The 52,463-nt window shown below is 61.6% G+C and carries 64 protein-coding genes, 1 tRNA gene and 1 pseudogene (1 of these 66 running past the window's edge); 35 read left to right on the forward strand and 31 right to left on the reverse strand.

The features are described 5' to 3' along the window. The first annotated feature begins 208 nt into the window (after window positions 1-208). The gene (locus tag ACIPSK_RS17255) at window positions 209-484 is read left to right on the forward strand and encodes a hypothetical protein (protein WP_246709582.1); all 276 of its coding nucleotides are present in this window, start codon (window positions 209-211) and stop codon (window positions 482-484) included. A 269-nt stretch (window positions 485-753) separates the two neighbouring features. Next, window positions 754-897: a dihydrofolate reductase family protein gene (locus ACIPSK_RS17260; RefSeq protein WP_246709584.1), complete on the forward strand. Its 144-nt coding sequence runs from the start codon at window positions 754-756 to the stop codon at window positions 895-897. 87 nt (window positions 898-984) lie between these two features. Here ACIPSK_RS17260 and ACIPSK_RS17265 read toward each other — a convergent pair whose 3' ends face one another. The 4 genes from ACIPSK_RS17265 to ACIPSK_RS17280 all read right to left on the reverse strand — a co-directional run bounded on the left by ACIPSK_RS17265 (window position 985) and on the right by ACIPSK_RS17280 (window position 4,055). Further along, complete coding sequence (locus tag ACIPSK_RS17265) at window positions 985-1,116, reverse strand: hypothetical protein (protein ID WP_261321731.1); 132 nt, start codon at window positions 1,114-1,116, stop codon at window positions 985-987. An 80-nt stretch (window positions 1,117-1,196) separates the two neighbouring features. Continuing rightward, on the reverse strand, window positions 1,197-1,733 hold the full coding sequence (locus tag ACIPSK_RS17270) for a hypothetical protein (protein WP_162115486.1): 537 nt from the start codon (window positions 1,731-1,733) through the stop codon (window positions 1,197-1,199). A gap of 83 nt (window positions 1,734-1,816) precedes the next feature. Beyond that, window positions 1,817-2,722 carry an NAD-dependent epimerase/dehydratase family protein gene (locus ACIPSK_RS17275; RefSeq protein WP_157386358.1) on the reverse strand — a complete coding sequence of 302 codons (906 nt, stop codon included), beginning with the start codon at window positions 2,720-2,722 and terminating at the stop codon, window positions 1,817-1,819. 394 nt (window positions 2,723-3,116) lie between these two features. Further along, complete coding sequence (locus ACIPSK_RS17280) at window positions 3,117-4,055, reverse strand: LysR family transcriptional regulator (RefSeq protein WP_162115487.1); 939 nt, start codon at window positions 4,053-4,055, stop codon at window positions 3,117-3,119. A gap of 78 nt (window positions 4,056-4,133) precedes the next feature. Here ACIPSK_RS17280 and ACIPSK_RS17285 point away from each other — a divergent pair, with 78 nt between their 5' ends. From ACIPSK_RS17285 to ACIPSK_RS17295, 3 genes are all read left to right on the forward strand, one after another. Beyond that, window positions 4,134-4,658 (forward strand): hypothetical protein, encoded by a 525-nt coding sequence (locus ACIPSK_RS17285; protein ID WP_162115488.1) that lies wholly within the window; start codon window positions 4,134-4,136, stop codon window positions 4,656-4,658. A gap of 62 nt (window positions 4,659-4,720) precedes the next feature. Next, window positions 4,721-4,996: an AbrB/MazE/SpoVT family DNA-binding domain-containing protein gene (locus ACIPSK_RS17290; protein ID WP_162115489.1), complete on the forward strand. Its 276-nt coding sequence runs from the start codon at window positions 4,721-4,723 to the stop codon at window positions 4,994-4,996. After that, on the forward strand, window positions 4,983-5,372 hold the full coding sequence (locus tag ACIPSK_RS17295; protein WP_162115490.1) for a type II toxin-antitoxin system VapC family toxin: 390 nt from the start codon (window positions 4,983-4,985) through the stop codon (window positions 5,370-5,372). Before ACIPSK_RS17290 ends, ACIPSK_RS17295 begins: the two co-directional genes overlap by 14 nt. Window positions 5,373-5,411: 39 nt before the next feature. Here the strand turns inward: ACIPSK_RS17295 and ACIPSK_RS17300 are convergent, their stop codons facing one another. Continuing rightward, a complete protein-coding gene (locus ACIPSK_RS17300) occupies window positions 5,412-6,308 on the reverse strand; it encodes a LysR family transcriptional regulator (RefSeq protein ID WP_162115491.1) in 897 nt (298 codons plus the stop codon). Window positions 6,309-6,413: 105 nt separating this feature from the next. Here ACIPSK_RS17300 and ACIPSK_RS17305 point away from each other — a divergent pair, with 105 nt between their 5' ends. From ACIPSK_RS17305 to ACIPSK_RS17315, 3 genes are read left to right on the forward strand one after another with little or no spacing between them, the layout of a single operon-like run. Then, window positions 6,414-6,782: an Atu4866 domain-containing protein gene (locus ACIPSK_RS17305; RefSeq protein WP_162115492.1), complete on the forward strand. Its 369-nt coding sequence runs from the start codon at window positions 6,414-6,416 to the stop codon at window positions 6,780-6,782. A gap of 58 nt (window positions 6,783-6,840) precedes the next feature. Further along, window positions 6,841-7,692 carry an oxidoreductase gene (locus tag ACIPSK_RS17310; RefSeq protein WP_170257348.1) on the forward strand — a complete coding sequence of 284 codons (852 nt, stop codon included), beginning with the start codon at window positions 6,841-6,843 and terminating at the stop codon, window positions 7,690-7,692. Between the two features lie 48 nt (window positions 7,693-7,740). Further along, window positions 7,741-8,475 (forward strand): SDR family oxidoreductase, encoded by a 735-nt coding sequence (locus ACIPSK_RS17315; protein ID WP_162115494.1) that lies wholly within the window; start codon window positions 7,741-7,743, stop codon window positions 8,473-8,475. Window positions 8,476-8,581: 106 nt separating this feature from the next. On the opposite strand, the gene ACIPSK_RS17320 is transcribed toward ACIPSK_RS17315, so the two are convergent. Next, entirely contained in the window at window positions 8,582-9,145 is a 564-nt protein-coding gene (locus ACIPSK_RS17320; protein ID WP_162115495.1) for a methylated-DNA--[protein]-cysteine S-methyltransferase, read from the reverse strand. 284 nt (window positions 9,146-9,429) lie between these two features. Here ACIPSK_RS17320 and ACIPSK_RS17325 point away from each other — a divergent pair, with 284 nt between their 5' ends. The 4 genes from ACIPSK_RS17325 to ybaK all read left to right on the forward strand — a co-directional run bounded on the left by ACIPSK_RS17325 (window position 9,430) and on the right by ybaK (window position 12,170). Then, window positions 9,430-10,029, forward strand: a complete 600-nt coding sequence (locus ACIPSK_RS17325) for a 2'-5' RNA ligase family protein (RefSeq protein ID WP_162115496.1) — start codon at window positions 9,430-9,432, stop codon at window positions 10,027-10,029. Between the two features lie 102 nt (window positions 10,030-10,131). Further along, complete coding sequence (locus tag ACIPSK_RS17330) at window positions 10,132-11,193, forward strand: succinylglutamate desuccinylase/aspartoacylase domain-containing protein (RefSeq protein WP_162115497.1); 1,062 nt, start codon at window positions 10,132-10,134, stop codon at window positions 11,191-11,193. Window positions 11,194-11,313: 120 nt separating this feature from the next. After that, entirely contained in the window at window positions 11,314-11,664 is a 351-nt protein-coding gene (locus tag ACIPSK_RS17335; RefSeq protein ID WP_162115498.1) for an ArsC family reductase, read from the forward strand. Window positions 11,665-11,696: 32 nt separating this feature from the next. Next, a complete protein-coding gene (ybaK, locus tag ACIPSK_RS17340; protein WP_162115499.1) occupies window positions 11,697-12,170 on the forward strand; it encodes a Cys-tRNA(Pro) deacylase in 474 nt (157 codons plus the stop codon). Window positions 12,171-12,233: 63 nt separating this feature from the next. Here the strand turns inward: ybaK and ACIPSK_RS17345 are convergent, their stop codons facing one another. Then, window positions 12,234-12,677 carry a MarR family winged helix-turn-helix transcriptional regulator gene (locus tag ACIPSK_RS17345; protein WP_162115500.1) on the reverse strand — a complete coding sequence of 148 codons (444 nt, stop codon included), beginning with the start codon at window positions 12,675-12,677 and terminating at the stop codon, window positions 12,234-12,236. A gap of 82 nt (window positions 12,678-12,759) precedes the next feature. Between ACIPSK_RS17345 and ACIPSK_RS17350 the strand changes: the two genes are divergently transcribed. Beyond that, window positions 12,760-13,443, forward strand: a complete 684-nt coding sequence (locus ACIPSK_RS17350) for a glutathione S-transferase family protein (RefSeq protein WP_162115501.1) — start codon at window positions 12,760-12,762, stop codon at window positions 13,441-13,443. Between the two features lie 125 nt (window positions 13,444-13,568). Continuing rightward, window positions 13,569-14,822, forward strand: a complete 1,254-nt coding sequence (locus ACIPSK_RS17355; RefSeq protein WP_162115502.1) for an aminopeptidase — start codon at window positions 13,569-13,571, stop codon at window positions 14,820-14,822. Here ACIPSK_RS17355 and ACIPSK_RS17360 read toward each other — a convergent pair. Continuing rightward, window positions 14,770-15,681 (reverse strand): EamA family transporter, encoded by a 912-nt coding sequence (locus ACIPSK_RS17360; protein ID WP_162115503.1) that lies wholly within the window; start codon window positions 15,679-15,681, stop codon window positions 14,770-14,772. The genes ACIPSK_RS17355 and ACIPSK_RS17360 overlap by 53 nt on opposite strands. An 81-nt stretch (window positions 15,682-15,762) precedes the next feature. On the opposite strand from ACIPSK_RS17360, the gene ACIPSK_RS17365 reads away from it, so the two are divergent. Further along, window positions 15,763-16,263 carry a MarR family winged helix-turn-helix transcriptional regulator gene (locus ACIPSK_RS17365; protein ID WP_162115504.1) on the forward strand — a complete coding sequence of 167 codons (501 nt, stop codon included), beginning with the start codon at window positions 15,763-15,765 and terminating at the stop codon, window positions 16,261-16,263. A 3-nt stretch (window positions 16,264-16,266) separates the two neighbouring features. Here the strand turns inward: ACIPSK_RS17365 and ACIPSK_RS17370 are convergent, their stop codons facing one another. Together ACIPSK_RS17370 and xseA are read right to left on the reverse strand one after the other, a co-directional pair. Then, the gene (locus ACIPSK_RS17370) at window positions 16,267-16,860 is read right to left on the reverse strand and encodes an NAD(P)H-dependent oxidoreductase (protein WP_162115505.1); all 594 of its coding nucleotides are present in this window, start codon (window positions 16,858-16,860) and stop codon (window positions 16,267-16,269) included. A gap of 2 nt (window positions 16,861-16,862) precedes the next feature. Further along, a complete protein-coding gene (gene xseA / locus ACIPSK_RS17375) occupies window positions 16,863-18,443 on the reverse strand; it encodes an exodeoxyribonuclease VII large subunit (RefSeq protein ID WP_162115506.1) in 1,581 nt (526 codons plus the stop codon). A gap of 341 nt (window positions 18,444-18,784) precedes the next feature. On the opposite strand from xseA, the gene ACIPSK_RS17380 reads away from it, so the two are divergent. Further along, window positions 18,785-19,030, forward strand: coding sequence for a hypothetical protein (locus tag ACIPSK_RS17380; RefSeq protein ID WP_162115507.1), 246 nt, complete (start codon window positions 18,785-18,787; stop codon window positions 19,028-19,030). Window positions 19,031-19,115: 85 nt separating this feature from the next. Here ACIPSK_RS17380 and ACIPSK_RS17385 read toward each other — a convergent pair whose 3' ends face one another. Next, the gene (locus ACIPSK_RS17385; protein ID WP_162115508.1) at window positions 19,116-20,963 is read right to left on the reverse strand and encodes a hypothetical protein; all 1,848 of its coding nucleotides are present in this window, start codon (window positions 20,961-20,963) and stop codon (window positions 19,116-19,118) included. Window positions 20,964-21,123: 160 nt separating this feature from the next. Between ACIPSK_RS17385 and ACIPSK_RS17390 the strand changes: the two genes are divergently transcribed. Then, entirely contained in the window at window positions 21,124-22,131 is a 1,008-nt protein-coding gene (locus ACIPSK_RS17390; RefSeq protein ID WP_017966599.1) for a glycosyltransferase, read from the forward strand. Next, window positions 22,128-22,505 (forward strand): GtrA family protein, encoded by a 378-nt coding sequence (locus ACIPSK_RS17395; RefSeq protein WP_017966598.1) that lies wholly within the window; start codon window positions 22,128-22,130, stop codon window positions 22,503-22,505. The genes ACIPSK_RS17390 and ACIPSK_RS17395 overlap by 4 nt, the downstream gene beginning before the upstream one ends. Before the next feature lie 15 nt (window positions 22,506-22,520). On the opposite strand, the gene ACIPSK_RS17400 is transcribed toward ACIPSK_RS17395, so the two are convergent. Then, window positions 22,521-23,507 carry a Gfo/Idh/MocA family protein gene (locus ACIPSK_RS17400; RefSeq protein ID WP_017966597.1) on the reverse strand — a complete coding sequence of 329 codons (987 nt, stop codon included), beginning with the start codon at window positions 23,505-23,507 and terminating at the stop codon, window positions 22,521-22,523. A 178-nt stretch (window positions 23,508-23,685) separates the two neighbouring features. Between ACIPSK_RS17400 and ACIPSK_RS17405 the strand changes: the two genes are divergently transcribed. Beyond that, a complete protein-coding gene (locus ACIPSK_RS17405) occupies window positions 23,686-24,633 on the forward strand; it encodes an aldo/keto reductase (RefSeq protein ID WP_026154389.1) in 948 nt (315 codons plus the stop codon). A gap of 14 nt (window positions 24,634-24,647) precedes the next feature. Then, window positions 24,648-25,097: a GNAT family N-acetyltransferase gene (locus ACIPSK_RS17410; RefSeq protein WP_017966595.1), complete on the forward strand. Its 450-nt coding sequence runs from the start codon at window positions 24,648-24,650 to the stop codon at window positions 25,095-25,097. Between the two features lie 44 nt (window positions 25,098-25,141). Here ACIPSK_RS17410 and ACIPSK_RS17415 read toward each other — a convergent pair. Then, window positions 25,142-25,834 (reverse strand): annotated as a pseudogene (locus ACIPSK_RS17415) (hypothetical protein). Between the two features lie 112 nt (window positions 25,835-25,946). On the opposite strand from ACIPSK_RS17415, the gene ACIPSK_RS17420 reads away from it, so the two are divergent. Then, window positions 25,947-26,444 (forward strand): YciE/YciF ferroxidase family protein, encoded by a 498-nt coding sequence (locus ACIPSK_RS17420; protein WP_017966593.1) that lies wholly within the window; start codon window positions 25,947-25,949, stop codon window positions 26,442-26,444. 148 nt (window positions 26,445-26,592) lie between these two features. Here ACIPSK_RS17420 and ACIPSK_RS17425 read toward each other — a convergent pair whose 3' ends face one another. Further along, a complete protein-coding gene (locus ACIPSK_RS17425) occupies window positions 26,593-27,501 on the reverse strand; it encodes a LysR family transcriptional regulator (protein WP_017966592.1) in 909 nt (302 codons plus the stop codon). Between the two features lie 234 nt (window positions 27,502-27,735). On the opposite strand from ACIPSK_RS17425, the gene ACIPSK_RS17430 reads away from it, so the two are divergent. Both ACIPSK_RS17430 and ACIPSK_RS17435 read left to right on the forward strand, forming a co-directional pair. After that, window positions 27,736-28,731: an aldo/keto reductase gene (locus tag ACIPSK_RS17430; RefSeq protein ID WP_026154388.1), complete on the forward strand. Its 996-nt coding sequence runs from the start codon at window positions 27,736-27,738 to the stop codon at window positions 28,729-28,731. A gap of 91 nt (window positions 28,732-28,822) precedes the next feature. After that, complete coding sequence (locus ACIPSK_RS17435; protein ID WP_017966590.1) at window positions 28,823-29,182, forward strand: nuclear transport factor 2 family protein; 360 nt, start codon at window positions 28,823-28,825, stop codon at window positions 29,180-29,182. 54 nt (window positions 29,183-29,236) lie between these two features. Here the strand turns inward: ACIPSK_RS17435 and pheT are convergent, their stop codons facing one another. The 5 genes from pheT to infC all read right to left on the reverse strand — a co-directional run bounded on the left by pheT (window position 29,237) and on the right by infC (window position 34,404). Next, window positions 29,237-31,660, reverse strand: coding sequence for a phenylalanine--tRNA ligase subunit beta (gene pheT / locus ACIPSK_RS17440; protein WP_017966589.1), 2,424 nt, complete (start codon window positions 31,658-31,660; stop codon window positions 29,237-29,239). Window positions 31,661-31,676: 16 nt separating this feature from the next. Continuing rightward, complete coding sequence (gene pheS / locus ACIPSK_RS17445) at window positions 31,677-32,759, reverse strand: phenylalanine--tRNA ligase subunit alpha (RefSeq protein ID WP_017966588.1); 1,083 nt, start codon at window positions 32,757-32,759, stop codon at window positions 31,677-31,679. A gap of 150 nt (window positions 32,760-32,909) precedes the next feature. After that, a complete protein-coding gene (gene rplT / locus ACIPSK_RS17450) occupies window positions 32,910-33,314 on the reverse strand; it encodes a 50S ribosomal protein L20 (RefSeq protein ID WP_017966587.1) in 405 nt (134 codons plus the stop codon). Between the two features lie 38 nt (window positions 33,315-33,352). After that, the gene (gene rpmI / locus ACIPSK_RS17455) at window positions 33,353-33,556 is read right to left on the reverse strand and encodes a 50S ribosomal protein L35 (RefSeq protein ID WP_003570998.1); all 204 of its coding nucleotides are present in this window, start codon (window positions 33,554-33,556) and stop codon (window positions 33,353-33,355) included. Between the two features lie 311 nt (window positions 33,557-33,867). Continuing rightward, a complete protein-coding gene (gene infC, locus ACIPSK_RS17460; protein ID WP_075225634.1) occupies window positions 33,868-34,404 on the reverse strand; it encodes a translation initiation factor IF-3 in 537 nt (178 codons plus the stop codon). Window positions 34,405-34,582: 178 nt separating this feature from the next. Between infC and ACIPSK_RS17465 the strand changes: the two genes are divergently transcribed. Both ACIPSK_RS17465 and ACIPSK_RS17470 read left to right on the forward strand, forming a co-directional pair. Then, the gene (locus ACIPSK_RS17465) at window positions 34,583-35,497 is read left to right on the forward strand and encodes an alpha/beta hydrolase (protein WP_162115509.1); all 915 of its coding nucleotides are present in this window, start codon (window positions 34,583-34,585) and stop codon (window positions 35,495-35,497) included. A gap of 165 nt (window positions 35,498-35,662) precedes the next feature. After that, entirely contained in the window at window positions 35,663-36,262 is a 600-nt protein-coding gene (locus tag ACIPSK_RS17470) for a transglutaminase-like cysteine peptidase (RefSeq protein ID WP_017966585.1), read from the forward strand. 445 nt (window positions 36,263-36,707) lie between these two features. On the opposite strand, the gene mbfA is transcribed toward ACIPSK_RS17470, so the two are convergent. Further along, the gene (mbfA, locus tag ACIPSK_RS17475) at window positions 36,708-37,691 is read right to left on the reverse strand and encodes an iron exporter MbfA (protein WP_017966584.1); all 984 of its coding nucleotides are present in this window, start codon (window positions 37,689-37,691) and stop codon (window positions 36,708-36,710) included. 171 nt (window positions 37,692-37,862) lie between these two features. Here mbfA and ACIPSK_RS17480 point away from each other — a divergent pair, with 171 nt between their 5' ends. Further along, window positions 37,863-38,330, forward strand: a complete 468-nt coding sequence (locus ACIPSK_RS17480; protein ID WP_017966583.1) for a group III truncated hemoglobin — start codon at window positions 37,863-37,865, stop codon at window positions 38,328-38,330. A gap of 45 nt (window positions 38,331-38,375) precedes the next feature. Here the strand turns inward: ACIPSK_RS17480 and ACIPSK_RS17485 are convergent, their stop codons facing one another. The 3 genes from ACIPSK_RS17485 to ACIPSK_RS17495 all read right to left on the reverse strand — a co-directional run bounded on the left by ACIPSK_RS17485 (window position 38,376) and on the right by ACIPSK_RS17495 (window position 41,187). After that, window positions 38,376-39,287: an EamA family transporter gene (locus ACIPSK_RS17485; RefSeq protein ID WP_017966582.1), complete on the reverse strand. Its 912-nt coding sequence runs from the start codon at window positions 39,285-39,287 to the stop codon at window positions 38,376-38,378. A 316-nt stretch (window positions 39,288-39,603) separates the two neighbouring features. After that, a complete protein-coding gene (gene recX / locus ACIPSK_RS17490; RefSeq protein WP_017966581.1) occupies window positions 39,604-40,152 on the reverse strand; it encodes a recombination regulator RecX in 549 nt (182 codons plus the stop codon). A 9-nt stretch (window positions 40,153-40,161) separates the two neighbouring features. Further along, window positions 40,162-41,187 (reverse strand): histone deacetylase family protein, encoded by a 1,026-nt coding sequence (locus tag ACIPSK_RS17495; RefSeq protein ID WP_017966580.1) that lies wholly within the window; start codon window positions 41,185-41,187, stop codon window positions 40,162-40,164. 132 nt (window positions 41,188-41,319) lie between these two features. On the opposite strand from ACIPSK_RS17495, the gene ACIPSK_RS17500 reads away from it, so the two are divergent. Further along, window positions 41,320-41,931 (forward strand): HAD family hydrolase, encoded by a 612-nt coding sequence (locus ACIPSK_RS17500; RefSeq protein WP_017966579.1) that lies wholly within the window; start codon window positions 41,320-41,322, stop codon window positions 41,929-41,931. 15 nt (window positions 41,932-41,946) lie between these two features. Here the strand turns inward: ACIPSK_RS17500 and ACIPSK_RS17505 are convergent, their stop codons facing one another. Beyond that, complete coding sequence (locus tag ACIPSK_RS17505) at window positions 41,947-42,465, reverse strand: GNAT family N-acetyltransferase (protein WP_017966578.1); 519 nt, start codon at window positions 42,463-42,465, stop codon at window positions 41,947-41,949. A 25-nt stretch (window positions 42,466-42,490) separates the two neighbouring features. After that, entirely contained in the window at window positions 42,491-43,057 is a 567-nt protein-coding gene (locus tag ACIPSK_RS17510) for a helix-turn-helix domain-containing protein (protein ID WP_017966577.1), read from the reverse strand. A 138-nt stretch (window positions 43,058-43,195) separates the two neighbouring features. On the opposite strand from ACIPSK_RS17510, the gene tenA reads away from it, so the two are divergent. The 4 genes from tenA to ACIPSK_RS17530 all read left to right on the forward strand — a co-directional run bounded on the left by tenA (window position 43,196) and on the right by ACIPSK_RS17530 (window position 46,390). After that, on the forward strand, window positions 43,196-43,894 hold the full coding sequence (gene tenA / locus ACIPSK_RS17515; protein ID WP_017966576.1) for a thiaminase II: 699 nt from the start codon (window positions 43,196-43,198) through the stop codon (window positions 43,892-43,894). A gap of 76 nt (window positions 43,895-43,970) precedes the next feature. After that, on the forward strand, window positions 43,971-45,803 hold the full coding sequence (gene lepA / locus ACIPSK_RS17520) for a translation elongation factor 4 (protein WP_017966575.1): 1,833 nt from the start codon (window positions 43,971-43,973) through the stop codon (window positions 45,801-45,803). Window positions 45,804-45,860: 57 nt separating this feature from the next. Next, window positions 45,861-46,091 carry a type II toxin-antitoxin system CcdA family antitoxin gene (locus ACIPSK_RS17525; RefSeq protein ID WP_017966574.1) on the forward strand — a complete coding sequence of 77 codons (231 nt, stop codon included), beginning with the start codon at window positions 45,861-45,863 and terminating at the stop codon, window positions 46,089-46,091. Next, window positions 46,091-46,390 carry a CcdB family protein gene (locus ACIPSK_RS17530; RefSeq protein WP_017966573.1) on the forward strand — a complete coding sequence of 100 codons (300 nt, stop codon included), beginning with the start codon at window positions 46,091-46,093 and terminating at the stop codon, window positions 46,388-46,390. The genes ACIPSK_RS17525 and ACIPSK_RS17530 overlap by 1 nt, the downstream gene beginning before the upstream one ends. 3 nt (window positions 46,391-46,393) lie before the next feature. Here ACIPSK_RS17530 and ACIPSK_RS17535 read toward each other — a convergent pair whose 3' ends face one another. From ACIPSK_RS17535 to ACIPSK_RS17545, 3 genes are all read right to left on the reverse strand, one after another. Beyond that, window positions 46,394-46,846: a GFA family protein gene (locus ACIPSK_RS17535; RefSeq protein WP_026154387.1), complete on the reverse strand. Its 453-nt coding sequence runs from the start codon at window positions 46,844-46,846 to the stop codon at window positions 46,394-46,396. Between the two features lie 191 nt (window positions 46,847-47,037). Beyond that, window positions 47,038-47,586, reverse strand: coding sequence for a sugar O-acetyltransferase (locus ACIPSK_RS17540; protein ID WP_017966571.1), 549 nt, complete (start codon window positions 47,584-47,586; stop codon window positions 47,038-47,040). Between the two features lie 11 nt (window positions 47,587-47,597). Continuing rightward, on the reverse strand, window positions 47,598-48,374 hold the full coding sequence (locus ACIPSK_RS17545) for a type 1 glutamine amidotransferase (RefSeq protein ID WP_210254152.1): 777 nt from the start codon (window positions 48,372-48,374) through the stop codon (window positions 47,598-47,600). A gap of 89 nt (window positions 48,375-48,463) precedes the next feature. Here ACIPSK_RS17545 and ACIPSK_RS17550 point away from each other — a divergent pair, with 89 nt between their 5' ends. Further along, a complete protein-coding gene (locus tag ACIPSK_RS17550; protein ID WP_017966569.1) occupies window positions 48,464-48,757 on the forward strand; it encodes a SelT/SelW/SelH family protein in 294 nt (97 codons plus the stop codon). A gap of 9 nt (window positions 48,758-48,766) precedes the next feature. Here the strand turns inward: ACIPSK_RS17550 and ACIPSK_RS17555 are convergent, their stop codons facing one another. Beyond that, window positions 48,767-49,186, reverse strand: coding sequence for a BA14K family protein (locus ACIPSK_RS17555; RefSeq protein WP_017966568.1), 420 nt, complete (start codon window positions 49,184-49,186; stop codon window positions 48,767-48,769). Window positions 49,187-49,354: 168 nt separating this feature from the next. Between ACIPSK_RS17555 and ACIPSK_RS17560 the strand changes: the two genes are divergently transcribed. Beyond that, window positions 49,355-49,441: transfer RNA gene (locus tag ACIPSK_RS17560), tRNA-Leu, on the forward strand. 238 nt (window positions 49,442-49,679) lie between these two features. After that, window positions 49,680-49,964 carry a hypothetical protein gene (locus tag ACIPSK_RS17565; protein WP_017966567.1) on the forward strand — a complete coding sequence of 95 codons (285 nt, stop codon included), beginning with the start codon at window positions 49,680-49,682 and terminating at the stop codon, window positions 49,962-49,964. Window positions 49,965-50,087: 123 nt separating this feature from the next. Here ACIPSK_RS17565 and ACIPSK_RS17570 read toward each other — a convergent pair whose 3' ends face one another. Further along, on the reverse strand, window positions 50,088-50,420 hold the full coding sequence (locus ACIPSK_RS17570; protein WP_017966566.1) for a hypothetical protein: 333 nt from the start codon (window positions 50,418-50,420) through the stop codon (window positions 50,088-50,090). A 58-nt stretch (window positions 50,421-50,478) separates the two neighbouring features. Next, window positions 50,479-52,086 (reverse strand): GumC family protein, encoded by a 1,608-nt coding sequence (locus ACIPSK_RS17575; protein WP_162115511.1) that lies wholly within the window; start codon window positions 52,084-52,086, stop codon window positions 50,479-50,481. 135 nt (window positions 52,087-52,221) lie between these two features. Here ACIPSK_RS17575 and ACIPSK_RS17580 point away from each other — a divergent pair, with 135 nt between their 5' ends. Beyond that, window positions 52,222-52,463, forward strand: the start of a protein-coding gene (locus tag ACIPSK_RS17580) for a glycoside hydrolase family 5 protein (protein ID WP_162115512.1). It continues 808 nt past the right edge of the window; the window shows 242 of its 1,050 coding nt (coding positions 1-242); it begins with the start codon at window positions 52,222-52,224; the stop codon falls past the right edge of the window.

Consider the following 52,463-nt stretch of genomic DNA (forward strand, 5'->3'; position numbering starts at 1 on the left):
CATTGCGCGTCGGGCATATTGCCGACGGGTGAAATCAGTCCAGCCCATTGTGGTCTCCGTTCGTCCTAAGCAAACAAACAGAATCACAACTGGCTGATTTCACTCAACTCTTTTTCGGTCAGGCTCTAAGGCAGAAGACCTCCCCCGATGCCACGGGTAAACCGGGAAGAATGTCACGCGAAAAACTCTTCTGAATGGATGTGCTTCAATGAAATCCAAGCCCCGAAACTTGAAAGCCACGGCCAAGCCGAACCAGGAACCCAAGCTGTCGCGCACCCGCGCGCCCGCCGATCTATCGCCGGTGGACTGGCAGCGCGGCCTACGCCGCCAGTTCGGCCGGGGGCAGGCTTTCGGGCTCGAGAATCTGACCGACGAGCCGTTCTTCTCCGAATTCCCGTTTCGAATTCGAGCTACCGCGTCGCGATTCGCGGCCGAGGCCCCGGGGGCAATTTTTGTTCATGCCCGCCCTGGCTGCGGCCAATGATCCCGATGCAACGGCGCATTCCTGGGTAGAGCGTAATTCGGCCACAGGTGCGCGGAGCCTGAAGATACCGCTTCCGCCGCCGGAAACCGCGGCGCAACTCGCCAATGCTCTTTCCGCGCTCGCCGACTGCCTGCGGGGCAGGATTGCGTGATCGGCGGCAGGCAGACGATGGTGCATGAAGTCCGGTCAACGGGCGCGTTGGCCGCATCTCGGATCATGGGAACCATTTTGAATAGAAAGACCGGCACCTGGCGGAGGAAATCGCCAAGTTGAAAGACCCGGAGGGTAAGCCGATCATCGCCCATGGCGGAGTGAGCTTCGCCCACAGTCTCATCGCCCAGGGACTGGTCGATCAGTTCGCCCTGATCGTGGGGCCGGTGGCGCTGGGCGGAGGCCTGCCGCTGTTTTCCTAACTCGCCGCGCCAGTGCGTCTTAAGCTATGAGCCAAAGGCCTTTCTGAGGGGCGCGGTGGCGCAGATCTACGGGGTGGCGTGAACCCGTTAGGTCCGGTTGCCGGCGATGAGCCACGGACAGCTATTGACGTCATTTCTACCGCGCTCCAAAAATATTCTGAACGCCTGATCGAGGATCTCGGCGCGCCGGATTTCCGGGTGTCTGATCAGGCGCGGCATCAAATTTCCCTCTTCAACGCAGCTGTTCTGCGCCTTGCTTATCATAGGTTCTGCGATCGGGAACGTCCTCGCCCTCCGCATTATTCTGCTGTCGGAATGTATCTGCGAGACAGCCAAGTGAGGGGAACCGCAATGACGGTGCTCGCAACCACCACCGCACCAACTTCCAGCGGACCGAATTGGCACGCCATAAGGATAACCGAGAACAATGTGAGCCAAGCGCGAAGACTATTGGCGACCCCCAGTTGACGTCGCCGCTTTGCCAACTCGTCGGCATCCGTCTGCAACGGATCTCCGACCCACCTGTAGATCGGCATGTTGCTGATCTTGGTGACGGCTGATCCGACCATCCACACTATGAAACCGGCGATGAACCACCAATGGTCGAAACCGTAGGCGCTTAGATATAGGACGATGGCGATGAGAGGCAGTGTGGCGACGGTGACGGCAACATGGTTACTCATCGCTGTCCGATCCAAGGCGTTGAGGAATGTCTTGAACTCGAACGCATCCATACCGTTCATCAGCGGTTGAACGACGCCGGCGACGAAAAACAGGATTCCCGCGCCCATCGCGTTGATCGCGAGGATTATTGCCTCAGCGGCGGACTGGTTCATGGTCTTACCTCTCGTCTTGGTTGCTCCTGGCGTGGCCGATGCCGCCGCAATTGCCGACACGCATTTCGGCCCCCTGGATAGGATCAGCGGGCGGAAGCTGTAATGGCTGCAGGCAGCCCCTCTTTGATGCTTGGCGACCGCGGCTTCCAGACCGTGGCGGCCTTCAGCTTGTCATTGCGAAGCTTGATCGACCGGGAAAGCGTTCTGCCCGCCGAACCCATCACTGCCGCCGTCCAAGGGGGCAGAAAACGCGGATGGGATGCTTCGAGCGCATCGGCAAGAACACCGATAAATTCCTCGTGGGTCACTGGGCGATCGTCGGACACATTGTAGGCGCCGGAGGGCGCATCGAGCGCCGCCACGACAGCCGCGGCCGCATCGTCATGGGATATCGACGAGATGAAGCTCGATCGTCTGCCGGGCAACATCGCCAATCCCCTTCTGACGCCATCGATCATTGTTTTCGTCTGGCTCGCATCCGAACCATAGAACGCGGCGAAGCGGAGTATGATTGTCCTGGTAGAACCCCGTGCGAAGGCTCGTGCCGATGCCTCGGCGTTCAATATGCTTCTGCAGTATGCCGCCGGTCGGAGGACCACCGCTTCGTCGATCCATTCGGCACCCATATCAGGATAGGCATAGGCAAACGATTCCTGAACAAGGATCTCAGCCCCCACCTTGGCTGCCGCCTCCGCGACGTTACGAGCACCCTCGGTTCGGATCCGATCGTTCTCGCGCCAGGCCGACCGGAACATGATGCCGAGTGCCGATTTCGGAATGTGGGTGGCCAGATTGATGACAGCCTCATGACCGGCAATCGCCTTTGCCAGCGGCGCCTCTTCGAAGAGACTTGCCACCACCACATCGCAGCCGGATGGGACATTTGCTCCGCGCTCGGACTGCGGTCTCACAAGGGCCGTCACCCTATGACCCGCGCCCAGGAGAATCGGTACGACACGGCGTCCGATGACGCCTGTGGCTCCGGTCACCACGACCCTCATCCGATCGCTCCGCGTCGCATATGCAAGCGCGAAAAACCATTTTCTACGGTCAGCTTCGGGCGATCTTCCATTGCCGCACCCTCACCGGAACAGGATGATTTTAGACCAAGTCGGCCTAAATCTGAATCCTGTTCTACATTAAATAGTGAGAGCATGATGTCGTCCGAAAACCGCTCACACTTTTCGGCATCATGCTCCAGCAATCGAAGCTTGGAGAACTCCGCGCCGCGATAGGAGTTCGATTAAAGACCGACGGTCTTCTACACAAACCGCCGGTCTGTTGTCGATCGGGCATCGTGATCTGCGCATCGGAGTGATCTCAACTATTGGAGTCCGCGTTGTCGCAGGTCAGCGCATTTTCACGCCCCGGACGCGTCCGTCATCAATAGGACTGAGGGTCTTGCTGGCCGTATCCGAGGCGGCCTTTCGCGTGATCGATGAAGGCCCGCAGCTTCGGCATCATTTGATGACGGCTGGGATAGTAGAGGAACACACCCGGCGCCACCGGTGCGAACGCCTCCAGGACGCGGACGAGTTTTCCCGCTTTCGCGGGTCCGGCGGCGATTGGCTCCGGCACTTGTGCAAGCCCCATAGCTTCGACGGCGGCTCCCAGCATGGTGGGAAAGTCGTGGGCGATCAGCGGCCCGGAGACAACGGCCTCGATCGGCTTTTTGCCGCTGACAAACGACCACGGCGCGATTGAGCCGTTCGAGCGGCGCATGCGGATGCAGGCATGCTGACGCAGATCGTCGATACGCTCGGGCCGCCCTCTCCGGCGCAGATATTCGGGGCTGCCGACGACCACCAGCGGGAAGGACGGCGTCAGCCGGACCGCGACCATGTCGGCTGCAATGAACTGGCCGAACCGGATACCGGCGTCAAATCCCTCGGCGGCGATGTCGACCAGTTCTTCATTGGCGGCGACCTCCACCTCGATCTCGGGAAATGCCTGGCAGAAGGATGCGATCAGTGGCTCCAGCAGGATCGGCACCACTGCCGGCGGCACAGTGAGACGCAATAGTCCAGCTGGCCTCTGCCCGAGCTCACGCGCCACTTCGCTTGCGGCGACCAGTTCCTCGAAGGCGGGCTTTGCACGCATAAGGAACCGCTCACCGGCCTCCGTCAGGCCGACGCTGCGCGTCGTGCGGATGAACAGTACTGCGCCGACACGCTCCTCGAGAGCACGTACGGCTTGGCTGATTGCCGATGGGGTCACCCCGAGCTCCGCAGCCGCCCTGCGAAAACTGCGGTGCCGGGCAACGCTCAGAAACGCTTCAACGCCATCGAGCGCGCCTTGCCTGACTGTGAAGTTCTGCTTCATACCGCATCGATATTATCGCGAATAGTCGACCGCGGGAAGCGAGCGTACATCTGGATCCCACAAATCAGGAGTGCCCCGATGTCGACGGAATCCATCTTCCAAACTCATCTCGTCCTAGGCTATGTTGCGTGGTTGATTTGCTTCGGCGCCTATATTCTGCCCTGGCTCACGTCGATGGACAGGGTCAGGGCGCACTGCGCCATCGCCACGCTGCACAGCTTCCGCTTCTTCGGGCTCGTCTTCCTTCTCCCAGGCGTCGTCGGCCCCAACCTGCCCGCCAGCTTCGCCACCTTCGCTGCCTACGGCGATCTCGCGGCCGGGCTGCTTGCCATGCTGGCGCTCATCACAATCAGGATACCTCAGATCTTCTGGCTATTCGTCATCGCCTTCAATCTCGTGGGAATGGGCGACCTCATCCTCGACTACTATCACGCGATCCAGGCCGGCCTTCCCGCGCGGGCGGGAGATTTGGGCGCCGCATATGCGATCCCGATCATTTACGTGCCGCTGCTGATGATCAGCCATGTCTTCGCATTCTATTTGCTGCTGCGTCCTCGGCCGAGGCCGGCTCAGGCCCTCGCCGGTGAGACCGCAGTATCTTAGACCTTGTATGCAAAGGTCGACAGAGTTATCTTACCTTTGTCTTACCTGCAGGGCTCAAGCTGATGGCTCACTCTGAAAATCTCATTACGACCGTCTCGACCAAAGGGCAGGTCATCCTCCCAAAAACGATCCGTCAGCGGCGGGAATGGGAGGCTGGTACTCGGCTGATCGTTGAAGAAACTGCAGAGGGCGTGCTTCTGAGGCAGGCTCCTACCTTTTCTCAGACCCGGCCGGACGATGTGTTCGGCATGCTTCCCTTCAGCGGTGAGCCCAAAACTCTGAAAGACATGGAAGCCGGCGTATTGGCCGAAGCTCGCCGCCGTCATGATCGCGATTGATACCAATCTTATCGTCCGGTATCTGACCGGCGATCATCCCGAACAATCTTCCCGTGCCCGCGAGATCGTCGATGGGCAGCCGGTTTTTGTTGCCGTTACGGTGGTGCTGGAAGCAGAATGGGTGCTGCGCAGCGCCTATGGGTACGGTCGACCAGACGTTGTTCGTGCGCTTCGCGCTTTCGGCGGCCTGTCCACGGTGACGATTGAAGATTCGGCAATCGTTGCTGCTGCTTTCGATCTCGCCGAGAACGGAATGGATTTTGCCGATGCCTTACACCTTACCAAATCGGTCCATTGCGAAGAGTTCGTTACCTTCGACCGCAAATTTATGAAAGCGGCTCAAGCCGCGGGTTATGAGGCAGTCCGGGAAGCCTGAAACCAATTCGTTGACATTCGCCGGAGGTAACGACGATGTCTACCGCCGGTCGGACCTGCGCACATAATCGACCAATGCGCGCAGCTTCAGCGGCTGCCTCTGGCGCTTGGGATAGTAGAGATAGAAGCCCGGGAAAGGTGGACAGAAATCCTCCAGCAGCGGCACGAGTTCGCCTCGTTCGATATAGGCCTGGAAGGTTTCCACCATGCCGAAGGTGATGCCGGCTCCGGCGCAGGCCATGCGGATCATCATTCCCATGTCGTTGGTCGTAACAGCGGGATCGACAGCGACGTCGAAGTCGCGGTCGTTTTCGGTGAATTCCCAGCGATAGGGTGCCGTATCCGGGCGTGGCCGCCATCCAATGCAGGCATGATCCTGCAACTCGCTGGGGTGGCGGGGATGGCCGCGGCGTTCGAGATAGGCGGGGGATGCGGCCGCGCATTGTCGCTGCTCTTCGGAGACGGAGATCGCGATCATGTCCTGCTCGATGACCTCGCCGAGCCGGACGCCAGCGTCGAAGCCGGCCTCGACGATATCGAATTCATCATCGGTGATGGTGATATCGAGTTTGATGTCAGGGCAAGCCTCCATGAAGCCGGCCAGCAAGGTGCCGGATAGAAAACTCTCGGCGATCGAGGAAACGGTGATCTTCAACAGGCCGCTCGGGCGCGCCTGCATTTCCCTTACCGTCTGCATCGCATCCTTGACCTGCCGAAGCGATGGACGAACCGCGTCGAAGAACACTTCACCGGCTTCGGTCAGGCTGACGCTGCGCGTCGTGCGCTGGACCAGGGCAACGCCGACCCGATCCTCGAGGCGCTGCAGCGCCTGGCTGACGGCGGAGCGGGTGACGCCAAGCCGCTCGCCGGCGAGCCGGAAATTCCGCGCCTCCGCCACCGCAAGAAAGACTGAAATGCCTTCGAGATCGTCGACCATTGGTTAGCATTCCTAACCAAGGCATCTCGGATTGGCAACTTAATCACTCAGGTTCTCCGTACTATCTTTCGGTCGAGGTCAACGAAGGCATCGAAAGGCAAGGCAATGCAAAAGATTTTAAAAAGCCCGGTTCTGCAATTTTTCACGACGGCCACCCTGGCGGGCGCGGCGACCGGTTCGTTCGGCGCCGATACCGACCTAGAAACTCAGCAGCGACAAACAAGCGAGAACACAATGCAACAACATCCCTATGTCGGCATGTGGGTTACGGATGATGGCCGCGTCCGCCACGAACTTCTGCCCAATGGCCGTTACGACGAAGCCCGCGGCAACCGGGAAAGCGCCTATCGAGGACGCTACGACGTCACCGGAAGCCACATCGAATATTGGGATGACACGGGCTTCACGGCCGACGGCGATTTCGTCGACGGCAACACCCTCCATCACGGCGGCATGGTGCTTCGGCGCAGATGACGTGCCGCCCGACAGGCAACATCACACAGGAGAAGGCCGCATTTGCCGGCCGGAAAGGATGACGATCATGTCTTCCCCAACCCCCATCTGGTTCATCACCGGCGCATCGTCCGGCCTCGGCCGGGCACTCGCCAAAGCCGTTCTGGCCCGTGGCTGGCGCGCCGCCGTGACGGCGCGCAGACCCGAGACACTGGCAGATCTCACGGCAGCGCACGGAAACCGCGCGCTTGCCCTTGCACTCGATGTGACCGACAGCCGCTCCATTGCCGGTGCTGTTCATGACGCCGAAGCGCATTTCGGTGCGATCGACGTCCTCGTCAACAATGCCGGCTATGGCTACCTTTCGGCCATCGAAGAGGGCGACGACGCCGAGATACGCGCCCAGTTCGAGACCAACGTCTTCGGATTGATCGCTGTCACCAAGCAGGCCCTGCCGGGCATGCGCCGACGCCGACGGGGGCATATCTTCAACGTCTCTTCGCTTGGCGGGCTCGTCGCTTTTGCTGCAACCGGCTACTATCACGCCACCAAATTTGCGGTCGAAGCCCTATCGGAATCGCTTTCGCATGAGGTCAGGCCGCTGGGCATCGATGTGACGATCCTCGAACCCGGCGCCTTCCGCACGGATTGGGCCGGTCGGTCGATGGTCGAATCCAGCACGATCATCGAAGACTATGCTGAAACATCCGGCAAGCGGCGCCGGGCCACCCGCTCGATCTCCGGCAACCAGCCGGGCGATCCCGCGCGCGCGGCAACCGCGATCATATCGGCGTTCGAAGCGGACGAACCGCCGCTGCGCCTGCTGCTCGGCGCACCCGCCCTGAAGATCGCCCGCGAACGGCTCGATGCGCTGCGCGCAAACTTCGACTCCTGGGCGGAGACATCGCTCAGCGCCGATTTTCCCACCTGACCACCCCCGGCCGCATCGCCAAGCGAGCGGCGTACAACGGAGCTTGAAATGCCTGATATCGAAGGAAAAGTCATTGCCATCACCGGAGCCAGCAGCGGCATCGGAGAGGCGGCGGCAAAGGTGCTGGCTGCCGCAGGCGCCCAGATCGTGATCGGCGCCCGCCGCACCGAGCGCCTGGAGGAACTCGCCGGTGAAATCGCCGCAAAGGGCGGGTCGGTGCGCTTGCAGAAGCTTGACGTCACCGACCGTGCGGACGTGGAAGCTTTTGCAGCCTTTGCCAGGTCCGAATTCGGCCGGCTCGACGTCATCGTCAACAATGCCGGCGTCATGCCGCTTTCGCCGCTGGAGGCTCTCAAGGTCGATGAATGGGACCGGATGGTCGACGTCAACATCAAGGGCGTTCTCTATGGCATCGCGGCGGCACTTCCGATCATGAAGGCGCAGGGATCGGGGCAGATCATCAACCTGTCTTCGATCGGCGGCCACAGCGTCTCGCCGACGGCCGCCGTCTATTGCGCGACGAAATTCGCGGTGCGGGCGATCTCGGACGGATTGCGGCAGGAGACCGATCGTATCCGCGTCACCGTCATCTCGCCCGGCACGACGACATCGGAACTGGCCGAGACGATCACCGATCCGACGGCGCGGGACGCCATGAAGGCTTTCAGGGCGATCACCATCAGCCCCCAGGCCATCGCCAATTCGATCCTCTACGCCGTCAGCCAGCCTGACGACGTCGATGTCAGCGAGATCATCATCCGGCCTACGGCCAGCCCGTATTGAGTGCCTGAGACTCTATCAAAGCAATTCCAGCAAAAGTGCGGTTTTGCCAGGCAAAGCGCGAAGCAATTTTGCCGGGAATTGCGGAAAACGAAAAAGCCTCCGCCGCCTAAAACCCCAGCGACTGCTGGGCAGGCGGCGGTGGGGCGAGGTTGACGCCTTCGAGCTCCAGCATCCGGGCCTTCGATGACGAACCGCCGGGCGCGGAAAAGCCGCCGATCTTGCCGCCGGCCGCGAGCACCCGGTGGCACGGGATGATCAAAGCGACAGGGTTCTTCGCCATCGCCTGGCCGACGTCGCGGGCGGCTTCCGGCCCGACGCCGAGCTCCTTGGCCAGCGCGCCGTAAGTGGTGGTGCGGCCCCAGCCGACACGCCTTGCCGCTGCATAAATATCCCGGAAGAAGGCATCCTGGCCGGCAAGATCGAGTTCGACACCGGAAAAATCCGTCTCTTCGCCCTGGAAGTAGCGCTTCACCGCAGCGACCGTTTCCAGCACGGCAGGCGTCGGCGCGCCGAGTTCGGCATCCGGCAGGCGGCGCAGCAGCAGCCGTTCGGTCGCCTCTGCCGATTTGGTCGGCAGTTGGAAGCGGGTGATGCCGGCGTCGCTCCAGGCGATGCCGCAGAAACCGCCCGCGGTTTCGAAGATGAGATAGTGGTGCGTTGTCTCAGCCATGACACAGCCTCCGCGTTTTCGATGACCCTCAAAATCGTATGGGATGGCGTCGGTTTCAACCCGTTTCTTGCGCGCGCCGGGCTTTCAGGAAAGATCGCGATGCGCCCCTGCACTGTTGCCCGAACCTCCAAGTCAGCCCCTTTTGCCGCGACGGCTCGGATGAGTGTGACGCCGAGCCTATCAGGAAATTATGTTCTCTTTTTGTTCTTAATATCGCCTTCTTTCGGAGTATCCTTCGGCGTGTTTTGGAAACGACGAGGCGGGTCATGACGACCTGAAATTCCATGAACCAAATGCCCCTCGACTTCGGAGACGACAAAAATGATCGCGGACAGCGGAACGAAAGCTACGCCAGCGGACACCGGCTTTTCTTTGTGCTCTGTCCTCCTGATGCCATCGAGCAGCAGGCGGCCGCAATCGCCGATGACTATCGTCGAGCCTTCTCCCTTTCCGGCAGGCCGCGCTTGACGACATTGCATGTGTCGATCATCGGGGTCGGAGACTATCCGAAGCTGCCGGAGGATGTGGTCTTCGCGGCACGGCAGGCCGGCGCCACGGTCGAAAGTGCGCCGATCGCAGTGATCTTTGACCGGATCATGCGATTCCCGCAGGCGCGAGCGCTTGTGCTTTGCGGCGAGGGCGGACGCAAACCGCTCACCCGAGTGCATGTCCAACTGGGCATCGGCATGCACAATGCCGGATTACGGCACAATATCAGCCGGGATTTCACGCCGCATATGACGCTGCTCTACGACCGCAAGGCCGTGCCGCCGACGACCCTCGACACACCCGTTTCATGGACGGCGTCCGAACTCCTGCTCATCCACAGTGTTCTCGGAAAAACCGAACATCGGATTATCGATCGCTGGCCACTGCTGGGCTAAGGGCAAAGAGTCCGCGGTTCTCGGCTTGCGCTTGCCTGATTTCCGCGCATAAAGCTCCGAAAGCCTGTTCCGGCATTGGTGCAAACGGGGAGCGAAATCAGCATGGACGTTTCAGAGATCATCATCCCGGGCGATACGCCGGGAACGGCGTGGCGGCTGCCGGTGCTGCGCTTTACGGGCGGCGATCCGAAGGCGCCGAAGACCTATATCCAGGCGGCGCTGCATGCCGGCGAGCTGCCGGGAACGGTGCTGTTGCATTTCCTCTGCGAGAGGTTGCGGCAGGCGGAAAGCCAAGGCGGGATCGCCAGCGACATCACCATCGTGCCGCAGGCCAATCCGATCGGTGCGGCGCAATCGCATTTCGGCGAATTGCAGGGCCGTTTCGACCTTGGCTCGCGCACCAATTTCAACCGGGATTTCCCGCGGATCTCCATTGCGGATCGGGCCACGCTGATCGAAGACCTCGATGATTATCCGGCTACCGACAGATTGAAGCGACAGTTGCTGCATTTGGCGCTCGGGGCCGATCTCGTGATCGACCTGCATTGCGACGATGAATCGCTGCAATACGCCTATATCGACGAGGCCTTCTGGCCGGAGGCGGCCGATCTTGCCGCTGCACTCGACATGGAGGCCGTGCTGCTGTCGGATGGCGAAAGCTCGGCCTTCGAGGAGGCCGTCGGCTTTGCATGGAAATATGAAATTCCCGGCGAACGCCTATTCGAGCTGCCCGGCAGACTTTCCGTCACCGTCGAGCTGCGCGGCAAACGCGACGTCGATCCGGTATTGGCGAAAAAGGACGCCGACGGGCTCTGGCGTTTCCTCGCGGCACGGGGGATCGTCGCCGACGAAAAGCCGGCGGCGACGGCATTTTCCGGTCCGGCCGTGCCGCTCGACAATGTCGAGATCATCCGCGCTCCGGAAGGCGGAGCCGTGCTCTTTCATCGCAATATCGGCGAGAGGATTGCGGAAGGCGACCGCCTAGTGACGATCGTTACCCGGCCAGGGCAGCCGGGCGGCAGCATCGAGCTCACCTCGCCGCAGGACGGGCTGATCCTAACCCGAACATCCGACCGGCTGGTGCGGCGGCGCGGCGACCTGATGAAGATCGCCTGCGACGAACCCAGCAAGGCTTCGCGCAAGGCCGGCGCGCTGGAGAATTGAGCAACAGGCCGGCTTTGTCTGCCTCGATCGTCGACGCGCTCGGGGGATAAAACGTCGCACGGCGTTTGCGCCGGCCTTCGTGCATGTTATCTCGCGCCATCACAGGGAGATCGATCGGGCATGGCCGTCACCATCTATGGCATCAAGAATTGCGACACGATGAAGAAGGCACGCAGCTGGCTGGAAGAACACAGCGTCGCCTATGGGTTTCACGATTACAAGGCGCTGGGTATCGATCGCGCCCATCTCGAAGCCTGGATCGACCAGGCCGGCCTCGACATCGTGCTCAACCGCGCCGGCACCACCTTCCGCAAATTGCCCGATGCGGAGCGCGAGAACCTGACCCGGGAGAAAGCGATCGCCCTGATGCTCGACCAGCCCTCGATGATCAAGCGGCCGGTGCTGGAGGCGAAGGGGAAATTGCTGGTCGGATTCAAGCCGGAGATTTACGCCGGTGCATTCGGCGGCTGACAGGCGACCGGGTGAACTCACGAGGGAAAGAGATGTCCAAGACCACGCGCGCGACACAGGTTCTTTCGCAGGCAGGTATCGCCTTCACGATCCATGCCTATGACTACGACCCCAATGCCGAGCGTGTCGGGCTGCAGGCGGCAGAAGCGCTCGGCGAGGCGCCGCATCGAGTGCTGAAGACGCTGATGGCGGAGGTGGACGGCAAACCGGTCTGCGCCGTCGTACCGTCGGACCGCGAGGTCAGCATGAAGAAGCTGGCGAGCGCCTTTCACGGCAAATCGGCCAGCATGATGAAGCCTGCCGATGCCGAACGGCTAACGGGCTATCATGTCGGCGGCATCAGCCCTTTCGGCCAGAAGAAGACCGTGCCGACGGCGATCGAGGAAGCCGCGCTTGGCGAACCGCTCGTCTATATCAATGGCGGGCAGCGCGGGCTGCAGGTGCGGCTCGATCCAAAGGATGCGTTGAAGGCGTTGAAGGCCGTCGCGGTGCCGCTGATTGCCTGATCAGAGCGTGATGCCGAAGGTGTGAGCGGTTTTCGGACGACATCGTGCTCTTAACTATTGAATCTAGAGGAAGCGGTCGAGCAGACCGGCGATCGCCTTCGCATCGCTTTCGGCAAGCTTGCAGCCGATATGGGTCTCGATCGATCTGGCATAGACGGTCCACATGTGCTCGCGAAGCTTTCGACCGGCACCTGTGATTACCACCCAGCGGCCGCGTCCGTCCTCAGCGAAGACCTCGCGCCGGACCAGGCCCTCTTTTTCCAACCGATCAATCAGCCGGGAAAGATTATACTGGGCCAGCAATGTCCGCTCCTCGATCTCGTAGGGGCGCAGCTTGCCGTCTTGCGAGCGCGCCAATTCCCACAGCACGTCATACCAGGCAAGAGGCGGCATGCCGGCCGTTTTCAGGTCGGCTTCGATGGCAGCGAGCAGCCGCTCGCGGGCGCGCATGATGCTCGTCCAGGCAGAGGTGACCGCTTCGCTCGGATTCGACAGTTTTTCAGACATAAATGCAGTTACATCTATCTTGAATTCCGCCGCAAGCGATATTAGATGTATTTGCATCTATCGTCGTAAAGTGGAGACCGCCATGAGTAAACCTACCCTCGTCAGCCATCATCTCTGCCCCTATGTACAACGCGCCGCGATCGCGCTGCTTGAAAAGGGTGTGCCCTTCGAGCGCATCAATATCGATCTTGCCGACAAGCCCGACTGGTTCCTGAAGATCTCGCCGCTCGGCAAGGTGCCGCTGCTGCGGATCGAGGAGGAGGATGGCAGCGAGGCGGTGCTGTTCGAAAGCAGCGTCATCTGCGAATATCTGGAGGAAACACAGCCAGGTGTGGCGCTGCATTCGAAAGACCCGCTGACACGTGCCCGCCATCGCGGCTGGATGGAATTCGGTTCCTCCGTGCTCTCTGATCTCTGGGGTTACGAGACGGCGCAGGATGCCGCGCAGTTGGAGGCCAAACGCACGGCGCTCATCGCCAAATTCGCAACGCTCGAGAAGGTGCTGACGGATGGGCCGTATTTCGCCGGCAACGACTTCAGCCTCGTCGACGCTGTCTTTGCACCGGTCTTTCGGTATTTCGATGTCTTCGACACGCTTGGCGCCAGCGGCATCTTCGAAGGGCTTGAGCGGGTGACGCGTTGGCGCAAGGCGCTCTCCGAACGGGCAAGCGTCAAGGCCGCCGTTGGCGAAGACTACCCGCAGCGGCTGATGAGATTCCTCGACAAGCATAACTCGATCCTGCTCAGGTTGCCTGCCGCAGCTTAAAGCCCCGCGAGCGGCCGGACATATCTCCGGCCGCTGCAATTCGGCAGCGGCGCGCTTCATTTTCGCCGCAAACGGGTCTAAGTCTTCCAGCCTCACACCGTCGATGACAGAAGGCAGGTTGAACCATGACTTTCATGCCCCAGAGCCAGAACACCGTTGATCCCGTCAAGCTGGAAAAGCTTGCGGAAGTCGCCGTCAAGGTCGGGCTACAGTTGCAAAAGGGTCAGGACCTGGTGATCACCGCACCTGTCGTGGCGCTGCCGCTCGTTCGCCTGATCACCAAACATGCCTATCTGGCCGGCGCCGGACTGGTCTCCGCCTTCTATTCCGATGAGGAAACGACGCTGGCGCGCTATCAGTATGGCAGCGACGAGAGCTTCGACCGCGCCTCCGGCTGGCTCTACGAGGGCATGGCCAAGGCCTATACCAACGGGGCGGCCCGTCTTGCGGTTGCCGGCGACAATCCGATGCTGCTGTCCGAGCAGGATGCCGGCAAAGTCGGCCGCGCCAATCGCGCCAACTCCACCGCCTACAAGCCGGCGCTGGAGAAGATCTCGAATTTCGACATCAACTGGAACATCGTCTCCTATCCGAACCCGTCCTGGGCCAAGGTGGTTTTCCCCGACGATCCGGAACCGATCGCCATTGCCAAGCTTGCCAAGGCGATCTTTGCCGCCTCGCGCGTCGATGTCAGCGATCCGGTCGCCGCCTGGGCCGAGCACAATGGTAATCTTGCGAAGCGCAGCGCCTGGCTGAACGGCGAGCGCTTCGCCTCGCTGCATTTCAAGGGACCGGGCACCGACCTGACGATCGGTCTTGCCGACGGGCACGAATGGCATGGCGGCGCTTCCACCGCCAAGAACGGCATCACCTGCAATCCGAATATCCCGACCGAGGAAGTGTTCACCACGCCGCATGCGCTGCGCGTCGAAGGCCATGTGTCGAGCACCAAACCGCTTTCGCACCAGGGCACGCTGATCGACAATATCCAGGTGCGCTTCGAGGGCGGGCGCATTGTCGAGGCCAAGGCCTCGCGCGGCGAAGAGGTCTTGAACAAGGTGCTCGATACCGACGAGGGCGCGCGCCGGCTCGGCGAAGTGGCGCTCGTGCCGCATTCCTCACCGATCTCGGCCAGCGGCATCCTGTTCTACAACACGCTGTTCGACGAAAACGCCTCGTGCCACATCGCGCTCGGCCAGTGCTATTCCAAGTGTTTCCTCGATGGCGCGACACTGAGCCAGGAGCAGATCAAGGCGCAGGGCGGCAATTCCAGCCTGATCCATATCGACTGGATGATCGGCTCCGATAAGGTCGATATCGACGGCATCAAGCCGGATGGTTCACGGGTTCCGGTGATGCGGCAGGGCGAATGGGCCTGAGCGGCTTCATTATGTGCTGACTGAACCAGACACTGGCAAGCACCATGGCGAAACCGCCGATCTGCGCCAGCGTCAGGCTCTGGCCGAGCGCCAGCCAGCCGAGCATTGTCGCGACCAGCGGGCTCAGAAAGCCGAGCGAGGCGACCGCCGAGGGCTCGATGCGTGACAAGCCGCGAAACCAGAGCAGATAGGTCAAGGCTGCGCCGATCAGCCCGAGATAGGCGATGCCGGCGATGTTTGCAGCGGTCGGGATCGGCGGCGTCGGTTCGAGGAAAAGGGCGAAAGGCACCAGCAGCATGCCGCCCGCCGTCAATTGCCAAGCGGTGAAGGTGAGGTTTGAGACCGGCGGCGCCCAGCGTCGCGTCAGCACCGTGCCGAAGGCCATCGAAACGGCGCCGGCGAGACCGGCAGCGACACCTATCGGATCGAGGCCCGCCTTCGGCGTCAGCACCAGCAATCCGACGCCGGCCATGCCGGCGAGACCGGCCAGCACGGCAAGCGGCCGGATCGGCTTGCCGAGAAAAAGCCGCGACAAAGCGATGACGATCAGCGGCTGCACCGCGCCGACCGTTGCGGCAACGCCACCTGGCAGCCTGTAGGCCGAGACGAAGAGCATCGCCCAGAAAAACGAGAAGTTCAGCGCGCCGAGAACGAAAGTCCTTCCCCACCAGATGCCGAAAGGCAACTTTCTGACCAGGAAGAGAAGCAGCAAACCGGCCGGCAGGGCGCGCAGCATCGCCACTGTCAGCGGATATCCGGCCGGCAGGAAAGCGGTGGTGACGATATAGGTGCTTCCCCAGATGGCGGGTGCGAGCGCGGTTGCCATAAGATCGGCGACATAGCGTAAATTTGTCTTCATATCAAGAATCTCTATTTCAAGATAAACTCATCCTACACCTTCTTATCTTGACGTCAAGATAATGAATGATATCGATGGAGCATGAGCGAAGACCGCAAGTTGGACCATGTCGACAAGATCCTGGCGCAATGGCGACGGGAGCGGCCGGATCTCGACGTCGAACCGATGGGCATCCTCGGACGGCTAAAACGCCTGAGTACGCATCTCGGCCGCGAGGTGGAGGCCGTGCTCACGCAGCAGGGGCTTTCATCCTCCGCCTTCGACGTGCTGGCGACGCTTCGCCGCGCCGGCGCGCCTCACCGGCTTTCGCCGGGGGAGCTCCTGGAGATGACCATGGTCAGCTCCGGCACGATGACGAACCGCATCGACCAGCTGGAGAAGGCGGGCTACGTCGAACGTATCCTCAATCCGGAGGATCGCAGGAGCGTGCTCATCGCGCTGACGGAGAAAGGGCTTGCGACGGTGGAAACCGCCGTCGATGCGCATGTCGCCAATCAGCACCGGCTGTCGAAAAATCTGAGCGCCGCCGACAAGGCGGAACTCGACAGGCTGCTGCGCAAGTTTCTTGCTGACTTCGAATAGCGCCTATCGAATTGCCGATAGCAGCTTACGCACGCGATCGAGATGCGCCCTGCGCTTTGCGTCGGTGGCCCGGTCCATGTCGTGCAGGCTGAGCATGCGGAAATTCAATCCCTTCGAGCAGAAGGCGGCGATGCCGCGCTTCAAGAGCCGGCGCACCGGATCGCCCATATAGAGACGTACCAGCCACCAGGGCGAGCCTGTGGTCGTCAGCGCATAGAGCAGCTTTATATTGGTCAACTGCGGCACGATACGGCCGCCGGCCGCATCATGGCTGAAGGCAACGCCGGGGGCGAAAACACGGTCGAAGAAACCCTTCAGGATCGCCGGAAAATTGAACCACCATTGCGGAAAGACGAAGATCAGACCATCGGCCGCCTTCAGGCGGGCAACGATATCGGCAACGGCTGACGTGTCATAAGGCACGTCGAAATAGCCGCCGCGCTCGGCCTTCGAAAGGCGTGGATCGAAATTCTCGGCATAGAGATCAAGCAGATCGACGGTATGGCCTGCCGCTTCCAGCGCTTCGCGCGCGGTCCCTGCCACGGCGGCGGCGAAACTGTCCTCCAACGGATGGGCAAGCACCAGCAGGATCCGCATAGTCAGAACAGGCTTCCCTGCTTCGGCGGGTCTGCGGGTCTTACGCTGCGCTTCCTGGCGCCGGCCGGCGGCGTTCCGCCTTCCGTGGTCATGGCGCCGACACGGCCGTCGGCGAATTCAATGGCGATGCCCATGCCGGCGGAGAGTTGAGCAGCCTGCGAGACCGGCCTGTTATCTTCATCGCGAATGACGGCGTAGCCGCGCTTCAGCACATTCTTATAGGAAAGCGACTGCAGCACGCGGTCCTGCGCGGAAAGCTCGGCGCGCGCGCGGGTCAGCTGGTGGCGGATTGCCGTATCGGCATGGCGCGAAAGATTGCCAAGGCGTTCGCGACCGCGGTCGGTCTGGGTCTTCAGCCGGGCAGGCAGCGACGAGAGAATTGCCTCGGCGCGGTCGACGCGCGATTTCGAGCGGTCGATCAGCCGCTCGACCATGCGCTCGGCGCGGGCCATGCGCTCGTTCAGCGTCTGGCGGCGCTCGGCGATGCGATTGGACAGCACATCAGGACGCAGATGCGCGGCGATACGCTCGTAGCCGCGGCGCTTGTTGTTGGTATTGAGCTCCAGCCCGCGGCCGAGGCCGGCGGCCGCCTCGTCGAAACGGCGGCGCGGCAAGGCGAGAAGCTGATCGAGCGACGGCAATGCCCGCATCAGCGCGCGCACCGACTGGCGGCGCTGATCCATCTGCCGGTTCATGCAGCCCTGCAGGCGCGCGGCAAGAGCGGCGGCCTGCGCCTCGAGCTCCGCCTTGACGGGCACCGCCATTTCCGCAGCCCCCGTCGGCGTCGGCGCACGGACATCGGCGGCATAGTCGATCAGCGTCCAGTCGGTCTCATGCCCGACAGCCGAGATCAGCGGTATTTCGCTTTCGGCCGCAGCACGCACGACGATCTCGTCGTTGAAGCTCCAGAGATCTTCCAGGCTGCCGCCGCCGCGTGCGACGATCAGCACATCCGGGCGCAGAATGGCGCCTGAAGGTTCCAGCGCATTAAAGCCGCGGATGGCGTTTGCCACCTCCTCGCCGGACCCCTCGCCCTGCACCTTCACCGGCCAGACGAGGACATGCACGGGAAAACGATCGGAGATGCGGTGAAGAATATCGCGGATCACGGCGCCGGTCGGCGAAGTGACGACGCCGATCACGCCAGGCATGAAGGGCAGCCGCTTCTTGCGGGTCGCATCGAACAGGCCCTCGGCGCCGAGCTTGCGCTTGCGCTCCTCGATCAGCGCCATCAGCGCGCCGGCGCCGGCCGGCTCCAGCGTCTCGATGACGATCTGATATTTCGAAGAGCCCGGAAAGGTGGTGACCTTGCCGGTGGCGATGACTTCCATGCCCTCTTCCGGACGAAACTTCAGCCGTGAGAAGGTGCCCTTCCAGATGACAGCGTCGATGCGGGCGCGGTCATCCTTCAGCGCGAAATAGGCGTGGCCTGAGGAGTGCGGCCCGCGATAGCCTGATATTTCGCCGCGCACTCGAACCTGATCGAAAGCCGTTTCGACGGTGCGCTTGATCGAGCCGGAAAGTTCCGAAACAGAATATTCGGCAAGGTTGGTCGGCGAATCGCCGTCGAAGACGTTGCTCATCCCCTCTTTCTATGTCCAACCGCGGCAAACGGAAAGATCGGCGCTGGCATTGGGATCGGTTTTCCCGGCCATTGAGATAGGTCGCGCGCGGGGTTTGTCGCCATTGCGTTGAGCGCGCTCGTCTCCTGGGATCCTGCACATGCACTCGTTGCAGCCGCGCGAATAACAACAAAATCGAGTAAATATGTTTTGTTGCGGAACGGATAGTTAGAATATGCGTTTTACTCGAAAGGGATTGCTAACCACCGCAATACAAAGGCTTTTCGGCGAGGACCGCCGGTAAATCTTTGTTAGTTGGCCCTTCCTATGCTTCCCCTCGTTATCACTGGGAAGGTGCTGAAATGATTATTCTCACAGCAGCAGCATTGGGCGTCAGCGCCGGGCAGATGCGTTCGGCAGGCGTGATAGCGTTGGTCGCGGCGCTGATCGGAATGACATTTGCAGTGGCGGCGATAAGCTCGCCCGGGCCGGTGTCTATTCTCGCATTCGTCTATGCCGTGCTCGGCTATAATGGCGGCCTCATGCTCTTCGTGCTTGGGCTCTACGCCAATCAGCGGCTTCGCCGCGCCATGCGCGTTTCGCACTGACAGCGCGTTTCACACTGACAAGCGCGTCGCGATCTTTCAGATTCGCTTCCCGCGATTGCTTTATCCCATCTGAAGATTGCCGGCGTCAGTTCGTCGCCGGCCGATAGCGAAAGAACTGAACGCCCGCGTCCGCCGCCTTCGGAAGCGGTTCCAGATAGGGCGGAATATTCCCCTTGCCGAGTTGTGCATAGAGCCCGTCCGGCTTTAGCTTGGCGATCTCGCGCGTCTGCAGGTCGCCGGGGCAGAAGGCCAGCACCGTCACCCCGGTCCCCTTCAGGAAGGCTTCCGCCTCCTGCGGCTCCGCCATGCCGATATGCAGTTCCGTCAGCATGCCGCCCTGATTGCGATGATAGGGCGCGGAGAGAACCCGGTTCTGCGTGAAGCGCAGGATCGACACGCCCATTTCCGACGGAGCGGAGATCAGTCCGGCCGGCAGCCCGGCGAGCGGCGCCAGCGCCGCTTGCGATGTGCAGGAAATTTCCTTTGCCGGCTTCGCCGCCTTCTTCTGCGCAGCATTCTCGATCTGCAACGAGATAAGCCCGCCACCGACGGCCCAGGCGGCCGGAACGCTTGCGAGCACGGTCACGATGTAGACGAAGGCGGCTGCGACATTCTCGCTGTCGATGTTTGAGATGCGCTTGATATCGATGATCAGCAGGGCAAGCGGCAGGATCGAGATCAGGTTCGAGAAGGTGGAACCGCGCACCTGGACCAGCGCGATTGCCCAACTCGTCATCAGCAGGAAAAGCAGGATCAGGTGAATCTGCATGCGGTCACGCTTGATGACGCGGAAGATGCAGACGGCGATGCCGAACAAGCCGGCCGCATAGAAGCCACCGATCGAGAAGGGATCGGTGCGCCCGAGAACGAAAACCGACTGCGCTTCCGAAACATTCCTCAGCCAGAGTTCGACCAGCATCGGATCGAGACCGGCCAGCGGATCGCTCAGGCACTGCGGTGCGATCACGATCGCCGAACCGAGAACACCGGCGCCGACGACGGCGAGTGCGGCAAAGCGCAAGGGCCGGCGCAGGCGGCTCGCGAAAACCGCCGAAAACAACAGCAACCCGCCGCCGATCGCCGCCAGGCTGTAGTAGCCGAGCGAGAGATTGTCGCAGGTGACCATCGAATAAAGCCGAGGCGGCACCGTTGCGAAGAAGAGAATGCTGATCGCAATCGCCAGCGCCAGCCCGAAGGCCTTGGCGGCGGCAGCGAAATCTTCGCCCTCCCATGCCCAGAGCAGGGCGATGGTCAGGCAGACGGCGGCGACGAAGGGGGTCGTCTCGGCGCCGATGGCGATGGCGATGGCTGCCGCGATGCCGGCGACCACATAGCTCCAGGCGCGACGCTCGGGGTCCAGCAGCATCGCGATCATCGTCGCGACCAACGCCAGCTGCGCGTTGTGATGATCGATGGCGCCCGGCGCGAAACGGTTTCCGGTGTAGATCGCAAGAGCGGTCAAGCCGAGACTGATGTGCATGGCGGCAACGCCGCCGATGCGCCGACCGGCAACCGCCATGGCGAGCATGGCGGGCAGGATGAGCGATACCGGCCAGACGCCGAGCGCCAGCGCCTCTGCCGTCTCATGAGGTACAAACAGGCTGAAAAACCAGATTAGCGAGGCGATCGGCAGATCGATCAGCCGTGACCAGTGCATCAGCGTGCCGCCGTCGAGGCCGAGACGGTATTGCATCAGGTCGAACCAGCCCTGCCCGGTCAGAAAATCACGAACTTCGACGAGACGCATTCCGTCGTCATTGTCGGGGCCGACGTAATCGGTGGCACCGGAAAGCTTGGTGATGAGGATGGCGGCGGCAAGGATGACGCTATAGGCGATGACAACAGGCCAGAGACGCGTCAGCAGGTCGCGTAGCCCGACCCGAGAGGCGTCGATTGCGGATGATGCTTTGGAGATCGGCTGCACAGCGTTCATCGTGGTTAGCGGTTCGTTTCCGGATGGCGAAGCTTAGCCGCCGCCGATCAAGAAAGTGTAAAGCCGTTTGTGGCAGCCGCCGATTTTGCCTGCGTCATAGGGTCTTATTAACGGCGCATGATTTAGGCTGAGCGCGGCTTTCAGTGTAACGAGTAGAGTCATGCCCCGATCGCGTACCGACAATCTGAATATTGCCGTCCTGCTTCCCTGCTATAATGAAGCGGCGACGATCGGCCCTGTGGTCCAGGGCTTCCGGGCGACGCTGCCCGATGCTGCGATCCATGTCTACGACAATAATTCCACCGACGGCACCGCGCTGCAGGCAATGCTTGCCGGCGCGCATGTCGTGCGCGAGCGGCGTCAGGGCAAGGGCCATGTCGTGCGCCGGATGTTCGCCGATATCGACGCCGACATCTACATCATCGCCGACGGCGACGGCACCTATGCGCCCGAGGATGCCGAGGAACTGGTGCGCACGCTGCTGACCGAGCGCGCCGACATGGTGGTCGGCACCAGGCGCGGTGTGCACGCCGATGCCGGCCGTCAGGGCCATGCGCTCGGCAATCGGCTTTTCAACCTCCTCTACCGGATGATCTTCGGCCCCGATTTCACCGATATCTTTTCCGGCTACCGCGCGTTTTCGCGCCGCTTCGTCAAGAGTTTCCCGGCGGTATCGGGCGGCTTCGAGATCGAAACCGAGATGTCCGTGCATGCCTCCCGGCTGAAGCTGCCGGTCAGCGAGCTGGAGCTCGACTACGGCCGCCGACCGGAAGGCTCGCATTCCAAGCTTTCGACATTCCGCGACGGCGCCAAGATCCTCTGGATGTTCGCGATGCTGATGAAGGAAACCCGGCCTTTCGCCTTCTTCAGCGCGATCAGCGCCACCTTCATGCTGGCGAGCCTCGGCTTCATGGCGCCGGTGCTGGCCGAATATTTCGAAACGGGACTCGTCAGCCGCATGCCGACCTGGGTGCTGTCGACGGCGCTGATGATGATCTCCTTCATGCTGTTCACCGCCGGCGTCATCCTGGATTCCGTCGCACGCGCCCGCGCCGAACAACTCCGTATCCATTATATGGGCCTGGAAAGGCCGAGCGCGTTGAAGGCGCCGCTCAACAACGCAGGGCCGGTATCGCGCGCGCGTCCCGGCAAGGCGGATGCGGCATGAGAAAGCTCATCCGCTTCGCCATTGCCGGCGGCATCGGCTTCCTCGTCGATGCCGGCATCCTGTCGGCGCTGCTCCATCTGACGCCGCTCGGGCCGTTTCTGGCGCGGCTCATCGCGATCGCCTTCGCCATGGCGGCGACCTGGGCTTTCAATCGGAGCTTCACCTTCGATCGCACCGGCCGTTCGCTTGCCGCCGAAGGCTTCCGCTATGGCTCGGTCGGAGTGACGGCGGCGCTGGTCAATTACGGGCTCTATTCCGCACTGCTGCTGTCGCTGCCGGCGCTTCAGCCGCTGGCGGCCATGGTGATCGCCAGCGTCGCCTCGATGATCTTCAGCTTCTTCGGCTATTCGCGCTTCGTCTTCCGCGCCGAATAGTTACAGTCTTCCTGGTCAGACTGCTTCCCAGCCGTCCTTCTCGCTGGCGCGGTAGATCGCGTCGATCACCTTCTGGTTCAGCTTCGAATTTTCGAGCGTGACGATCTCTTCCTTACCGGTCGTCACCGCCCGGGCGAAGGCCTCGACCTGCCGCTTGTACTGGCGGCTGTCCTGGAAGCGGAAGATGCGCGATTCAGCGTGGCTGCGGTTGGCAAGCTCGATCTCCTCAGGTCCCCAGCGATTGGCGTTGAACGGCGACTTGACCTCGATGTAACCTTCGGTGCCATGGAAGACCATGACCTGGCGGTTGGCCATCTGCGTCGAGATATAGAAGCTCAGCTCGAAATCGCCGAAATCGGCCTTGACGCTCGAATAGATATCCGTGCCGAAATCCGCATCGCGCTCGGTGATCGCCTGGATCCAGAGCGGCTCCTTGCCGGTGGAAAAACGCGTGCCCATGACGGGATAGACGCCGATATCGGGAAGGCCGCCGCCGCCGAGCTCGGGGACGTTGCGCATGTTGGCGGGGTCGCGGTTGAAATAGGTGAAGGCGCCCTGCACATGCCGGAGCGAACCGATGGCGCCCTCGTCGATCAACGAGCGCACCTTCTGCCAGACCGGGGAATAGGTGATCATATAGGCTTCGGTGACCACCACCCGGTTGCGGTCGCGGGCGGCGATCAGATCGTCGATATCACCGGCCTTGAGCGCTAAGGGCTTTTCGCAGAGCACGTGCTTGCCGGCATCTGCCGCCTTGATCGACCATTCGATATGCTGCGAGGTCGGCAGCGGAATGTAGACGGCATCGATGACGTGGGAGGCCAGCATCTCCTCGTAGGAGCCGAAGGCATGCGGCACCGAGAAGCGGTCGGCCATCTCCCTCGCACGCTTGAGATCACGGCTGGCAATCGCCGTGACGACGCAATTCTCCGCATCCTGGATCGCCGGAACGACATTGTCGCGGCCGATCTTCGCCGTTGAAATGATACCGAAACGCAACATGATCCAAGCCTCCCGAACTGATTTCCGCGAACCATATTCAGGCCCTCGCTGCGGCGCAATGGCGCGGCCTGAAATCACAGAAGTTTGGTTTCCCGGATGCGCGGATCGCACTAAGTTGGTCAGGGCGGCGTTCTGCCGTATCCGCGATTTCAATTCCTTCACACTTCTGGAGAGCGTCATGGAAATGCGTCGGCTTGGAAAAACAGGTCTTTCGGTCGCGCCGATCGTCATCGGCGGCAATGTCTTCGGCTGGACGGCCGACGAGAAAACATCCTTCGCCATTCTCGACGCCTTCTTCGACGCGGGACTGAACACGATCGATACGGCCGATGTCTATTCCTCCTGGGTCCCGGGCAACAAGGGCGGCGATTCCGAAGAGATCATCGGGCGCTGGCTAAGCCAGGCAAAGATCTCCCGCGACAAGGCCGTTATCGTCACCAAAGTCGGCTCCGACATGGGACAGGGAAAGACGCTGAAGGAGACCTATATCCTGAAGGCGGTCGAGGATTCGTTGCGCCGGCTGCAGACGGATTATATCGACCTCTATCTCTCGCACTGGCCGGATGAAGATACGCCGCATGAGGAAACGCTCGGGGCCTTTGCCAAGCTGAAGCAGCAGGGCAAGATCCGCGCCATCGGCTGCTCGAACTATGATGCGAAACTGCTTCAGGCATCCTTCGACGCTGCCGAGAGGGCCGGCCTGCCGCGTTACGATGTGCTGCAGCCGGAATATAATCTCTACGAGCGCTCGAGCTTCGAGGGGCCGCTTGCCGATCTCTGCGTCGAAGAAGACATCGGCGTCATCACCTATTTCAGCCTTGCCGCCGGCTTCCTCACCGGCAAATACCGCAGCAAGGCCGATACAGAAGGGCGCGCACGCGAGGGCCGGGTTTCGAAATATCTCGATGATAAAGGCCTGCGCATCTTGGCCGCGCTCGACAAGGTTTCGGCCGAGACCGGTGCAGCGCCCGCGGAAATTTCGCTCGCCTGGCTGCTGCGCAAGAAGGGCGTCACGGCGCCGATCGCCAGCGCGACCAGCCTTTCGCAGCTTGAAAGCCTGGCGAAATCGGCGACACTTGCGCTTTCCGATGACGCGATGGCGCTGCTCGACGAAGCCGGCGCCTGAAAGAAAGAGACGCCATGACCGTGACGATACGCGATGCCCGCCCCGAAGATGAAGCCCGCTGGCGCGAGCTTTGGGCCGCCTACCTCGCCTTTTACGACGTCACGGTCGATGCCGATATCAGCGATTCCACATGGCGCCGTGTCTTCGATCCGGCGTCGGCGATTGCGATGCGCGTCGCCGAGGTCGATGGCCGGATCATGGGTTTTGCGCTCTATCTCACGCATGAGGGCACGTGGATCCGTGGCAGGGACTGCTATCTCGAAGACCTGTTCGTCGATGCCAATGCGCGCGGCAAGGGCGTCGGGCGGGCACTGATGGACGATCTCGTTTCGACCTGCAAAGCCCAGGGCTGGTCGCGGCTCTACTGGCATACCAGCGAGCAGAACAGAACCGCGCGTGCGCTCTACGACAGCTATGTCGAGAGCGACGGCCATATCCGCTATCGCATCAGGTTCACTGCATAAATTCTTAAATCGGAAATCGATTTAAGGATTAAATTATGCAGCATTTAAAGTGTTACAGCGTCCTTTGCGCGTCTGAGAGGACGCGCGGCGCTGTAAGCGATGGAAAACCAGCATACCACTCGGAATGATCGCCTGCCCAATTGGCCATGCCGGGTTTGGTCAGGATGCCGCGCGGGCTGACATAACTCTGGATCACCCGCTTCGGCCGTTCGTGCCACTGGATATTGAAGGCCCAGAGCTTGGGAAAGAAGCAGAGCGAGGCATAAGGCAGGTGGTCGTGAATCCACCAGGCGAGCCGCTGCCAGTCGCTTTCATCGTGGTAATGGTCGACCATCCACGGCACGGCAATGCAGACGGCAGCACCCATGCAGCCGTCGAAGTCCCTCATATCCCAGATGTGATGCGCTGATGTGGACGCATTGGTCGAACAGTTCAGATTGTTCTCGTTGCCGAACCTGTTGACCGCGGGCGAACGATAGCCGGAACGGATATGCAGGCGCCCGAACGTTGCCTCCAGCGGCTCCAGCAATTCCTCGCAAAGCCTCTTGCCCGCCTCGATCGCCAGATCGGGATCTTCGGGGATATTGGGAATGCGGTAGAAATCGGCGATTTCGGAATGCAGGAAATCGCGGAGGAAGAAGTTTTGCGACAGCCGCACACGGCCAAGATCCTCCAGACCCTTCATCGAATTCGGCTTTCGCATGACTTTACCCTCCCACATCGACGGCAGGAATCATCGCCCGGCACCGATTTCCAGTCCACCCGAAATCGATCGGGAACAATTAACGCGATCTTCTCTTCTTAATGTGTCGCCGCGTTCGCGGTTTCCCCAGAACAAGGATCGAGAAAATGGCCAAGGAAAAGACGCTGGAAGATCTCTTCTATGACACGCTGAAGGACATCTACTTTGCCGAACGGCAGATATTGCGCGCCCTGCCGAAGATGGCGCGGGCCGCCCAATCCTCCGAACTGAAGAAGGGCTTCGAAAAACACCGTGAGGAAACCGAAGGCCAGGTCGAGCGCCTGCAGCAGGTTTTCGAACTGATCGATAAACGCGCCCAGGGCAAGACCTGCGAGGCGATCCAGGGCATCATCGCCGAGGGCGAGGACATCATGGAGGAATTCAAGGGCACGGCGGCCCTCGATGCCGGCCTGATTTCGGCTGCCCAGGCCGTCGAGCATTACGAAATCGCCCGTTACGGCACGCTGAAGACCTGGGCCGCGACGCTCGGTCTCAAGGAGGTCGTCGGCCTGCTCGACCAGACGCTGCAACAGGAAACGGCCACCGACAAGACCCTCTCCCAGCTCGCCACCACGGCGGCAAACCAGAAGGCAAAGGCTGCCTGATGGAAACGGCGCCCTAATAACAACGGGCGGCCCGGTTCCAGCGCATCGGCCCGAAAAGTCGGAATCGATTTTCGGAAAGCACGATGCGCAGATTTAAAGTGCTACAGCGTCCTTTGCGCGTCTGAAAGGACGCGCGGCGCTGTAATCCTTACCGGCCGCCCGTATCCTGCCCGCTGTATCTGAAGAAATCGATGAAGGCGCGCAGCGCCGGGCGCATCTGCCGCCGGGTGGGATAATAGAGAAAAGGCCCGGCATAGGGCGCGCACCAATCCTCCAGCACCCGCACAAGCTTGCCGCTCGCCAGTTCGGCATTGACCCGCATGTCGAAGAGATAGGCGAGGCCGGCGCCGTTCAGCGCCGCAAGCATGGCCAGCCGATCCTCGCTGACAACAAGCGGCCCATCGACCGAAACGACGAGTTCCTGCCCGTCCTTTTCGAATTCCCAGCGATAGATCGAGCCGTTGGTGAATCGCCGCTTGATGCAGCGATGACGGACGAGATCGCGCGGATGCTCCGGCTTCGGATGGTGCTCGAAATATTCGGGCGAAGCGGCGATTACCGTCGTCAGATCGGGCGAGACCCTGACCGCGATCATATCAGCCTCCAGGCTCTCCTCCAGCCGGATGCCGGCATCGAAACCTTCCTTGACGATATCCGTGAAACCGTCCTCATTGGCGATCTCCAGGGTGATATCGGGATAGAGGTTGAGAAAGTCGCCGAGCCGCGGAGCGAGCAGCAGATCGGAGGCGAAGCGCGGCGCGGTGATACGCAGATTTCCAGCCGGTTTGGCGCGCGTATCTCGGACGGCCTCCAAGGCAATGTCGATCTCATCGAGCGCGGGACGAAGTCTTTCAAGCAGCAGCCGGCCCTCTTCTGTCGGCGCGACGCTACGGGTGGTGCGCGCCAGAAGCCGCACCCCCAGGCTTTCCTCGAGGCTCGATATCGCATGGCTGATCGCCGAGGGCGCGACGAGGAGTTCCTTCGCCGCGGCCCGGAAGCTGCGATGCTCCGAGACGGCGGCGAGAACGGCGAGTTGCGAGAGCTGTGTTCTGTTCATTGATCGAAATGATAGAACAACCTGTTAGAAACTGCATGTATTTTCTGATTGATGCGGCAGCGATATGGTCTGCCCGTACCGCAACCAGTCAGAACAGAATGATTTCAGGCCACTCGGCCTAAAAGCTGAATCCTGTTCTGAATTAAATAGTTAGAGCTTGATGTCGTCCGAAAACCGCTCACACTTTTCGGCATCATGCTCTGGCGGCTCAAAATCAGCTCAAAGGAGCACATCATGAAAATCCGGAAACTCGGAAACGATCTAACCGTCTCGGCCGTCGGCCTTGGCTGCATGGGCATGAGCTTTGCCTATGGCGCCAGCGACGATGCGGAATCGATCAAGACACTGCATCGCGCCATCGATCTCGGCGTGACCTTCTTCGACACCGCCGAAGTCTATGGTCCCTTTACCAATGAAGTTCTTCTCGGCAAAGCGCTGAAGCCGTTCCGCGACCGCGTGGTGATCGCCACCAAATTCGGCTTCAAGATCGATGCCAGCAAGCCGGGTACTGCCGCCATCACCGGCGTCGACAGCCGCCCCGAGCATGTGCGCGCGGTGGCCGAAGCCTCGCTGAAACGCCTCGGCATCGAGACCATCGACCTCCTCTACCAGCACCGGGTCGATCCCAACGTGCCGATCGAAGAGACGGTCGGCGTCATGGCGGAGTTGGTGAAGGAGGGGAAAGTCCGCGCCCTCGGGCTTTCGGAAGCCGGCAGCGCCACCATTCGTCGCGCCCATGCGGTCCATCCGATCGCAGCCCTGCAGAGTGAATATTCGCTCTGGACGCGCGACCCCGAAGAAGAGGTGCTTGCCACCTGCCGCGAACTCGGCATCGGCTTCGTGCCTTACAGCCCGCTCGGCCGCGGCTTCCTGACCGGAGCGATCCGCAAAGTGGATGATCTCGCTGCCGACGATTTCCGCCGGCAGGTGCCGCGTTTCCAGGCGGAAAATTTCGACGCCAATGCCGCCCTCGTCGCAACGCTCGAGCGGCTGGCCGCCGAGAAGGGCGTGACGGCAGCACAGCTGGCGCTCGCCTGGGTGTTGAACCAGGGCGACGACATCGTGCCGATACCGGGCGCCCGCAAGCTTCATCATCTCGAACAGAACGCCGCTGCCGCCGATATCGTGCTGAGCCCCGCGGAACTCGCGAGGCTTGAAGAGGTCATCCCGGCCGGACAGGTGGCCGGCCAACGTTACTCCGATGCCTCGCTTGCGATGACTAACATCTGAACCCGAAAAAGCCCGGTCGGCGCAACCGGCCGGGCTTGCCTTCGGGGCTGGCGAAACTATTTAACGCCATCTCTGAGAACGGGATGAAAATATGTCGGACAGGCAGGCAGTCGAACAGACGGTTCATCTCTATGTCGAAGGCATGGCCTTCGCAAATGAGGCAGCCTTGAAAAAGGCCTTTCATCCGAAAAGCTCGATCATCGGCCATTACGAAAATGCGGTCGAATGGCTGACGCGGGACGAATTCATCGCCGCGATCCTGCAGGAGGAGCCGGCGCCGCCCGGCACGCAGCCCTACATGGACATCCAGAGCGTCGATGTCGAAGGCGATGCGGCGAGCGTCAAGGTCACCGACGATTTCGCCGGCATGCGCTTTACCGATTATCTCTCGCTGCTGAAGATCGACGGCCGCTGGACGATCGTCAGTAAGCTCTACCATCTGCATCTGTGAAAAGACCGGCCGTCATTCGCGACCGGTCCATTATCTGGCTACGTTGGGTGAAGCTCAGCTTCTGAGGACACCGCCGGTGAATTTCGCAACGCTGGCGACGATCTTCTGCGTCAGCGCTTCGAAATCCTCATCCGTCAGCGTGCGCTCGACCGGCTGGATCTGAATCTCGATCGCCACCGATTTCTTGCCCTCGCCAACCGATGCGCCCTCGAAGATGTCGAAGACATTGACGCCGGTCACCAGCTTGCGGTCGGCGCCGGTGGCGGCCTTGACGATGGCGCCTGCTTCCACCGTTTTGTCGACGACGAAGGCAAAGTCGCGCCGCACCACCTGGAAGGGCGACAGTTCGAGCGCCGGCTTGGTGCGCGTCGCCTTGCGCTTGGCCTCCGGCATGGCGTCGACATAGACCTCGAAGCCGCAGAGAGCGCCGGAGACATCGAGCGCTTCCAGCGTCAGCGGATGGAATTCGCCGAAATAACCGAGCACGACCTTCGGCCCCATCTTGATCGTGCCGGAGCGGCCGGGATGATACCATTCCGGCCCGCCCTGCTCGATCTGGATATTGCCCATCGGCAGGCCGCAGGCTTCGATGACGGCGAGCGCGTCGGCCTTGGCGTCGAAGACGTCGACCGGCTTGCCGCCGCCCTTGGCGGGGTTCGACCAGGCGCGACCGGCGCCGGCAAGCGAGGCCGTGCCGCGGCGAATGCCGCCGGCCACGCGTCGCTGACCCTCAGGCCTGTCATTCTCATAAGTGCCGGAGACCTCGAAGAGGGCGACATCGCCGTAACCCCTGTCGGCATTGCGCTGGGCTGCGGTCAGCAGGCCCGGCAGAAGCGACGGGCGCATATCCGACATTTCGGCGGCGATCGGATTGGCAAGCTTGAGGGCCGGCGAACCGCCGCCGAAGAGCTTTGCCTGGTCTTCCGGAATGAAGGACCAGGTGACGGCTTCGAGCATGCCGCGCGCGGCCAGCGCCCGCTTGGCGAGGCGGGTGCGGATCTGCAGCGTCGTCAGGATCTTGCCGTTGACGGCCGCATGGCTTTCGAGCGGCGCCGGCTTGATATTGTCGACGCCGTGGATGCGCATGACCTCCTCGACGAGATCGGCCTTGCCGTCGACATCGGGGCGCCAGGAGGGAACGGCAACGGAGACGCGCTCGCCGGAACCCGAGACCCTGAAGCCCAGACGCGTCAGAATCGTGTCGCTTTCCTCATTCGAGACGTCGAGGCCCGTCAGGCGCTTGACCTCCGAATAGGGGAAATCGACGATCTTCGGTTCGTAACCCTTGTAGCCGACGACCTCGGCCTTGGCGGCCTTGCCGCCGCAAAGTTCCAGCACCAGTTCCGTCGTGCGTTCGAGACCGGGGACCATATAGCTCGGATCGACGCCGCGTTCGAAGCGGTAGCGGGCGTCAGTGATGATGCCGAGGCTGCGGCCTGATTTGGCGATGTTCATCGGGTCCCAGAGGGCAGATTCGATCAGCACGTCGACGGTGTTTTCGTCGCAGCCGGAATGTTCGCCGCCCATGATGCCGCCGATCGATTCGATACCGTTTTCATCTGATATGACGACGTTGTTCGGCGACAGTTTGTATTCGCGCTGGTCGAGCGCCAGCACCGTCTCGCCTTCGGCGGCGCGGCGGACGGTCAGGTTGCCATTGATCTTGGCGGCATCGAAGACATGGATCGGCCGTCCCTGATCGAAGGTCATGTAATTGGTGACATCGACAAGCGCATTGATGGGGCGCAGGCCGATGGCGATCAGCCGCTGCTGAATCCAGCGCGGGCTCGGGCCGTTCCGGACGCCGCGTACGAGGCGCAGCGCAAAGCCCGGGCAGAGCTTCGGATCGTCGAGATCGAGCGTCAGCTTCACCGGCGTCTCGCCTTCGACGGCGAAGGACGGGGCGGGTCGCGTCTTCAGCGTGCCGAGACCGGAGGCGGCGAGATCGCGGGCGATGCCGTGGATCGAGGTGCAGTCCGGCCGGTTAGGCGTCAGGTTGATCTCGATAACCGGATCATCGAGATGAGCGTAGGCGGCATAGCTCGTGCCGACAGGCGCGTCGTCCGGCAGGTCGATAATGCCGTCGTGACTGTCGGAGATCTGCAGCTCCCTTTCGGAGCACATCATGCCATGGCTTTCGACGCCGCGGATATTGCCGACGGCAAGCGTCACATCGATACCGGGAACATAGGTTCCGGGCGCTGCGAAGGCGCCGACGAGACCGGCGCGCGCATTCGGGGCACCGCAGACGACCTGGACCGGCGCGCCGGATCCAGTATCGACCATCAGCACCTTCAGCCGATCGGCCTGCGGATGTTTTTCGGCCGAGACAACTCTGGCGATAACGAAGGGCTTGAAGGCCGCCTTGTCGTCGACATCCTCGACCTCCAGCCCGATCTCGGTGAGGCGCGTGCAGATTTCATCGAGGCCGGCATCCGTTTCCAGATGCTCTTTCAGCCAGGAAAGCGTGAATTTCATCGTCCCAATTCTCCGTTCAAGCGCTGAGGCCGCCGAACAGCGTCGGCATGTCGAGCGGGCGGAAGCCGTAATGCGTCATCCAGCGGACGTCGGCGTTGAAGAAGTCGCGCAGGTCGGGCATGCCGTATTTCAGCATGGCGATACGGTCGAGGCCCATGCCCCAGGCAAAACCCTGATATTCGTCCGGATCGAGCCCGCCGTAGCGCAGCACGTTCGGGTGGACCATGCCGCAGCCGAGGATTTCCATCCAGTCGGTACCCTCGCCGAACTTGACGATCGGGCCGGAGCGGTCGCACTGGATATCGACCTCGAAGGAGGGCTCGGTGAAGGGGAAGAAGGACGGGCGAAAACGCATCGTCACGCTGTCGACCTCGAAGAAGGTCTTGCAGAATTCTTCCAGCACCCAGCGGAGGTTGGCGACATTGGCCTTCTTGTCGACCACCAGGCCTTCGACCTGATGGAACATCGGCGAATGCGTGGCGTCCGAGTCCTGGCGGTAGGTCTTGCCGGGAATGATGATGCGGATCGGCGGCGTCTGCGCCTCCATGGTGCGCACCTGCACCGGCGAGGTATGGGTGCGCAGGACCTTGCGCTCGCCATTTTCATCCGGGTTGAAGAAGAAAGTGTCGTGCATCTCGCGGGCCGGATGGCCTTCGGGGAAATTCAGCGCGGTGAAATTGTAATAATCGGTCTCGATGTCGGGACCTTCGGCGATCGAGAAGCCCATGTCGGCGAAGATCGCGGTGATCTCATCGACGATCTGGCTGATCGGATGGATACGGCCGCGCTCGGCCGGCGAAGAGCGTACCGGCAGGCTGACATCGACCGTTTCGGCCTTCAGCCGAGCATCGATCGCCGCTTGCCGCAGCGTCGCCTTGCGGGCGGTGAGCGCCTCGGTCACCGCGTTCTTCAGAACGTTGATCGCAGCACCCTTGCTCTGGCGCTCCTCCGTCGTCATGGCGCCGAGCGTCTTCAACAGTTCGGAGACGGAGCCCTTCTTGCCAAGGGCGGAAACACGCACGGCTTCCAGCGCCGTTTCGTCATCGGCAGCGGCGATTTCTGCGAGCAGCGATGTGTTGAGCTGGTCGATATCTGACATTGTCACTTCTTTCCGTCCAGTATCAGGCGGGCGATCGGGAGGCAGGCGGCGCCGGCCGGCGCCAGGAATATAAAGAAAGAAAAACCCGCGCTAGCCCAAACCAGCGCGGGTTTCCCAAAATCATAAATTCAAAAGCTTGGGAAGCGCTAGTTACTTGATCGCGCCTTCAAACTCGTTCGCCGTGCCGGCTTCCTTGAGGTATTCAAGAGCCTTCTTGGCAGCGCTGACCAGCGCGCCGAATGCTTCCGGCTCGTGGATCGCCATGTCGGAGAGAACCTTGCGGTCGACTTCGATGCCAGCCTTGTTCAGGCCGTCGATGAAGCGGCCATAGGTCAGGCCGAATTCACGCACAGCGGCGTTGATGCGCTGGATCCAAAGCGCACGGAAGTTGCGCTTATTGACCTTGCGGTCGCGGTAGGCGTACTGCTTCGAACGATCGACAGCAGCCTTGGCGGTACGGATGGTGTTCTTGCGGCGGCCGTAAAAGCCCTTTGCCGCCTTCAGAACCTTCTTGTGCTTGGCATGAGAGGTGACGCCTCTTTTTACACGTGCCATATCATGATCTCCTTAAATCTAGCGTTCGCGGACGAGTCTCAGAGACCGTTCGGCAGGTAATTCTTGATAACCTTGCGGCCATCCGGTTCTGCGAGAACCATGGTGCCACGTGCATCGCGAATGAACTTGTTGGTACGCTTGATCATGCCATGGCGCTTGCCAGCAGCGGCAGCCTTGACCTTGCCGGTCGCGGTGATCTTGAACCGCTTCTTGGCAGAGGACTTCGTCTTCATCTTGGGCATTTTGCTACTCCTTCTGTCCTCCCTGCGCGCTTTATCAAAAAAGCCCTTCTCGCGAAGTCCGGTTCTCCGGCCGTCGCAACAAGGTGCGGGAGCGTTTGTTGTTGATCTACGGCATCGGCGACGAACCGTTCCGCAAGCATTCGAAACTGCCACGGCATGCCCTGCCGGTCAGTTCGGACGCGCGCTTATAACCGCAGCGTCATGAAAGTGCAACGGGGCGGCGGAGGAATCTTCGCTGCTCCCAAAATACAGTGGCAGAAAGCACAAAAGCCGCCCTTGCGGACGGCCTTGGGCGAAAAACTGCCTGGCGCTTACTTCGGCGCCAGCACCATCATCATCTGGCGGCCTTCGAGCTTCGGTTCGGCTTCGACCTTGGCGAACTCGATCGTATCGGCCTTGACCTGCTGCAGAAGCTTCATGCCGAGTTCCTGGTGGGCCATTTCACGGCCGCGGAACTTCAGCGTCACCTTGACCTTGTCGCCTTCGTCGAAGAAGCGACCCATCGCCTTCATCTTCACCTCGTAATCATGGGTGTCGATGTTCGGGCGCATCTTGATTTCTTTGACTTCGACGATCTTCTGCTTCTTGCGCGCCTCGGCAGCCTTCTTCTGGTTGGCATATTTCAGCTTGCCCAGATCGAGGATCTTGCACACAGGCGGTTCGACATTGGGGGAAATTTCGACGAGATCGAGTCCGGCTTCTTCCGCCATTCTCAAGGCCTGGTCGGTAGGCACGACGCCCATATTCTCTCCGTCAGCCCCGATCAGCTGAACTTTGGGAATGCGGATTTCACGGTTCGAGCGCGGTCCGTCCTTCACGGGCGCGTCGGTTTTAAAAGGTCTGCGAATGGTCGTATTCTCCTCGCGTTGTTTCGGAACGTTGCAGCATCGCGCTCCCAATCAGGGGTGCACAAACGTGTCGCGTCATCGCTGCAACGGAGTCAATATCATCCTTTAGCGGAAAAATCACCCGCTGTCAGCCTGCCAAGAATCTGTTTTATAGACCAAAACAACAGGAGTTTCGCCGATGTCCGATCAGATGTCCAATGCCCAGCCGCAGTTCCTGACGGTCGGCGAGGGCGAGGCGGCGCGTGAGATCGCCATGCTCGTCCGCCCGGCGCAGGCGGGCAACGGCGCACCGGCGCTCGTCTGGCTGTCCGGCTACCGCTCCGACATGAGCGGCACCAAGGCGGTGGAACTCGACGGGCTGGCGGCGGAGCTTGGGCTCGCCTGCATCCGTCTCGACTATTCCGGCCACGGACTTTCCGGCGGCAGCTTCGGCGACGGCACGATCTCGCGCTGGCTGGAGGAAGCGCTTGCCGTCATCCGTCATGTCGCGCCCGACCGGGTGATCCTCGTCGGCTCGTCGATGGGCGGCTGGATCGCGCTCAGGCTGGCGCAGGAACTTGCGCGACAGGGCGGCGGAACGCTCGAAGGCCCAAAGCTCGCAGACCCAAAGCTCGCAGGGCCAAAGCTCGCAGGGCCAAAGCTCGCAGGGCCAAAGCTCGCAGGGCCAAAGCTCGCAGGGATGGTGCTGATCGCGCCGGCACCCGATTTCACCTCGGAGCTGATCGAGCCGAACCTGAAGGCCAAGGAGCGCAAGTCGCTTGCGGAGCGCGGCTATTTCGAAGAGCGCTCGCAATATAGCCCAGAACCCAACATCTATACACGGGCGCTGATCGAGGACGGCCGAAGGAACCGGGTGCTCGACGGCATCATCGAAACGGGCTGCCCGGTGCATATCCTCCAAGGCATGAAAGATCCCGACGTGCCGCATGCGCATGCGATGAAACTGGTCGAACATCTTCCCGCCGACGACGTGGTGCTGACCTTCGTCCGCGACGGCGATCACCGCCTTTCCCGCCCCGGCGATATCGCGCTTCTTTTGAGTGCCGTCAAAGACATCATCCGTTCATCAACAAATAGGCAGATGCCCGCTTGAACGGCAGAGGCGGATAAATTCGCCTGATGCAGGCTCCCCAAGCCGTTGCATTTTAACCATACCGGCGAGTCGCAAGGTCCTCCCAAGAAGTAACGATTGACTCTTTCCGGCCCTCTCCATTAACACTTTGTTAATAAATAAGGGCGATGCAAGGAAAGAGCGGGCGTGCGGATCAAGGGTATCTTTGTGGCCATGATGGCCATGTTTGCGATGGCGACGGCCGCCATACCAGCCCCCAGCAGAAATGCTTCCATGGTGACAGGCAATGCCACCTCACAGCCGATCGGGCACTACGATTTCTGTCAGATCCACCGCAGCGAATGCGGCGCAAACCGCAACGCAGGCCCGGTTGCCATGAACCCGGGGAAGTGGTCGCTGGTGCGTTCGGTCAACGCCACGGTCAACCGCACGATCACGCCGATGACCGACAAGGAAATCTACGGCAAGGATGAGGTCTGGGCCTATCCGACCACTGCCGGTGACTGCGAAGATTTCGCGCTGCTGAAGCGCCGCATGCTGATCCAGCGCGGGTTTTCGGCTGCCGATCTGCTGATGACGGTCGTGCGCAAGCCGGATGGCGAAGGCCATGCCGTGCTGACGCTGCGCACCGCCGAGGGCGATTTTGTGCTCGACAACCTCGCCTCCGACGTCAAGCCGTGGTTTGGGACGCCCTATTCCTTCGTCAAGCGCCAGTCGAGCTACAATGCCGGCCGCTGGGTCACCATCGAAAACGACCGCGACGTCCTGGTCGGCGCGCTGCGGTAAGGGTGGCAATAGAGAATGTGGAAAGGCCGGCGGTTTGCCGGCCTTTTTGTTTTGTGAGTGGTTCTTTATACGGGGGGCTGCCTTTCGCTTGCGCTCAAGGCGTTCGTCGCTTCCGCTCCTCACCCCCCTCATCTGCCCTACGGGCATCTTCTCCCCGCTGGGGAGAAGGGGGAGCAAGACGCACGGGTGTCGTTCCGATAGCAAAGGTCTCAAGGGAGCGAGGCGCTGCCACGACTCCGCTTCTCCCCAGCGGGGAGAAGATGCCGGCAGGCAGATGAGGGGGTGAGCGGCGAAGCCGGGAGTGCACTGAGCGCAAGCGAAGGGCAAGGAGCGCTTTTGGTGCCGAGTATGACGCACTGTCTCCCGGCCCTTCGCTTGAGCTCAGGGCGTTCGTCGCTGCAATCGATTCACCGGATCGATTGCTCGGGCTTCGCCCGACCGCTCCTCACCCATTGCCGATCAGGATACCGGCGCCGAGCACCAGGCTGCCGCCGAGCACCACCTGGAAGGCGGCGCGCAGGAAGGGGGTTTCCATGTAGCGGTTCTGGATGAAGGCGATGGCCCAGAGTTCGAAGAAGACGACGATGGCGGCGGTGATGGTCGCCGTCCAGAAATGCGGGATCAGATAGGGCAAGGCATGACCGAGACCGCCGAGTGCCGTCATGATGCCGCAGGCAAGGCCGCGTTTAACCGGCGAGCCTCTGCCGGAGATCTTGCCGTCGTCATGGGCGGCTTCGGTGAAGCCCATCGAAATGCCGGCGCCGACGGAGGCTGAAAGGCCGACGAGGAAGGTCTGCCAAGTATCCTGCGTGGCGAAGGCGGCGGCAAAGATCGGCGCCAGCGTCGAGACCGAGCCGTCCATCAGCCCAGCAAGACCGGGCTGCACATAGGTCAGCACGAATTGTCGGCGCACCGTCTCGTCCTCGTCATGCTTGACGTCTTCGGGCGTATGTTTGTCTCCGAGCATACGGGCGATATCTTCATGCCCTTGTTCAGCAAGCGCGAGATCACCGAGAAGCTGGCGCGTCGAAGCGTCCGAGGTCCGCTTTGCCGCCTCGACATAGAAGCGATAGGCCTGCTCCTCCATCGCCTCGGTTTCCCTGCGCATCGCATCCAGCGAAAGGTTTGCCCTGAGCCAGTCCGGCTTGCGTTCGTAGAATCCCTCCACATGCTCGCGCCGGATCAACGGAATGCGCTCACCGAAACGCTGGCGATGGATGTCGATCAATGACTTGCGATGGGTATCCTCGACCTCGGCCATGTCCTCGAAAACCTTGGCCGAGGCCGGAAATTCGCGGCGAAGCCTGTCCGCATAAGCGAGATAGATGCGGGCATCGTCTTCCTCGGAAGCGATCCCAAGGGCGAGAATCTCCTGCTCGGAGAGCGACTCGAAAGATCGTTTCGGGGATCTGAAAAACCGCGCCAGCATGACTCTCTCCAATTTTTAGAATAATTCTAAATCTAAAGAAGGAGGTGGTGACGGTCAAGGGCATGGAGCAGGCCAGCTGACAGATTGCCGCAAGTGGCGCGGGCGACTTTGGCGCGCTGCCATAAACACCTATATGAGAGGCGCCGCATCACGCGGCGCCGGGGTTTTGGAATGGACAATGATATTCAGGGCCGCCCTGCTCATGTCGCGGCGATCCGCGAAAGGGCGGAGGCCGAAATGCGGGACATGGGCGTCGACGAGGCTTTCATCGACAGGCTGGTCGAGACCTTTTACGGGCGCGTGTTAACGCATCCCGATCTCGGCCCGGTGTTCGACGCCAGGCTGTCCGGCCGCTGGCCACAGCATATGGAAAAGATGAAGAGCTTCTGGTCGGCCGTTGCCTTCCGCAGCGGCGCCTATGGCGGCAAGCCGGTGCAAGCGCATACCGGTGTTGCGAACCTCACACCCGATCTCTTTCCGAAGTGGCTGTCGCTGTTTGCCGCAACGCTCGACGATATCGCCCCATCGCCGGAGGCCAAGGCCTGGTTCATGGCGACGGCGGAACGGATCGCCAAGAGCCTGACTCTGTCGCTGTTCTACAATCCGGCACTCGACGATCCCACGCGCAAACCCGCCTGATCTATCGTATAGAGACGACCTCAACGGAAAAACGCTGATACATTTCTAGGTCTTCGCCGCCGAGGCGGTGGCGCCGGCACTGGCCGCCACGACGAGCGCCGTTCCCAGCATCTGCAGCACGGTCATCGGTTGGGCGAGGATCAAAAAACCGGCAAGGGCGCCGATCGCCGGTTCGAGGCTCATCAGAATACCGAAGGATGCCGCCGGCATGCGCCGCAGCGCCACCATCTCCAGCGCATAGGGCAGCAGCGGCACGAGGATGGCAAGGCCGAGAACCTCGGCCAGTCCCTTCAGCGTGAAGGCACCCGCCGTCTCCACCAGACCGAAGGGTGTCGCGACGAGGCCGGCGACGAGCAGCGACATGGACAGGCCTTCCAGTCCCTTGAAGGCAGCGCCGACCTTCTTCGTCAACAGGATATAGACCGCCCATCCCACCGCGGAGCCGAGGGCGAAGAGGACGCCTGAGAGATTGCCGACCCAGCCTTCGCCGTCATGGGCGAGGAAGAGGATGCCGGCCGCAGCGATCAACGGCCAGGTGAGCCGCCAGGTCAGGCCATAGCCGAAGACCGCGACCGAGAGCGGCCCGAGGAAATCGATGGCGATCGCCAGGCCGAGCGGCAGCCGCTGGATCGCCGCGAAGAAGCAGAGCGTCATGGCGGCCGTCGTCGTGCCGAGCAGCAATGTCGCCCGCCATTGGGCGCCGCTATAACGCAGCACCGAAGGCCTGACGACGACGGCAAGGATGATCGCCGCAAAAGCGAGCCGCAGCCAGGTGGCACCGGCAACGCCATAGGTCGCAATGGCTGACGACGACAATGCCGCGCCGAACTGGATCGACGACATCGACATCAGGCACATTGCGACCCCGGCCGCCAAGCCGCCCGAAGCCGTCGATACGCCCGGCTGCGCCATCAAGGCTGCGCCATCCGTCCCGGTCTCGATATTCTTGATGTCCATGTAACCCCCGATCCTGGCGCGGTTCTAAGCCGAAGACGGGGGAGAACCAAATTCAAACTTTTCATGCCGGGATCAAGAGCGCTGATGCCGAGGCGCCGAAGATCGGCCGGCGGTGCGGGAGATCGGAGCTGGAAGCCCCTCATCCGCCTGCCGGCACCTTCTCCCCGCAGGCGGGGAGAAGGGACATGCTGCACCGGCTTCCCCCAATCTCGACGCCGCGTTTGGCATGTCCCCTCTCCCCGTTTTTTACGGGGAGAGGGTTAGGGTGAGGGGCAGCTATCGGCGCAACCAGCCAAGCAAAAGCTCTTGTCTAATATCAGCGACGGCCCGCAAGGATGACCTCTTCGGCGTCTTCGACGTTCATGTCGAAGACCTTCCTGCCGATGTCGAAGCTGAAGCCGTTGCGGGCAAAAGCCGAAAGCTCTTTCGCCTTTCGCTTTTCGTCGAGCTCGACCCGGCGGAAGGGGCCGAAGGCGCGTTTGCGGGCGAATATTGCCGCCGCATAGAGATCGTCAGCCTCTTCAAGCGCAGCCTCGACCTTGTCGCTGGAGACGCCCTTGGCAGCAAGCTTCTGGGCGATCGCGCGCTTCGATTTACCGCCGCGCACGGCAGAGCGCGTGCTGATCTCCGCATAGGCGCGGTCATCGAGCACCTTGTTGTCATAGGCAAATTTGACGGCGAAATCGGCAACGGCCTTGAGTTGCGCCGCGCTGATATCTTCGAACCTCTCCTTCGCCTTGCGGGTGATGGCGTCAAAGAGCTGCTTTTCCGTCATCATCCGCCGCTCGAGGCGATAGATAGCGGAATTGCGCGCCCAGCTCAGCATGCGTGATGTCGGGAGGGATGGAACAGTCTCGTCGGTCATCGGCGGTGATCAGGCTTCCAGACCCTTGAGGACGTTGGCGACGTTAAGGCCGATCTCCGGCACGCCGTAACCGCCCTCCATGCAGGCGAGCACCGGCAGGCCGGCGGAAGCGATCATCGCGCCCATGCGGGTGAAATCGTCGGAGGTGAGGCTGAAGAAAGAGATCGGGTCGCGCTCGAAGGTGTCGACGCCGAGCGCCACGACGATCGCCTCGGCGCCGAAGGCCTTGATGCGGGTGAGCGCATCAGCAAGGGCCGAAGACCAGACATCCCAAGGCGTGCCCGGCGGCATCGGATAGTTGCGGTTGGCGCCGGCACCCTCCCCCTCGCCTTGCTCGTCGGCATGGCCGAGGAAATAGGGAAAGGCGTGCATGGGATCGCCGTGCAGCGAGGCGGTGAAGACGTCGCCTCTGTGATAGAAGAGATCCTGGGTGCCGTTGCCATGGTGGAAATCGACATCCAGCACCGCGACTTTCCTCGCACCGTGATCGAGCAGCCACTGCGCCGCGACGCCCGAATTGTTGATGAAGCAATATCCGCCGAAGAGATCGATGCCTGCATGATGGCCGGGCGGGCGGCAGAGCGAAAAGGCGAAACGATTGCCTCGCGTCAGCCAGTCGGCGCCGGTGACGGCACAGCGCATGGAAGCGATCGCCGCCTCGCAGGAGCCCTTGGTGATCGAGGTATCGGCGGCATTGGCGTAATGGCCGATCGCACCGACGATATTGTCGGGCACGCGCTGGCTGGTGCGGCGAACGGCGAAGGAATTGGCGATCGCCTCGCCGGTGAAACCGGCCGCTACCCAGCGGTCCCAGACGGTGGCGAGAAAATCCAGATAGGCGGGATCATGCACTTTTCGAGCCGTTTCCAGCCCGTGCGCATCGGGCGCAACGACATCGGTAAAGCCCGCCTGCTTGACCGCTGCGAGAATCCATTCGGCGCGGAACGGCGCCTCGAAGGGCGCCACCAGCTGGCCGGCGTGCAGCTCCGTCTTGGCATCGCGCAGCTTGTGATCCTCGGAATAGATGACGCGCATTTCAGATCCTGCCCTTGATTGACAATGGAGATTTACACGGCTCGGCCCTGACAAAAAAGCGGCGCGGGCTCTTGATCGTCTGGAATAATGACGCACTTTCGCCGGTGTTTTGAGAACGAGGAAAATTTCCGCATGAAAGTGCTGATGGTCGATGTCGACGGCGTGCTCATTCATGGTCGCCCGACCGATGGCCTGCCTCTCTTCACCTATCTGGAGCGCGATCTCGGCCTGCGCCTCGACCTGCTGCAGCAGGAATTCTTCCAGACTCACTGGCGCGATATCATCATCGGCCACGCGGCGCTCGAGCCGAGGCTCGCCGGCGTTCTCGCAAAAATCGCACCCCATCTCCGCGCCGAAACGCTGATCGACTACTGGTTCGAAAACGATTCCCGACTCGATCTCAATCTGCTCGAGGAACTCGCTGCTCTCAGGCAAAGCGGCATCACCCTCTTGCTGGCGACCAACCAGGAGCATAGGCGGGCGCGTTACCTGATGGAGCAGATCGGCCTTAATGCGCATTTCGACGACATCATCTATTCCGCAGCGCTCGGGTACAGCAAACCTTCCCCCGATTTCTTCCGACTGGCGACCGAGCGGGCCGGGGTGCTGCCCGGCGAGATCGCCTTCATCGACGATATGGCCGAAAATATCGAGGCGGCGCGACAGTTCGGCTGGAATGCCGCGCAATGGACGACGGGCGCGACACTCGGTGGCACGCTTCCTGTCTTCGCCAGGCCGGCATGAGCGGGGCCGGCGCAATCAGGCGAGCCGCTTATAGAACAGCGTGGTGGCGCAGAAGCCACCTTCCGGCCACAACGCATAATCGGGAATGACGCCGACGCGCTGCCAGCCCAAGCGCGGATAAATCGCCTCGGCATCGCTGCCGGTTGCCGTATCGAGCACGAGCAGGGTCTTGCCGCGGCTTGCCGCCTCGCGCTCGGCGGCATCCATCAGCAGTCGGGCGAGCCCGTTGCCGCGAGCGGAGCGGTGCACCAGCAGCTTCTTCAGGTCGCCGCGATGCGGCTGGTTCGGCATCTGCGCGGCACCCACCTGCACCGTGCCGACGATCCTGCCGCCGAGTTCGGCGACCAGCAGCAGATTTCCGCCCGTGGCAACGGCATCGGCGACATCGCTCCAATAGGACTCGGCATCCTCAAGCCCATAGGGCTGCATGAAACCGACGGAGGCGCCGCCAGCGACGCAATCGATAAGTATTTCCGAAAGAGCCGGAATGGCCGCGCGGGCCTCCTCGGCGGAAAGGGTACGAATAGCAGGCATGCTGTTCTCCTGAAATGAAATGCTTCTATCGGCCGCCGCGATCGAGGACGACGCAATAGCGTGCCGGTGCGTTGCCGGGATTGTGGAAGACGTGGCCCTCGCCGACCGGCATGAAGAGGCAATCGCCCGGGCGCAGCCGGTAGACGGTCTCACCCGCCGTCATCTCCAGCTCGCCGTCGAACAGCCAGATATGCTGCGTCATGCCATGGGCGCTCGCATGCGGGGGGAAGCTGACGCGGGCGCCGGCGGGGAATTCGATCTCGACGATATCGACATCGGAAGCCGTGCCCGGGGGTGAAACAGACCGCCTGAGATAACCGGTCTCCGGATCGCGCCAGACTTGCTGCTCCTGCCTCCGGGCGAGCGGCGAGGCCTGCCCCTCTTCCGCAAAGAAGGCCGACAGCGACAGGCCGAGCGCGGCGCAGATCCTTGCCAGCAGCGAGGCGGTCGGGCTCGCCTCCGCCCGCTCGATGCGCGAGATCATCGCCCGGCTGACGCCGGAGGCGGCAGCAAGATCATCGAGCGTCAGAGCCTTTTCCTGCCGCAGCGTGCGGATGCGGATGCCGATCGCCTGTTCGAGTTCCGGTTCCATTTTCAGGTCTCATGATTCCACTATAAGAGAAATACATTATCCGATGATGGAATCAAGTGCCTATGAAAAGCGGTCAAACGCGTCTTGCTTTCGCCGCTGCGCCGTCCATATATGGCGGCGTAATCCGAGGAGAGAGCAATGGACGCCAGCACGCAGAGCACGGAACTGACGGGAAGCTTCACGGCTGTCGCCTGGGACAGGATCGCGCCGATCATGGCCGAGATCGAGGCCTTGCCGCTGCTGCAGCGCCTTTCGGACGGCACATTGCCGCCGGAGGTTTTCCGGCACTATATCCTGCAGGATGCGCTCTACCTCAAGCATTATGCGCGATGCCTCGCGATCGTCGCAGCCAAGGCGCCCGACAATGCGCAGGTCCTGCGCTTCCTCGGTTCGGCGCAGAAGGCGATCACCGTCGAGCAGGGCCTGCACGCCGGCTTCCTCACCCAGTTCGGCATCACGTCTGCGGACGTCACATCAGCCGAGCCCTCGCCTGCCGGCTTTGCCTATACGAACTTTCTGCTTGCCACCGCCTATCACAGCTCCTACGCGGTGGCGCTGTCCTCGATCCTTCCCTGCTTCTGGATCTACTGGCACGTCGGCGAAGCGATCAAGAACCGGCCTGTTATCGAGGGCAATGCCTTCCAGGCCTGGATCAACACCTATGGCGATCCGCAATTTGCCGCCGGTGCCCGCGAAGTCATCGCGCTGACCGACATCGCCGCCCGCGCCGCATCGCCGGTAGAGCGGGCGCAAATGACAGATGTCTTCATACGCGCCTCGCAATATGAATGGATGTTCTGGGATTCGGCCTGGCGGCTGGAGACGTGGCCGGTCTGATAGGCGCCCGACACAGGACGAAATAGCGTAAACAGCGGGATAATTACCGCTTTGCGGCAGGGGGCGGCGCTGCTATATGGCGCGCATGAGCACCAATTCCACCACTCCGCTGTCCCATATCCGCAACTTTTCGATCGTGGCCCATATCGACCACGGCAAATCGACGCTGGCCGACCGCCTGATCCAGACGACGGGTGGCCTTGCCGAGCGCGAAATGTCCGAGCAGGTGCTCGACAATATGGATATCGAGCGCGAGCGCGGCATCACCATCAAGGCGCAGACCGTGCGCCTGCACTACCAGGCTAATAACGGCGAGAAATACATTCTCAACCTGATCGACACGCCCGGCCACGTCGACTTCGCCTATGAAGTCTCGCGGTCGCTGTCGGCCTGCGAGGGTTCGCTGCTTGTCGTCGACGCTAGCCAGGGCGTCGAAGCGCAGACGCTTGCCAACGTCTATCAGGCGATCGACAACAATCACGAGATCGTCACCGTCCTCAACAAGATCGACCTGCCGGCCGCCGAACCCGACCGCATCAAGGAACAGATCGAGGAAGTGATCGGCATCGACGCTTCGGAGGCGGTGCTGATTTCGGCAAAGACCGGCCTTGGCATTCCCGACGTGCTGGAAGCGATCGTCCACAAGCTGCCGGCGCCGAAGAGCCCCGGCGGCGAAAAGGCGCCGCTGAAGGCGCTGCTCGTCGACAGCTGGTACGACGCCTATCTCGGCGTCATGGTTCTGGTCCGCGTCATCGACGGCGTGCTGACCAAGGGCCAGACGGTACGGATGATGGGCACGGATGCGAAATACCAGGTGGAGCGCGTCGGCGTGCTGACGCCGAAGATGGTGAATATCGACAGCCTCGGCCCCGGCGAGATCGGCTTCATCACCGCCTCGATCAAGGAAGTGGCCGATACCCGCGTCGGCGATACAATCACCGAAGACAAGCGGCCGACGGCCCAGGCGCTGCCGGGCTTCAAGCCGGCCCAGCCGGTGGTGTTCTGCGGCCTCTTCCCGGTCGACGCCGCCGATTTCGAGGATCTGCGCGCCGCCATGGGCAAGCTTCGCCTCAACGACGCCTCCTTCTCCTTCGAAATGGAATCGTCCGCCGCTCTCGGCTTCGGTTTCCGCTGCGGTTTCCTCGGGCTGCTGCATCTCGAAATCATCCAGGAACGGCTGGAGCGCGAGTTCGACCTCGACCTCATCGCTACCGCGCCCTCGGTCGTCTACAAGATGTACATGACCGACGGCACGGAGCGCGAGCTGCACAACCCGGCCGACATGCCCGATGTCGTCAAGATCTCGGAAATCCACGAGCCGTGGATCCGCGCGACGATCCTGACGCCCGACGACTATCTCGGCGGCATCCTGAAGCTCTGCCAGGACCGGCGCGGCATCCAGATCGAACTTACCTATGTCGGCACGCGCGCAATGCTGACCTACGACCTGCCGCTCAACGAAGTCGTTTTCGATTTCTACGACCGGCTGAAGTCGATCTCGAAGGGCTATGCCTCCTTCGACTACACGCTGACCGACCATCGCGAGGGCAACCTCGTGAAGATGTCGATCCTCGTCAACGGCGAGCCGGTCGACGCGCTGTCGATGATGGTGCACCGGACGGCTGCCGAAAAGCGCGGCCGCGACATGTGCGAGAAGCTCAAGGAGCTGATCCCGAAGCACATGTTCAAGATCCCGATCCAGGCGGCGATCGGCGGCAACGTCATTGCCCGCGAGACGATTTCGGCGCTACGCAAGGACGTGACCGCGAAATGCTACGGCGGCGACGCCACCCGGAAGCGCAAGCTGCTCGACAAGCAGAAGGCCGGCAAGAAGCGTATGCGCCAGTTCGGCAAGGTGGAAATTCCCCAGGAAGCCTTCATCGCAGCGCTGAAGATGGGCGACGAATAACGATTTTCAATGGCATTTTATGCGCATATAATGTGCGCATAAATTGAGGAGGTCGTTATGGCTCAGCAGACGAGAAAAGCAGCGAACCTGTCTCTTGACGAAGGCCTCGTCTCTCAGGCGCGCGAGCTCCAGATCAATATATCCCGTGCGGCGGAGGACGGCATCGCAAAGGCCATAAAGGCGGAGCGAGAGCGGCTTTGGCGCATCGAGAACGCTGAGGCTATTGCCGCTTCCAATGCCTATGTCGAAAAGCACGGTCTGCCGTTTCAGAAATATCGACAGTTCTGATGGCTCGGTTTCATGTTTATAATCTCACGCATACCGACGCGCTCGCCCTCGATCTGCAGTCCGACTTGCTTGGTGAATTGACAACGCGGACCATGGCGCCGATGCTTCCATTGGAAGCTCTTCCCAAAATCATGCGTCAGCTCAATCCACAATTCGTGATCAATGACCTGCCCTATGTAATGGCTACCCAATTCACCGGCGCAATTTCCGTAAAGGAGATTGGAGGCGTGGTGGCGGATCTTACCGCCGACAGCGATCGCATTATCGCTGCCGTCGACATTCTCTTCCAGGGTTTCTAAGCCTCATCCCCTGCCCATATATTCCTTCACCAGCCCCTCATAGGCATCCATCTCAGGCAGCGCCTCGTAGCTATACACCGCCCCGGTCTCGGCAAATGACAGCTTCTCGCTCGTCCAGGTCTCGATGAAGGGCGTGAACCAGCTGGGGTCGTCGAGCATGGTCGCGCGCAGATTGACGAACCAGTCCATGCCTTCCGGCCGAGTGAACATCCAGCTCATGCAATGCGGGCAGAAATAATGCTTCGTGGCGCCGTGCAGGCCGCCGATCACCGGCTCGCCTTGCGTCACCTCGAAGTCTTCGCTGGGGATGGCCGCACTCAGCGAATAGGCGCTCGATGTCATCTTCTGGCACCCCGTGCAATGGCAGGCCATGGTGAGTAGCGGCGGGGCGCTGATTTTCAATCGCACCCGGCCGCAACGGCAGCCGCCTTCCATCGGTAAATTCAGTTCGCTCATGATTCCCTCCCGTTCTGCCCTCTCATCTAGCGGAATGATCGCTGCTGTCGAGATGGCAAGATCATCGCGGAACGGCGGCTTTGCCGGCGTTAGAGCATTTCCGTTTTTCTCCGAATCCCGGAAATATTCTATCTCTTTGTTTTCACGCAATTCCGGACGCAAAACCGCTACGCACTTTTGCTGGAATTGCTCTAGCGGATGCGGGCTGGATTGCCGACCACGGTTGCGCCGGCCGGCACATCCCTCGTCACCACCGCACCGGCCCCGACGATCGCACCGTCGCCGATGGTGATGCCGCCGAGGATGATGGCGCTGCCGCCGATCCAGACATCGCCGCCGATCGTGACCGGCCGGGCAATCTCGATGCCGGTGCTGCGCAGTGCCGGCTCCTTGTGATGCTCGGCGCAATAGATCTGCACGCCGGGGCCGAACATGCTGCGGTCGCCGATCGTCACGCGGCCGGAATCGAGGATGGTGCAGCCTGCATTGAAATAGACGCGTTCGCCGAGAACAATATTGATGCCGTAGGAGCAGTGAAACGGTGCTTCGATGAAGATATCAGGCGCAGCCTGCGCAAAGAGCGCCCTCAGGGCCGGCGCGACCGCACCGCGCTCATCCGGCGGCAACGTATTGTGCGCGTGGACGGCTGAGCGCGCCTGCCGGCGCAGGAGGTCGAGCTCATCATCAAGGCAGCAATACCATTCGCCGGCCGCCATCTTTTCGCGTTCGCTGGCCGGCATCGGATCGCCTCTCACGCCGAGGCCCGCGACAGCATTTCGACCTCTTGCTGCTCGATCAGGCTGACCCAGGCACGCGCGATGGCAAGGCCTGCAGCATCGGCAGCTCCGGCATGTCTTGCCGCCAGTTCGGCATGGTTCTCCAGCCAGCCCGGCGCGATGCGCTCGATCGTATCGGGGAATTCGGCCTTCCACTGCGCGACGACCGCTGCATTGGCCTCGAAATGGAACTGGGTGCCATAGACGGCGCGGCCGATTCGGAAGGCCTGGTTTTCGGCGACAGGGCTCGAGGCGAGATGAACCGCGCCTTCGGGCAACGAAAACGTATCGGCATGCCATTCGAAGATGGTGACCTCGCAGCCAAGCGCCGACAGCAGCGGATCGGCCCGGCCCTCGGCGGTGACGCCGATCTCGTGCCAGCCGAATTCACATGCGGCACCCAACAGATTGTCGGCGCCATAGGCGCGGGCGAGGATCTGGCTGCCGAGGCAGATGCCGAGCACCGCCTTGCCGGCATCGCCGAAGCGGCGCGTGAGCCAGACGAGCTCCGGCAGGTAGGGGTGGGTTTCATCATCCAGCGCACTCTGCTCGCCGCCGAGAACGACCAGCGCGTCATGGCCGGATACATCTTTCGGCAGGATGCCGTCCTGCCACATCCGGAACCACTCGATCTCCGCTCCCGCCTCGTCAAGGGCTGCGGCAAGCGCGCCGAGGCCAGTATTCCGCATATTTTCAATGACTGCCACGCGCATAGGCTCTTCCTGGTATGACCGACCACAGGAAGAGACCATGCGGAAGAGCGGCGCGCAAGACGCTTATGTAAGGCGATTGCACCGGCGCGCGACAGGGCTTAAATCTCGGCAAACGAAAGGACATCGCCATGACCGAGAAAGCCCGCGTCACGATCCTCTACTGCACCCAGTGCAACTGGCTGCTGCGCGCCAGCTGGATGGCGCAGGAGCTGCTGCATACTTTTTCCGACAGTCTTGGCGAAGTGGCGCTGATTCCCGCCACCGGCGGCAATTTCGAGATCCGCGTCAATGGCGATCTGATCTGGGAGCGCAAGCGCGACGGCGGTTTTCCCGGGCCGAGGGAGCTGAAACAGCGGGTCCGCGACATCGTCGAGCCCGGTCGCGATCTCGGCCATGTCGACCGCGCCTCGCTCGAAAGTTGACCGCGCGGCTCAGCGGTAGGGCGATCGGCAGGTCTTGTAGATGCCCTCATAGGTGAGGAAACGATCCGTCCGCGGATTGTAGGAGCGGTACTCGTTGCTGCACCAGGCGGCATGGCTGTTCATGTCGCGCGGCTTCGGCTGCACCCTTTGCACCGGCGGCGGATCATAGGTCAGCTGCGGCGGCCCGGCAGCGCCCGGCCGATAATAGGTCGGCCCCGCGCCGCGCGGACGATAGTTCGGCTGGACATAGGCGGGGCGATGCCATTGCTGCGGCCCGAAACCGAAGCAGCCGCGAAAATCGCAGAGCGTCGATCCCGTATTGAGCGGCCCGATGCCCGGCTTGCCCAGCTTCAGCGAATCGGCCCCGGCCATAGCTGGCGATAGAACGGCTAAAAGACCGGCGAGCAGAAGCGTGCGGACAGCAAGCATGAGGCATTCCTTTCGATATTTCCTCTATATAGGGCGTGCCAACGGGAGCGCTATGCCCACCCTTCGGCGCTCCCTTGCATGTGATCGGCTGCTTTTTCGCCAACTGTCAGAAAAACTTCAAAAACCCAGTTGACAGTCAGGGGCCACCCCCTTACATCGCTCTCCGTCGCCCAGATGGCGGAATTGGTAGACGCGCCAGCTTCAGGTGCTGGTACCCGAAAGGGTGTGGAGGTTCGAGTCCTCTTCTGGGCACCATTCCATTCTTGATCGCTACCAAGATCAAGGAGTTAAGCCTTTCCAACGAAAGTTGCGCAGGTGCCTTGTAGCAAGGGCCAGTCATAAAGCGCGCAAAGGCTTGTTCGCTCGGTAGCTCCCAAGAACTCTCCGAAGTCCTCATTTCTGGACGCTTATTCCCGCCGCTCTTGATAGCTGGCCTGCATTGACTCACCCATCTCCAAATGCGAACGTAAAGAGAACGCAATGGAGTCTTGCAATGATCCGATTCGCCACATCCGCAGCCAGCAAACCCGAGCCGTCAAAGGCACGCGAGGTGTCGGCCACCGAGCCGGCCATTGAAATGCCTCGCCCCAAGCCGGTCATTGAGCTAGCCGCCGCGGTGCCTACGGCCGGCCTGCTGCTGCCCAGTTCCGAGTCAGACAAGCTCGGCTCCGACACTCTGCAGAAGACCGCCAAACCACCACGCCGGGCGGCAACAAAACGTAAGCCTAAGGTCGCCGAGGCAGACGACACTCCACTCCAGCTCAGTCTGGAGGCTTAGCCCCAACCATCCGGCCAAGGTGTGGCGGCAGGGAACTCCCACCATGATCTATATAGCACTTCGGAATCCCGAAATTGGCTGCGGCCTGGGCGGGCGTCATCTGACGCCGCCTACCCGAAGCGTTTACCGCACCGGCTGATAGTGGCCGCGGAGCGGAACTTTGCCACCCGTGGTAATGAAGCCGTCGCGTTCGCAGACATAGATCAGCGTCGGCATGCCGCCGGAACGGAAAATTTCGTCATAACGGCGGCGGATCTGCACGGTTTCGGTGCGGCAATTGTAGGATTCCTCCTCTTTCTTATCCGGCTGCGCCTTGACGCCGGGAAGACCCTTGTAGGGATAGAGGGGCTGAACGCCCGAATCGACGGATTTCGTCCAGTCTACGGCAAACGCGGACGCCAGGGCGAGGCTCGACACGGCTACGAGCGATATCAGAAGCATCATCAACAGCCGCATGGGACTCTCCTGCCGGCAATAACCCGTCCTTCCGATGTAGGAAAACCGACGACCGTCATCAAGCGGCTGCAGCGGGGGACTTCCTAAAATAACTTCTGATGACGGGATGGCTGAAGAGGCCGGCGAGGATCGCAAAACCGGCGCCGAGGACGAAACCGGCGAGAAAACCGCCGATGACGCCGGCAATCAATAGAATCGTCTTTCCGGGACCGTCTCCCTTGACCGGCGGCTCGGCCGGCGAAATGACGCGAATGTTACTCTGATTGAAGTTCTGCTCCTCGCTCGTCTGGCTGGAGCGTTTCAGCACCGTCTCGTAGATATCGCGCGCCGCCGTCGCCTTGCGCTGCAATTCGTTCAATTCCACCTGCTTGTCCGACGAACTCGCCTGCAACGCCTTCTGCACGGCAAGCTCCTTGGCGATGCTGTCCTCGGCGGACTTGGCCTGCTCGTATTCGCCCCTTGCCGAGGTGGCGAGACGCTGCAATTCGCCCTTGATTTCGACTGATATGCTCTGCAGCGAGGAGCGGGCCGCCTGCAGGCGCGGATGGCGCGTGCCCATCTGGCTTTCGAGGCTTCCGACGGCGGCGGCCTGGGTGGCATATTGCTGACGCAGGCTGACGAGCGGCGAGGTGACGCCGCCCTCCGCCTGGTTGCCGGCGACGATGTCTTCGACGCGGAGATTGGCGACGGCATCGGCGCGCGCCTTCGCCTGGATGGTCTTTTCCTGTGCCGTCACCAGCATCGTGTTCAGCGAGACGAGCCGTTGGTCGGAGATCAGGTTCCCTTCGGTCGCGGCCATGTCGTTGTCGGCGCGGAAGGTTTCGACAGCCTGCTCGGCCTCCAGCACCTTCTGGCGCAGGTCGTTGAGGCGCCCGTCGAGCGTCGATGAGGTATTTTCGTAGATGCCGTTCGAAGCGCTGTTCTCCTCCTCGGTGAAGGAGGTGACGACCTGGTTGGCAAGCCTTGCGGATTTTTCGGGATCGTTGGTCGTGGCAGCAAGCGAGACGACATAGGTGCTGGCCTCGCGGGTGATGACCAGCGCCTTCTGCAGAGTGCCGATTACGGCGGCGCCGTCCGTGCGGCCGCCGGTGAATTCGGGATCCTGGTCGAGCTTCATGGCTTCGGCAACGCGGCGCAGCACATTGCCCGAAGTCAGGATCTGCACCTGGCTGTCGATCAGCGCCGAGATCATTTCCGGCGAGGGACCCGAAGATTGCGCGCTGGCATCGGCAAGGCCGATCTGGCGTGGATCGAAATAGAGGCTGCTGACGGCGGTGAATTTCTGGGCGATGCGCGGCGCCACCGCCCCGCCAGCCACAGCTCCGAGAAGGCCCAGCCCCAGCACGACCAACCGCCGGCTCCAGATCGCGGCGATACTGGAGCGGAGGTCGAGAAGCGGGGCGCCAGGTGCCGACGCAGCATTCGACGGCGCGTCGACGACAGGCTGTTTTGGTGGAGGAGGCGCCGGACGCTCATATTGGCGGCTTTCGGCAATGCTGGCCGGCGGTTCGAAGGGTGGCGGCACGGGTTCGGGCGATGGCCGGACGAAATCATCCGGACGGACGACAGGACTGCGCATGCGCACGCCTTCCGGCGCAGTCTGAGACGGCTCAAAACTGCGCCAGCCAGGGAGCCGGCTTACCCTGTTCCTGTCATACTGGTTCATACGCGCACTCGTGTCCCGCCCAGCGTGAAAGACTGAAGCCGAGGTGCTGATACTTTAGAAATTCTTAGCTAACGGACCGTTAAAATAACGTCAGCGACGCCGATGTTGCGATTTGCCGCGATAACGAGGATGGCCATGAGGACGATACGACATCTGACGGCGCTGCTGCTTGCGGTCGCTCTGATCCCGTCGCCGGCCTTTGCGACTGATGCACCTTGCTATCGCGGCGTCAATTTGTCCGGCGGCGAATATGGCGAGCGCGGCGGCATCTACGGCACCAACTATACCTATCCCGGCGAAGACACGATCGGCTATTTCGCCGAAAAGGGCATGACGATCATCCGGCTGCCCTTCCGCTGGGAACGCCTGCAGCCGGC

The organism is Rhizobium sp. LARHSG275 (genome assembly GCF_052871115.1).

Coding starts and splice junctions, on each gene's coding strand:
- ACIPSK_RS17400 (WP_017966597.1), bottom strand. CDS start 23,507: ATGTTGCGTTTCGGTATCATTTCAACGGCGAAGATCGGCCGCGACAAT.
- ACIPSK_RS17290 (WP_162115489.1), top strand. CDS start 4,721: ATGGCTCACTCTGAAAATCTCATTACGACCGTCTCGACCAAAGGGCAG.
- ACIPSK_RS17540 (WP_017966571.1), bottom strand. CDS start 47,586: ATGCCGGCCAGCGAACGCGAAAAGATGGCGGCCGGCGAATGGTATTGC.
- ACIPSK_RS17405 (WP_026154389.1), top strand. CDS start 23,686: ATGGAAATGCGTCGGCTTGGAAAAACAGGTCTTTCGGTCGCGCCGATC.
- ACIPSK_RS17505 (WP_017966578.1), bottom strand. CDS start 42,465: ATGCCTGCTATTCGTACCCTTTCCGCCGAGGAGGCCCGCGCGGCCATT.
- ACIPSK_RS17305 (WP_162115492.1), top strand. CDS start 6,414: ATGCAAAAGATTTTAAAAAGCCCGGTTCTGCAATTTTTCACGACGGCC.
- ACIPSK_RS17265 (WP_261321731.1), bottom strand. CDS start 1,116: ATGCCGCGCCTGATCAGACACCCGGAAATCCGGCGCGCCGAGATCCTC.
- ACIPSK_RS17435 (WP_017966590.1), top strand. CDS start 28,823: ATGTCGGACAGGCAGGCAGTCGAACAGACGGTTCATCTCTATGTCGAA.
- ACIPSK_RS17465 (WP_162115509.1), top strand. CDS start 34,583: ATGTCCGATCAGATGTCCAATGCCCAGCCGCAGTTCCTGACGGTCGGC.
- ACIPSK_RS17300 (WP_162115491.1), bottom strand. CDS start 6,308: ATGGTCGACGATCTCGAAGGCATTTCAGTCTTTCTTGCGGTGGCGGAG.
- tenA (WP_017966576.1), top strand. CDS start 43,196: ATGGACGCCAGCACGCAGAGCACGGAACTGACGGGAAGCTTCACGGCT.
- lepA (WP_017966575.1), top strand. CDS start 43,971: ATGGCGCGCATGAGCACCAATTCCACCACTCCGCTGTCCCATATCCGC.
- ACIPSK_RS17365 (WP_162115504.1), top strand. CDS start 15,763: ATGAGCGAAGACCGCAAGTTGGACCATGTCGACAAGATCCTGGCGCAA.
- ACIPSK_RS17325 (WP_162115496.1), top strand. CDS start 9,430: ATGAACCAAATGCCCCTCGACTTCGGAGACGACAAAAATGATCGCGGA.
- ACIPSK_RS17320 (WP_162115495.1), bottom strand. CDS start 9,145: ATGGCTGAGACAACGCACCACTATCTCATCTTCGAAACCGCGGGCGGT.
- ACIPSK_RS17420 (WP_017966593.1), top strand. CDS start 25,947: ATGGCCAAGGAAAAGACGCTGGAAGATCTCTTCTATGACACGCTGAAG.
- ACIPSK_RS17575 (WP_162115511.1), bottom strand. CDS start 52,086: ATGAACCAGTATGACAGGAACAGGGTAAGCCGGCTCCCTGGCTGGCGC.
- ACIPSK_RS17295 (WP_162115490.1), top strand. CDS start 4,983: ATGATCGCGATTGATACCAATCTTATCGTCCGGTATCTGACCGGCGAT.
- ACIPSK_RS17380 (WP_162115507.1), top strand. CDS start 18,785: ATGATTATTCTCACAGCAGCAGCATTGGGCGTCAGCGCCGGGCAGATG.
- ACIPSK_RS17360 (WP_162115503.1), bottom strand. CDS start 15,681: ATGAAGACAAATTTACGCTATGTCGCCGATCTTATGGCAACCGCGCTC.
- ACIPSK_RS17255 (WP_246709582.1), top strand. CDS start 209: ATGAAATCCAAGCCCCGAAACTTGAAAGCCACGGCCAAGCCGAACCAG.
- pheS (WP_017966588.1), bottom strand. CDS start 32,759: ATGTCAGATATCGACCAGCTCAACACATCGCTGCTCGCAGAAATCGCC.
- ACIPSK_RS17570 (WP_017966566.1), bottom strand. CDS start 50,420: ATGCGGCTGTTGATGATGCTTCTGATATCGCTCGTAGCCGTGTCGAGC.
- ACIPSK_RS17335 (WP_162115498.1), top strand. CDS start 11,314: ATGGCCGTCACCATCTATGGCATCAAGAATTGCGACACGATGAAGAAG.
- ACIPSK_RS17385 (WP_162115508.1), bottom strand. CDS start 20,963: ATGAACGCTGTGCAGCCGATCTCCAAAGCATCATCCGCAATCGACGCC.
- ACIPSK_RS17430 (WP_026154388.1), top strand. CDS start 27,736: ATGAAAATCCGGAAACTCGGAAACGATCTAACCGTCTCGGCCGTCGGC.
- rpmI (WP_003570998.1), bottom strand. CDS start 33,556: ATGCCCAAGATGAAGACGAAGTCCTCTGCCAAGAAGCGGTTCAAGATC.
- ACIPSK_RS17270 (WP_162115486.1), bottom strand. CDS start 1,733: ATGAACCAGTCCGCCGCTGAGGCAATAATCCTCGCGATCAACGCGATG.
- ACIPSK_RS17280 (WP_162115487.1), bottom strand. CDS start 4,055: ATGAAGCAGAACTTCACAGTCAGGCAAGGCGCGCTCGATGGCGTTGAA.
- rplT (WP_017966587.1), bottom strand. CDS start 33,314: ATGGCACGTGTAAAAAGAGGCGTCACCTCTCATGCCAAGCACAAGAAG.
- ACIPSK_RS17510 (WP_017966577.1), bottom strand. CDS start 43,057: ATGGAACCGGAACTCGAACAGGCGATCGGCATCCGCATCCGCACGCTG.
- ACIPSK_RS17550 (WP_017966569.1), top strand. CDS start 48,464: ATGACCGAGAAAGCCCGCGTCACGATCCTCTACTGCACCCAGTGCAAC.
- ACIPSK_RS17565 (WP_017966567.1), top strand. CDS start 49,680: ATGATCCGATTCGCCACATCCGCAGCCAGCAAACCCGAGCCGTCAAAG.
- ACIPSK_RS17345 (WP_162115500.1), bottom strand. CDS start 12,677: ATGTCTGAAAAACTGTCGAATCCGAGCGAAGCGGTCACCTCTGCCTGG.
- ACIPSK_RS17350 (WP_162115501.1), top strand. CDS start 12,760: ATGAGTAAACCTACCCTCGTCAGCCATCATCTCTGCCCCTATGTACAA.
- ACIPSK_RS17410 (WP_017966595.1), top strand. CDS start 24,648: ATGACCGTGACGATACGCGATGCCCGCCCCGAAGATGAAGCCCGCTGG.
- ACIPSK_RS17310 (WP_170257348.1), top strand. CDS start 6,841: ATGACGATCATGTCTTCCCCAACCCCCATCTGGTTCATCACCGGCGCA.
- ACIPSK_RS17370 (WP_162115505.1), bottom strand. CDS start 16,860: ATGCGGATCCTGCTGGTGCTTGCCCATCCGTTGGAGGACAGTTTCGCC.
- ACIPSK_RS17355 (WP_162115502.1), top strand. CDS start 13,569: ATGACTTTCATGCCCCAGAGCCAGAACACCGTTGATCCCGTCAAGCTG.
- ACIPSK_RS17395 (WP_017966598.1), top strand. CDS start 22,128: ATGAGAAAGCTCATCCGCTTCGCCATTGCCGGCGGCATCGGCTTCCTC.
- ACIPSK_RS17425 (WP_017966592.1), bottom strand. CDS start 27,501: ATGAACAGAACACAGCTCTCGCAACTCGCCGTTCTCGCCGCCGTCTCG.
- recX (WP_017966581.1), bottom strand. CDS start 40,152: ATGACCGACGAGACTGTTCCATCCCTCCCGACATCACGCATGCTGAGC.
- ACIPSK_RS17525 (WP_017966574.1), top strand. CDS start 45,861: ATGGCTCAGCAGACGAGAAAAGCAGCGAACCTGTCTCTTGACGAAGGC.
- xseA (WP_162115506.1), bottom strand. CDS start 18,443: ATGAGCAACGTCTTCGACGGCGATTCGCCGACCAACCTTGCCGAATAT.
- mbfA (WP_017966584.1), bottom strand. CDS start 37,691: ATGCTGGCGCGGTTTTTCAGATCCCCGAAACGATCTTTCGAGTCGCTC.
- ACIPSK_RS17480 (WP_017966583.1), top strand. CDS start 37,863: ATGGACAATGATATTCAGGGCCGCCCTGCTCATGTCGCGGCGATCCGC.
- ACIPSK_RS17485 (WP_017966582.1), bottom strand. CDS start 39,287: ATGGACATCAAGAATATCGAGACCGGGACGGATGGCGCAGCCTTGATG.
- ACIPSK_RS17495 (WP_017966580.1), bottom strand. CDS start 41,187: ATGCGCGTCATCTATTCCGAGGATCACAAGCTGCGCGATGCCAAGACG.
- ACIPSK_RS17500 (WP_017966579.1), top strand. CDS start 41,320: ATGAAAGTGCTGATGGTCGATGTCGACGGCGTGCTCATTCATGGTCGC.
- ACIPSK_RS17555 (WP_017966568.1), bottom strand. CDS start 49,186: ATGCTTGCTGTCCGCACGCTTCTGCTCGCCGGTCTTTTAGCCGTTCTA.
- ACIPSK_RS17330 (WP_162115497.1), top strand. CDS start 10,132: ATGGACGTTTCAGAGATCATCATCCCGGGCGATACGCCGGGAACGGCG.
- ACIPSK_RS17545 (WP_210254152.1), bottom strand. CDS start 48,374: ATGGTCTCTTCCTGTGGTCGGTCATACCAGGAAGAGCCTATGCGCGTG.
- ACIPSK_RS17315 (WP_162115494.1), top strand. CDS start 7,741: ATGCCTGATATCGAAGGAAAAGTCATTGCCATCACCGGAGCCAGCAGC.
- ACIPSK_RS17285 (WP_162115488.1), top strand. CDS start 4,134: ATGTCGACGGAATCCATCTTCCAAACTCATCTCGTCCTAGGCTATGTT.
- ACIPSK_RS17530 (WP_017966573.1), top strand. CDS start 46,091: ATGGCTCGGTTTCATGTTTATAATCTCACGCATACCGACGCGCTCGCC.
- ybaK (WP_162115499.1), top strand. CDS start 11,697: ATGTCCAAGACCACGCGCGCGACACAGGTTCTTTCGCAGGCAGGTATC.
- ACIPSK_RS17390 (WP_017966599.1), top strand. CDS start 21,124: ATGCCCCGATCGCGTACCGACAATCTGAATATTGCCGTCCTGCTTCCC.
- ACIPSK_RS17535 (WP_026154387.1), bottom strand. CDS start 46,846: ATGAGCGAACTGAATTTACCGATGGAAGGCGGCTGCCGTTGCGGCCGG.
- pheT (WP_017966589.1), bottom strand. CDS start 31,660: ATGAAATTCACGCTTTCCTGGCTGAAAGAGCATCTGGAAACGGATGCC.